52 protein-coding genes and 1 tRNA gene (2 of these 53 cut by a window edge) are annotated in these 57117 nt (G+C 67.5%); 34 read left to right on the top strand and 19 right to left on the bottom strand.

Annotation, left to right across the window (positions count from 1 at the left end; translation table 11 throughout):
- The 8 genes from QP512_RS19750 to QP512_RS19715 all read right to left on the bottom strand — a co-directional run.
- Window positions 1-407 carry the start of a hypothetical protein gene (locus QP512_RS19750; RefSeq protein ID WP_286070368.1) on the bottom strand. Its footprint begins 757 nt before the window's first position, so 407 of the gene's 1164 nt are visible here — the first part of the coding sequence; its start codon is at window positions 405-407; its stop codon lies off the left edge, out of view.
- Between the two features lie 94 nt (window positions 408-501).
- On the bottom strand, window positions 502-1398 hold the full coding sequence (gene hemF, locus QP512_RS19745) for an oxygen-dependent coproporphyrinogen oxidase (protein WP_286070367.1): 897 nt from the start codon (window positions 1396-1398) through the stop codon (window positions 502-504).
- 74 nt (window positions 1399-1472) lie between these two features.
- Window positions 1473-2522, bottom strand: coding sequence for a hypothetical protein (locus QP512_RS19740; protein WP_286070366.1), 1050 nt, complete (start codon window positions 2520-2522; stop codon window positions 1473-1475).
- 348 nt (window positions 2523-2870) lie between these two features.
- Window positions 2871-4487, bottom strand: a complete 1617-nt coding sequence (locus QP512_RS19735; RefSeq protein ID WP_286070365.1) for a hypothetical protein — start codon at window positions 4485-4487, stop codon at window positions 2871-2873.
- A 37-nt stretch (window positions 4488-4524) separates the two neighbouring features.
- Entirely contained in the window at window positions 4525-5646 is a 1122-nt protein-coding gene (locus tag QP512_RS19730) for a hypothetical protein (protein ID WP_286070364.1), read from the bottom strand.
- A 35-nt stretch (window positions 5647-5681) separates the two neighbouring features.
- Entirely contained in the window at window positions 5682-6242 is a 561-nt protein-coding gene (locus tag QP512_RS19725) for a hypothetical protein (RefSeq protein WP_286070363.1), read from the bottom strand.
- A gap of 27 nt (window positions 6243-6269) precedes the next feature.
- Complete coding sequence (locus tag QP512_RS19720; RefSeq protein ID WP_286070362.1) at window positions 6270-6689, bottom strand: NUDIX domain-containing protein; 420 nt, start codon at window positions 6687-6689, stop codon at window positions 6270-6272.
- Window positions 6686-9055 (bottom strand): S9 family peptidase, encoded by a 2370-nt coding sequence (locus QP512_RS19715; protein WP_286070361.1) that lies wholly within the window; start codon window positions 9053-9055, stop codon window positions 6686-6688. Before QP512_RS19715 ends, QP512_RS19720 begins: the two co-directional genes overlap by 4 nt.
- Window positions 9056-9222: 167 nt before the next feature.
- Here QP512_RS19715 and QP512_RS19710 point away from each other — a divergent pair, with 167 nt between their 5' ends.
- From QP512_RS19710 to QP512_RS19585, 26 genes are all read left to right on the top strand, one after another.
- Window positions 9223-9552, top strand: a complete 330-nt coding sequence (locus tag QP512_RS19710; RefSeq protein ID WP_010482336.1) for a hypothetical protein — start codon at window positions 9223-9225, stop codon at window positions 9550-9552.
- A gap of 36 nt (window positions 9553-9588) precedes the next feature.
- The gene (locus tag QP512_RS19705) at window positions 9589-10233 is read left to right on the top strand and encodes a sigma-70 family RNA polymerase sigma factor (protein ID WP_286070360.1); all 645 of its coding nucleotides are present in this window, start codon (window positions 9589-9591) and stop codon (window positions 10231-10233) included.
- A complete protein-coding gene (locus QP512_RS19700) occupies window positions 10230-10445 on the top strand; it encodes a hypothetical protein (RefSeq protein WP_286070359.1) in 216 nt (71 codons plus the stop codon). The genes QP512_RS19705 and QP512_RS19700 overlap by 4 nt, the downstream gene beginning before the upstream one ends.
- 471 nt (window positions 10446-10916) lie before the next feature.
- Complete coding sequence (locus QP512_RS19695) at window positions 10917-12215, top strand: ABC transporter permease (RefSeq protein WP_286070358.1); 1299 nt, start codon at window positions 10917-10919, stop codon at window positions 12213-12215.
- A gap of 1 nt (window position 12216) precedes the next feature.
- Window positions 12217-13416 (top strand): ABC transporter permease, encoded by a 1200-nt coding sequence (locus QP512_RS19690; protein ID WP_286070357.1) that lies wholly within the window; start codon window positions 12217-12219, stop codon window positions 13414-13416.
- Window positions 13417-13546: 130 nt separating this feature from the next.
- Window positions 13547-14944, top strand: coding sequence for a cytochrome ubiquinol oxidase subunit I (locus QP512_RS19685; RefSeq protein WP_286070356.1), 1398 nt, complete (start codon window positions 13547-13549; stop codon window positions 14942-14944).
- Window position 14945: 1 nt separating this feature from the next.
- On the top strand, window positions 14946-15959 hold the full coding sequence (cydB, locus tag QP512_RS19680) for a cytochrome d ubiquinol oxidase subunit II (RefSeq protein WP_286070355.1): 1014 nt from the start codon (window positions 14946-14948) through the stop codon (window positions 15957-15959).
- A 214-nt stretch (window positions 15960-16173) separates the two neighbouring features.
- Entirely contained in the window at window positions 16174-16914 is a 741-nt protein-coding gene (locus QP512_RS19675) for a beta-ketoacyl synthase chain length factor (RefSeq protein WP_286070354.1), read from the top strand.
- Window positions 16907-17704, top strand: coding sequence for a lysophospholipid acyltransferase family protein (locus QP512_RS19670; RefSeq protein ID WP_286070353.1), 798 nt, complete (start codon window positions 16907-16909; stop codon window positions 17702-17704). The genes QP512_RS19675 and QP512_RS19670 overlap by 8 nt, the downstream gene beginning before the upstream one ends.
- Window positions 17691-17948 carry a phosphopantetheine-binding protein gene (locus QP512_RS19665; protein WP_046983475.1) on the top strand — a complete coding sequence of 86 codons (258 nt, stop codon included), beginning with the start codon at window positions 17691-17693 and terminating at the stop codon, window positions 17946-17948. Before QP512_RS19670 ends, QP512_RS19665 begins: the two co-directional genes overlap by 14 nt.
- 18 nt (window positions 17949-17966) lie before the next feature.
- Window positions 17967-18224 carry an acyl carrier protein gene (locus tag QP512_RS19660; RefSeq protein WP_135275541.1) on the top strand — a complete coding sequence of 86 codons (258 nt, stop codon included), beginning with the start codon at window positions 17967-17969 and terminating at the stop codon, window positions 18222-18224.
- Between the two features lie 22 nt (window positions 18225-18246).
- Window positions 18247-18798 carry a membrane protein gene (locus QP512_RS19655; protein ID WP_046983477.1) on the top strand — a complete coding sequence of 184 codons (552 nt, stop codon included), beginning with the start codon at window positions 18247-18249 and terminating at the stop codon, window positions 18796-18798.
- Entirely contained in the window at window positions 18791-20476 is a 1686-nt protein-coding gene (locus tag QP512_RS19650; protein ID WP_286070352.1) for an AMP-binding protein, read from the top strand. The genes QP512_RS19655 and QP512_RS19650 overlap by 8 nt, the downstream gene beginning before the upstream one ends.
- Window positions 20466-21236, top strand: coding sequence for a glycosyltransferase family 2 protein (locus QP512_RS19645; protein ID WP_286070351.1), 771 nt, complete (start codon window positions 20466-20468; stop codon window positions 21234-21236). The genes QP512_RS19650 and QP512_RS19645 overlap by 11 nt, the downstream gene beginning before the upstream one ends.
- 1 nt (window position 21237) lies before the next feature.
- Window positions 21238-22179 carry an acyltransferase gene (locus tag QP512_RS19640; RefSeq protein ID WP_286070350.1) on the top strand — a complete coding sequence of 314 codons (942 nt, stop codon included), beginning with the start codon at window positions 21238-21240 and terminating at the stop codon, window positions 22177-22179.
- On the top strand, window positions 22169-23719 hold the full coding sequence (locus QP512_RS19635; RefSeq protein WP_286070349.1) for an aromatic amino acid ammonia-lyase: 1551 nt from the start codon (window positions 22169-22171) through the stop codon (window positions 23717-23719). Before QP512_RS19640 ends, QP512_RS19635 begins: the two co-directional genes overlap by 11 nt.
- Window positions 23706-24137, top strand: coding sequence for an acyl-CoA thioesterase (locus QP512_RS19630; protein WP_286070348.1), 432 nt, complete (start codon window positions 23706-23708; stop codon window positions 24135-24137). The genes QP512_RS19635 and QP512_RS19630 overlap by 14 nt, the downstream gene beginning before the upstream one ends.
- On the top strand, window positions 24134-24763 hold the full coding sequence (locus tag QP512_RS19625; protein ID WP_286070347.1) for an outer membrane lipoprotein carrier protein LolA: 630 nt from the start codon (window positions 24134-24136) through the stop codon (window positions 24761-24763). The genes QP512_RS19630 and QP512_RS19625 overlap by 4 nt, the downstream gene beginning before the upstream one ends.
- 4 nt (window positions 24764-24767) lie before the next feature.
- Window positions 24768-27110, top strand: coding sequence for a hypothetical protein (locus QP512_RS19620; RefSeq protein ID WP_286070346.1), 2343 nt, complete (start codon window positions 24768-24770; stop codon window positions 27108-27110).
- Between the two features lie 214 nt (window positions 27111-27324).
- Entirely contained in the window at window positions 27325-27810 is a 486-nt protein-coding gene (locus QP512_RS19615; RefSeq protein ID WP_343229524.1) for a DUF3261 domain-containing protein, read from the top strand.
- On the top strand, window positions 27810-28994 hold the full coding sequence (locus QP512_RS19610; RefSeq protein WP_286070344.1) for a beta-ketoacyl-ACP synthase: 1185 nt from the start codon (window positions 27810-27812) through the stop codon (window positions 28992-28994). The genes QP512_RS19615 and QP512_RS19610 overlap by 1 nt, the downstream gene beginning before the upstream one ends.
- A complete protein-coding gene (locus QP512_RS19605) occupies window positions 28991-29446 on the top strand; it encodes a hotdog family protein (protein ID WP_286070343.1) in 456 nt (151 codons plus the stop codon). The genes QP512_RS19610 and QP512_RS19605 overlap by 4 nt, the downstream gene beginning before the upstream one ends.
- Complete coding sequence (gene fabG, locus QP512_RS19600) at window positions 29443-30174, top strand: 3-oxoacyl-ACP reductase FabG (protein ID WP_286070342.1); 732 nt, start codon at window positions 29443-29445, stop codon at window positions 30172-30174. Before QP512_RS19605 ends, fabG begins: the two co-directional genes overlap by 4 nt.
- Window positions 30174-31412, top strand: a complete 1239-nt coding sequence (locus QP512_RS19595) for a beta-ketoacyl-ACP synthase (protein ID WP_286070341.1) — start codon at window positions 30174-30176, stop codon at window positions 31410-31412. Before fabG ends, QP512_RS19595 begins: the two co-directional genes overlap by 1 nt.
- A gap of 164 nt (window positions 31413-31576) precedes the next feature.
- Complete coding sequence (locus QP512_RS19590) at window positions 31577-31837, top strand: YcgL domain-containing protein (protein WP_197581819.1); 261 nt, start codon at window positions 31577-31579, stop codon at window positions 31835-31837.
- Entirely contained in the window at window positions 31830-35168 is a 3339-nt protein-coding gene (locus tag QP512_RS19585) for an ankyrin repeat domain-containing protein (protein WP_286070340.1), read from the top strand. The genes QP512_RS19590 and QP512_RS19585 overlap by 8 nt, the downstream gene beginning before the upstream one ends.
- 85 nt (window positions 35169-35253) lie before the next feature.
- Here QP512_RS19585 and QP512_RS19580 read toward each other — a convergent pair whose 3' ends face one another.
- On the bottom strand, window positions 35254-37032 hold the full coding sequence (locus QP512_RS19580) for a monovalent cation:proton antiporter-2 (CPA2) family protein (protein ID WP_286070339.1): 1779 nt from the start codon (window positions 37030-37032) through the stop codon (window positions 35254-35256).
- Between the two features lie 345 nt (window positions 37033-37377).
- On the opposite strand from QP512_RS19580, the gene mgtE reads away from it, so the two are divergent.
- Window positions 37378-38748 (top strand): magnesium transporter, encoded by a 1371-nt coding sequence (gene mgtE, locus QP512_RS19575; protein ID WP_286070338.1) that lies wholly within the window; start codon window positions 37378-37380, stop codon window positions 38746-38748.
- Window positions 38749-38865: 117 nt separating this feature from the next.
- Entirely contained in the window at window positions 38866-41586 is a 2721-nt protein-coding gene (locus QP512_RS19570) for a bifunctional acetate--CoA ligase family protein/GNAT family N-acetyltransferase (protein ID WP_286070337.1), read from the top strand.
- A gap of 61 nt (window positions 41587-41647) precedes the next feature.
- Here the strand turns inward: QP512_RS19570 and QP512_RS19565 are convergent, their stop codons facing one another.
- The gene (locus QP512_RS19565; protein ID WP_010482286.1) at window positions 41648-42028 is read right to left on the bottom strand and encodes a YbjQ family protein; all 381 of its coding nucleotides are present in this window, start codon (window positions 42026-42028) and stop codon (window positions 41648-41650) included.
- 98 nt (window positions 42029-42126) lie between these two features.
- On the opposite strand from QP512_RS19565, the gene QP512_RS19560 reads away from it, so the two are divergent.
- Window positions 42127-42834, top strand: a complete 708-nt coding sequence (locus QP512_RS19560; protein WP_286070336.1) for an alpha/beta hydrolase — start codon at window positions 42127-42129, stop codon at window positions 42832-42834.
- A 106-nt stretch (window positions 42835-42940) separates the two neighbouring features.
- Here QP512_RS19560 and dkgB read toward each other — a convergent pair whose 3' ends face one another.
- Together dkgB and QP512_RS19550 are read right to left on the bottom strand one after the other, a co-directional pair.
- Window positions 42941-43750, bottom strand: a complete 810-nt coding sequence (dkgB, locus tag QP512_RS19555; RefSeq protein WP_281055774.1) for a 2,5-didehydrogluconate reductase DkgB — start codon at window positions 43748-43750, stop codon at window positions 42941-42943.
- Window positions 43751-43836: 86 nt separating this feature from the next.
- Entirely contained in the window at window positions 43837-45051 is a 1215-nt protein-coding gene (locus tag QP512_RS19550) for an MFS transporter (protein WP_286070335.1), read from the bottom strand.
- Between the two features lie 105 nt (window positions 45052-45156).
- Between QP512_RS19550 and QP512_RS19545 the strand changes: the two genes are divergently transcribed.
- Window positions 45157-46059 carry a LysR family transcriptional regulator gene (locus tag QP512_RS19545; RefSeq protein ID WP_286070334.1) on the top strand — a complete coding sequence of 301 codons (903 nt, stop codon included), beginning with the start codon at window positions 45157-45159 and terminating at the stop codon, window positions 46057-46059.
- A gap of 91 nt (window positions 46060-46150) precedes the next feature.
- Here QP512_RS19545 and QP512_RS19540 read toward each other — a convergent pair whose 3' ends face one another.
- Window positions 46151-48271 carry a methyl-accepting chemotaxis protein gene (locus QP512_RS19540; RefSeq protein WP_286070333.1) on the bottom strand — a complete coding sequence of 707 codons (2121 nt, stop codon included), beginning with the start codon at window positions 48269-48271 and terminating at the stop codon, window positions 46151-46153.
- A gap of 184 nt (window positions 48272-48455) precedes the next feature.
- Here QP512_RS19540 and QP512_RS19535 point away from each other — a divergent pair, with 184 nt between their 5' ends.
- Window positions 48456-48911 (top strand): Rrf2 family transcriptional regulator, encoded by a 456-nt coding sequence (locus tag QP512_RS19535; protein WP_286070332.1) that lies wholly within the window; start codon window positions 48456-48458, stop codon window positions 48909-48911.
- Window positions 48901-49806, top strand: coding sequence for an NAD(P)/FAD-dependent oxidoreductase (locus QP512_RS19530; RefSeq protein WP_286070331.1), 906 nt, complete (start codon window positions 48901-48903; stop codon window positions 49804-49806). Before QP512_RS19535 ends, QP512_RS19530 begins: the two co-directional genes overlap by 11 nt.
- A gap of 41 nt (window positions 49807-49847) precedes the next feature.
- On the opposite strand, the gene QP512_RS19525 is transcribed toward QP512_RS19530, so the two are convergent.
- From QP512_RS19525 to QP512_RS19510, 4 genes are all read right to left on the bottom strand, one after another.
- Entirely contained in the window at window positions 49848-51068 is a 1221-nt protein-coding gene (locus QP512_RS19525) for an RtcB family protein (RefSeq protein WP_286070330.1), read from the bottom strand.
- Window positions 51069-51124: 56 nt separating this feature from the next.
- Window positions 51125-52249 carry a slipin family protein gene (locus QP512_RS19520; RefSeq protein WP_286070329.1) on the bottom strand — a complete coding sequence of 375 codons (1125 nt, stop codon included), beginning with the start codon at window positions 52247-52249 and terminating at the stop codon, window positions 51125-51127.
- A 353-nt stretch (window positions 52250-52602) separates the two neighbouring features.
- Window positions 52603-52676: transfer RNA gene (locus QP512_RS19515), tRNA-Thr, on the bottom strand.
- A 644-nt stretch (window positions 52677-53320) separates the two neighbouring features.
- Window positions 53321-54277 (bottom strand): aldo/keto reductase, encoded by a 957-nt coding sequence (locus QP512_RS19510; protein ID WP_286070328.1) that lies wholly within the window; start codon window positions 54275-54277, stop codon window positions 53321-53323.
- 169 nt (window positions 54278-54446) lie between these two features.
- Between QP512_RS19510 and QP512_RS19505 the strand changes: the two genes are divergently transcribed.
- Together QP512_RS19505 and QP512_RS19500 are read left to right on the top strand one after the other, a co-directional pair.
- Window positions 54447-55304, top strand: coding sequence for a methyltransferase (locus QP512_RS19505; protein WP_286070327.1), 858 nt, complete (start codon window positions 54447-54449; stop codon window positions 55302-55304).
- Between the two features lie 241 nt (window positions 55305-55545).
- On the top strand, window positions 55546-56085 hold the full coding sequence (locus tag QP512_RS19500) for a pseudouridine synthase (RefSeq protein ID WP_286072073.1): 540 nt from the start codon (window positions 55546-55548) through the stop codon (window positions 56083-56085).
- Window positions 56086-56179: 94 nt separating this feature from the next.
- On the opposite strand, the gene QP512_RS19495 is transcribed toward QP512_RS19500, so the two are convergent.
- Together QP512_RS19495 and hrpB are read right to left on the bottom strand one after the other, a co-directional pair.
- Window positions 56180-56554, bottom strand: a complete 375-nt coding sequence (locus tag QP512_RS19495) for a hypothetical protein (protein WP_286070326.1) — start codon at window positions 56552-56554, stop codon at window positions 56180-56182.
- A gap of 144 nt (window positions 56555-56698) precedes the next feature.
- Window positions 56699-57117: the 3' portion of an ATP-dependent helicase HrpB gene (hrpB, locus tag QP512_RS19490; RefSeq protein ID WP_286070325.1), read on the bottom strand. The gene runs 2086 nt beyond the window's last position; only the last 419 of its 2505 coding nucleotides appear in the window; its start codon lies beyond the right edge, outside the window; its stop codon occupies window positions 56699-56701.

Below are 57117 nucleotides of genomic sequence, written 5' to 3'. Positions count from 1 at the left end.
AGCGCCTCCAGGCACTCGGAGGTGTTCATCACGCAACCGTCTTCCACGGGCTCTGGCATCGCCTTGCAGGCGGCGGCGTGCTCACGGGTGAACTCGCGATAGGGCGTGCTGATCGTGCGGTCGTTGTCCGAGAAGTACCAGTTCTCCAGCTGGCCGGTGGACAGGTTGCCGGTACCGAGCACGTCTTCCTGGCGGGCGATGAGCAGATTCTCGGTAGCCTGGTAGGGGCCGGACAGGGAGCCGTGGCCTTCACTCTCGAGGGTCAGCGTGGTGTTGCCGCTGCTGTCCTTGTAGGTGCCACAGGCCATCGACTGCGCGGCAGCCGGCAGGCTGGCCGAGGCCAGGGCCAGCAACAGCAGGGAACGCCAGCCCGCAGCGCGGGGGCGAAGGAAAACAGCAGCAGACATCGGTTCGTCCTTGAAGGAGGTGGCACAGGACCTGTCCGGTGCAGGGCGCACCACAGGCAACGCAGGCGCCACCGTCAGCCGTGGCACCGGAACTTCAGAGCCAGTCGCGCGGCACCAGGTAGTCGGCCAGGCGCGCCTCGGCGCTGCCCGCTTCCGGGCTGAAACCGTATTCCCAGCGCACCCGCGGCGGCAGGCTCATCAGGATGCTCTCGCTGCGGCCACCACTCTGCAGGCCGAACAGCGTGCCGCGGTCATAGACCAGGTTGAACTCCACATAGCGGCCGCGGCGGTACAGCTGGAACTCGCGTTCGCGCTCGCCATAGAGGGCGTCCTTGCGCTGCTGCACGATCGGCAGGTACGCATCGAGGAAGCCATCGCCGACCGCACGCAGATAAGCGAAATCGCGCTCGAAGTCGCCGTGCAGGTCGTCGAAGAACAGACCGCCGACACCGCGCGTTTCATTGCGGTGGCGCAGGAAGAAGTACTCGTCGCACCAGCGCTTGTGTGCGGCATAGCGTTCGTCGCCGAACGGCGCACACAGATCGCGTGCGACGCGGTGCCAGTGCTGCACATCTTCATCGAACGGATAGAACGGGGTCAGGTCGAAACCGCCGCCGAACCAGCTGGCCACCACTTCACCGTCGCGCTGCGCCTGGAAGAAGCGCACGTTGGCATGGGTGGTCGGCACGTAGGGGTTGAGCGGGTGGAACACCAGCGACACGCCGGTGGCGCGCCAGGAGGCGCCGGCCAGTTCCGGGCGGTTGGCCGAGGCCGACGGCGGCAGGCGGCTGCCGGCCACGTCGGAGAAGCCGATGCCGGCCTGCTCGAACACCGCACCGTCACGCAGCACGCGGGTACGCCCGCCACCGCCCTCGGCACGCTGCCACAGGTCTTCCTGGAAGCGGGCCTGGCCATCGACGGCCTCGATCGCCGCACAGATGCGGTCCTGCAGGTCGGTGAGGTAGGCGCGCACGCGCTCGAATTCGTTCATGGCGCGTACTTTACCGCAACGGCCACGCACCGCTGGAAGGCCCCGTCCCTTGGAGACGTGGCGATCAGCCCCTCTTACTCGGTCGCCCTGAAGTAGTCGAATCCAACGTGCTGCCCGATGCCGAGCAGATCTCCGTTGAGCAGCGGCTGGAGGATCAGCTCTCCAACTCTTGCATGCTTGAGATGGATTCGGTCATTTTCCAGCCGGGCCTGCAGTTGGCCGAACGGCGCGGAGACACTGCCGTCTTCAGTGAAAGTAAGGGAGCTTATGATGCCGCCCAACGAGACGAACGTTCCTTGCGGAAGCTCCACGCTCTTGGCTGGCTGCAGGTCCGAGACCAGTCCGCGAAGTGGTTCCAGCAATGCGCAGTCGAGGCTCCGGCCACCGGTGCATGCCAGTTCCAGGGCCTCTATTGCCCGTCCAAGGTCGCCTGCCGAAGCGTGCAGATCGGCGACTTTGCGACAGAACGCACCATCAGGCGTCTTCGTGCAGAAGTCATGCAACGTTTCCCTGTGATCCTTTGGAAGGGTGGCGGTGGCCACAGTGGCTGCATGCAGCCCCAAAGAAGCGGCGACAATCGCGTTCCTGAATGAACTCAACAGTTCGGGTTTTTCCTCGAGCTGAGCCAGACACGCTGGCCCCGAGGTGGTGCTGTCGGGATCCTGGCACTCGGCGGGCAGCGGCATCGCGGCCAGCTGCTTCTCCAGCGTCGCCCGCATTCTGGTGACCAGCTCCTCCGCCGGGGCGATGGTGCCGGTATCGATCAGATGCTCAATGTACTTCTCCGGCAATGCCATGCACATGTAAGGCACGCCTTCCGCACATGCATCCTCAAGGGCGGTGGTTTCCATGGAATGCCGCATGTCCACGCATTGCTTGGGATCTGCGAGACAGCTGTCTGCGGGATGCCTGAGTGCGGCCGAGCACTGCGACGGTTCGATCAGCGAGTAGTGCGTTCCATCGTCGTGAAGAGCCTGTCCTGCCTGATCTGCACCCACGGAGCGGGCATAGCCGGTGCTGAGGTTGACGATGATCATGTCGTCCCCGGATTGTTGCAGGGCGAATCGGGAATGACTTCCGTTGTAGGAGATGGCATGTCCTCTATCCGGTGCCTCGACAACCATCTTCGAACTTCCGTGTTGGTCGCTGAAGACGCCACACGCGAGTCCAGATGCCGAGGTCGGAAGAGAAAGAGACAGCAGAAGTACGCCGATCACTGGCGACTGGGCGTGCAAGCGTGGAGCAACTAGCGGCATTTCGCCTTCTCGGTACGAATGGAGATGCTGGAGTACGCATTGGGCGATGACCTGAGCATGCCCGCCAGTTCCAGTGAAATCCATGATAGGGAGCCGCCCGGACGCAGCAGTGAGTTCCGTCGGAAACCCTTGCAGGCTGGCGGGAGCAACCCGCCCAAAGTGTGTCGATCACGACGATCAGGGCCCGTCCGAAGCTGCGGACAGGCCCTGGCCGGCTCAGCGCTTGCGGTTGGCGTTGCGCGGTACCGGAGTGTCGTCCACCGCCGCCTCGTCAACCGCCTTCTGCAGGGCACTGCCCAGCGTGATCAGCTCCCAGTTCTGCGTTTCGAGCACGTCGCAGGCCACATGCAGGCCGCTGCGGTCGGCCTTGCACAGCTGTTCCAGGATTCGACGCGCGTCCACCTCCGCACCGTTGCCTTGTGCGGTGACCAGATTCTCGCAACCCTCGCGGACACCGGCACGGCAGACCGTGGTGTAGTGCTCGATGGCCTGCAGCCAATGCCCGGACAGCGCTAGACGGTTGCCGAGAATGTTGCAGCCCTGCAGCTTGCCCTGCGCGCAGCAGGCTTCGGCACCGTCCTCGTTGGCCAGCGCCAGCGGGCAATCCTGCGGCAGTGGCAGCACCTTGAACTGCTTCGGTGCACTGCAGCGGGTCGGGCCCTTCCCGGTGGGGACGAACACCTGGAAGCGGGTCCAGTTATCCAGGCCCAGCAACTGGCCGCCCGGCAGCGGGCGCAGCACGAGGTCGCCATCCCGGTCGTGGCGGATGCGGATGTCGCCCGCTTCGACGCGTGCGCGAAGATGGCTGCTCCAGCCCACACCGACCAGGCCGTTGTCACCGAAGTCCAGCGTGTCCATCAGGCCGCCGTCGGACCGGTAATTGCCGCAGGGCAGGACCGTTGCTGGCTGCGGCTGCAACGATGCACCCACCGCCTGCAACGCCGACAGGCGCTCGCAGGTGGCGGTGTCATTGCCGGGGGGGCAGGCCGCAGCCAGGGCCTGCACCGCCTGCTGGGGATCTCCCGCCTCCCAGGACAGCTCAGCCACGCGGGTGCAGAAGCCGCCGTGCGGTACCTCGCGGCACAGCCGCAACAACTGTTGCCGCCGCTCGGCCGGAACGATCACCGGCACGGTCGGCGCCGTCATCGTCACCATGGCTTCGGTCATGGCTGCCGTCATCGCCGCCTTGACCAGCTGCTCCTGCACCGCGGGGTCGGCCTCGAGTGCGGCGGCACACGCCGGGGTTCCCTGCTCGAAGCCACCGTCGTCACAGGCGGCGGGAAGTTTGATGCCGGACAGGGCGGCGTCCAGCGCTGCCTTTGCCAGAGTGGGATCGGCCTCGACCTTAGGTTTGGCCTCCTCGTGCCAACGATCAGCCAGTTGCAGGCACATGCCGGGTACGCCTTCCCGGCACCCTGCTTCCAGCGCGGTCGGGCTTGCTTCGCGACGGTTGTCCAGGCACCCCGCCGCATCGGCCAGGCAGCTGCCTTCAGCCGGCGAGGCGGCTGCGGCGCACTGTGCAGGGGCCTGCAGGATGTAGACCGTGCCATCCACCTCGACCGTCCGGCCACGATCGCGCACCTGCAGCGCGCTGGGCAGGCCGTACTCCAGGTTCACCAGTTGCAGCTTTCCGTCGATCTGCTGGAAGGCGACCGGAGACGGGGCACTGCCGAAGTGCTTCTGCTCGCCGCGGTTCGGCGAGCTGATGCGCAGCGTACCACTGCCTTCGTCCGCCCTGAACAGGCCGCATTGCGGTGACTGTGCGGCGGCCATCGGCGCGGCCAGCAGCAGCGCCCAGGCCAGCCAGAGGCGGCGCGGTGCGGGTGAATGCATGTCGTCTCCTTGACGATCAAACGGAAAACTCCAGGCGCTACGGCGAACCACGGCCCTCGCGCGGGGGCGTGCATTGTGCCGTGCCGGGCACCGGCTGGTAACGCTGATATCCCGTCTGCGCATCCATGCCAAGCAGGTCGCCATTGCCGAGCTGGCGCAGGACAAGGGGTTCACCGTTCTGCTGCAGGTGGATGGCGCCGTCATGCAGGCGGCCACGCGTGCCATCGCCAAAGACGAGCCTGTCGATCACGCCACCATCGGCCTGGTAGCGGCCGCACGGCACCCGGTGGGCCGGGACGAGGCGCAGATCCGCACCGAGATCGCGCAGCGGTGCGATGCGTTCGCAGGCACTGATGCGTCCTGCATCGCAGACCACCTGCAGGGCCTGCACCGCCAACGTGGGTTTCAGCGCGATCAACTGCTGTTCGGCCACTTCGGCGCAGAAGCGACCACTGCGGTGTTGCAGGCACAGTTGCTGCAGGAGGTCGCGTGCAGCGGCCGGAAGCGGTGAATCCAGTGTGTCTTCGTCTTCCTGTTGCAGGCGTTCACCCACCGACTGCATCGCGGCAGCCAGCGCATCGTCAGTCAGCGCTTCGCAGGCCTGCGGGTCATGCCCGGGTGTGTGTTCGCGGCAGGCGCGCGGACGTTCGAAGCGCACGGGGCCGGTGTCTCCGCTTCCGGCCGCAGTTACGCCATCGCGCAGTTGCCGCAACAGCGCCGAGCAGCCCGCGCCAACGCCCTCGCGGCACGCGCGCTGGGCCTGGCCGGGAGAGGCGGCGGGCAGCTGCGCGATGCAGTGGCTGCCGGCGGCGCGGCAGCTGCCGTCCGTCGCGCTGGGCTCGGTGGCGCAGGTGCGGGACTGGCGCAGGGTATAGACCACGACGCCCCCGTCCTCGATGCGCTGGCCATCGGCACTGATCCGGATCGGTGCCGCCACGCCATCGTCGAGCATGACCAGGCGTGTCTGCGCCGCACTGCGATCAACCCACAGCGGCTCCGGCTCGCTGATGTCGTTGTGGCGGTAACCGGTGTTGGGGGTGGTGAACACCAGCGCCATGCCACCATCGGTGCTGCGGTACTCGCCACATCGCAACGCGTCAGCGGCAGCCGGCAGCGCGGCGAACAGCAGCAGTGCGGGGAGAACAGCCAGCAAGCGCATGCGACGGTCCTTGTCGTGCGGGAAAGGGATGGGGCTCAGTGGAAACGCGAGCGGATATCCGGCCGCAGCAGGCGCCAGGCCAGCCAGCCTTGTGCAACGAGGATGGCCACGGCGCCTCCGGACAAGGTCAGTGACACCAGGATTCGTTGGACCCGGGCTTCGCGCAGCGTATGTGGATCGACGATATGCGTCATGAGGTCAGCGAAGATGCTGTCCAGCCACCAGACGACCGCGAAATTCGCCACCGCGGACAACCACAGCAACGCCACGTAGCTCCAGAGTCCCCAGCGATGCTGCCGGTAGAAGCCCCAGCTTGAAAGCACGGCAGGTATGCCGGGTACCGACAGCCATAATGTGGCGGCGACCGGGTCCTTCAGCATCCACTGCACGCTGTGGGGGAAACCCTGCTCAGTGGCCATTATGATCATTCTCTGCCAGAACGGACTGTCAGCCAGCTGCCAAAGCAACACTGTTTGAAGTGCAATGAGTACGATGAACCCTGCGCAGACCAGCAGGGAAGCCAGGCCCAGCGGTCGGATGAAATCCTGGGCGGTGACTGCGCTGGAAGGACGGCCTTGGTGCGATTGAAGCGACATCCGATGTCCTGGGCAGCAGTGGGGTAATCAGCGGGCCGTCACCCGGGTGGCGACCGCCGGCAGGATATGGTGTTCGCTCAAGGGTGCCAAGGGCAGGCCATGCGGCGGTTGCAGCGGCACCCAGGCCAGTTCGGCGATCTCGGCGCGCGCCTGTGGCGTGCCGTGCACCTGCACCCACCACGCCTGTGCCTGCACGCGGTGGCCCGGTTCATTCACCGCCCAGTCCTCGAACGTGCCCAGCGCGATGGCGGTCCCGGCGCGCAGCTGCACACCAATTTCTTCATCCAGTTCGCGGGCCAGTGCCTGCAGTGGCGTCTCGCCGGCTTCGGGCTTGCCGCCCGGCTGGATGAAGCGGCTGGCGCCGTGCTTGCGCACCACCAGCGCCTGGCCGCGGTCATCCAGGATGACCGCGGCCACGATCTGGATCGTGGCCGCGGCGTCGCTCACTTCAGGTTCTGCTCGAACAGCTTGAGGATGCGCTTGTACTGGTCCAGCCAGGAGTCGGCGCGCACGTAGCCGTGGCGCTCCAGCGGGTATGGTGCGATCGACCAGTTGTCCTTGTGCAGTTCGATCAGGCGCTGGGTCAGGTTCACCGAGTCCTGGAAGAACACGTTGTCATCCATCATGCCGTGGGCGATCAGCAGGTTGTCCTGCAGGTTCTGCGCGTACTCGATCGGCGAGGACACGCGGTACGCCTCCGGATCGATGTCCGGGGTGTTGAGGATGTTGCTGGTGTAGCCGTGGTTGTACTGGTGCCAGTCCACCACCGGGCGCAGCGCGGCGCCGGCCTTGAAGGTGCCCGGCGAGCGGAACAGCGCCATGAAGGTCATGAAGCCGCCGTAGGAACCGCCGTAGATGCCGGCGTGGTCGCGGTCACCCTGCTGGGTGTCGACCAGCCAGTCCAGGCCGTCCTTGTAGTCTTCCAGTTCGGGGTGGCCCATGTTGCGGTAGATCGCCGTGCGCCAGTCGCGGCCGTAGCCCTCGCTGCCGCGGTAATCCATGTCCAGCACGATGTAGCCCTTCTGCACCAGCAGGTTGTGGAACATCTGCTCGCGGAAGTAGGCCGGGTAGCGCTGGTGCACGTTCTGCAGGTAGCCGGCGCCGTGCACGAACATCACGATCGGGTACTTCTTCCCCGGTTCCTTGGTTTCCGGCTCGTAGTACTTGGCCCAGACCACGCCGGCGCCGTGCTTGGACGGCACCGCCACCAGCTTCGGCTGGATCCACTGGCGGGCCTTGTAGTCGGCGGTACGGGTATCGGTCAGCACGCGCGCCTGCCCACCGGCGCTGGGCAGCACCGCCAGCTGCGGCGGCAGGTAGGCACCGGAGTAACGCACCAGCAGCTGCTGGCCGTCCGGCGACAGCGAGAAGTCTTCCACGCCGTTGAGGCTGGTCAGCTCGCGCACCTGGCGGCTGCCGGTATCGACCGCGCAGACTTCGTAGTCATGCGGCGCCTGCTGGTTGCACAGGAAGTAGAAGCCCTTGCCATCGGCCGAAGGCACCGGCGCCGAGGTTTCCCACTTGCCGCTGGTCAGCGCCTGCGGCTTGGCGGTGCCGGCCTGGGTGTACAGGTGCGAGAAGCCCGATTCCTCGGACAGCAGCCACAGCGTGCGGCCATCGGCCATCCAGCCGAAATCGTTGAAACCCCAGTTGATCCAGGCGTTGTCGGTCAGGCGGTGGCGGTTCTGCACGCGGCCGTCGGCAGCGTTGACGCTGATGATCCAGCGGTCCTTGTTGTCGTTGGCACGCAGCATCACTGCGGCCTGCTGGCCGTCGGCGCTCCAGCGGATGCCGCCGCCCATGAAGTCGCTCATCACCTGCACGCTGCGTTCGCCCTTCAGCGCATCCTTGCCGGCCTTGCGGCGCAGCTCGGCCAGCGGATCGGTGCTGATGCCTGGCAGCCCGGCCAGCGAGACCTTTTCGGCCTTGCCGGTGCGCACGTCCACGTACCACAGGGTGTGCGGCTCGAAGCCGTTGCGGCCGACGCGGGTGCGGGTGTCTTCGGTTTCCTCGTAGCCCGACTCGGTCACGTACAGCGGCATCTTGCCGCCGCGGCCGTCATCGAAGTCCTTCGGCTTGGTCACCACGATCAGGTGGGTCAGGTCCGGCGACAGCACGCTGTCGGCGATCTCCACGTCGGCACCCAGATAGACCGGGCCCGGTGCGCGGGTCGGATCAGCCTGGCGCCAGCGCTGGTCCTGGTCCTTCAATGCCTCGCGCTGGTCGCGGTCGCGGCGCAGGGTTTCCAGCGTGCGAAGCTGCTGGTCGCGCAGCACGTCGGCCTTCGGCGGCGTGCGCGGGTCCTTCTCGGCCTTCAGGCTGGCCACCTGCTGCACGCCGTTGGCGGCGGTCCAGTGGAACCAGTTCTGGCCGACGCGCCAGATCACGCCGTTGTCGGCAGCGAAGTTCACGTTGCCCGCGCGCTCGTTGCTGCGGGTCAGCTGGGTCAGCGCGCCGCTGCGCAGGTCGCGCACGAACACGTCGCCATTGCGCACGAAGGCGCTGCGGCTGCGGCTGCGGTCGTAGACCGGCTCGGCCACGTCCAGGGTACCGCGCTGGTCATCGGCCACCTGCGCGGCCACGCCACCGGCCAGCGGCTGGCGGAAGGTATCGCGCACCGGGCTGCCGTTGCGCTTGAGCTGGTATTCCACCTGCTGGCTGTTCCACGACCACCAGGCCTTTTCGACCGGCGGACCGATCCAGTCCGGGTCGGCCATGGCCTGTTCGATGGTGATCGGCGTGGGCGCAGCATGCGCGGCCGGTGCGGCCAGCACGGCCGACAGCAGGAGGGACAGGGGCAGCACTCGGGACATGGGCGGACGGCACCGGATGAGGAAACCGGCCAAGGGTAGCAGCCGCCCCGGCCCGGGGCAGGGGCCACAGGTCATGGCAACGGAATCGGCAAAATGCTGCAACCGGTTGCCGGGGTCGCGCATCCAATCTCCTGAACCCGCATCATCCATCGAACAGGAGCCCGACCATGCAGGAACTCATCCCGATCACCCTCTTCATCTGCATCGCCTACGCGATCCATGCCATTGCCGATGCCCGCGCCCGCAGCAAGCTGGTGGCCCCGCACGTGCCGGAGGAAGTGATCCGCTCGCTGGCCGTACTGGAAGAGGAGCGCCGCCGCCAGGGGGCGCTGCGCTGGGGCATCAGCCTGGTCAGCCTGGCCGTGGCGATGGGCCTGCTGGAGGCGATCGGCGCACGCGAGCTGACCTTTGGCGCCGCCGCCGCGATGGTCGGCAGCGCCGGCCTTGGCCAGCTGCTGGCCTGGCACTTCACCCGTCCTGCCGCGCGCAAGGGCTGAGGCAGGCATGCCACGGGCACAGGGGGCGCCCCGCGCATGAGCCTGCTGGGCGGAGCACTGGCTGCATTGCGGGGACGACGCCGCGACGTCCCCGTCGAGCCCACGCCGGACGCGGACGACGACCGCGCCCTGGTCATCGCCATCATCGATGGCTCGCAACCGGCGTTCGCGCAGCTGGTGCAGGCCCATCAACGTACCTGCGCGCATGTGATCGGGCGGATGGTCGGCGACCGCGACCAGGTCGCCGACCTGCTGCAGGAAACCTTCCTGGCGGTGTACCGCCAGCTGCACCGGTTCCGTTTTGAATCCTCGCTGCGCACCTGGGTCTCACGGGTGGCCTATACGACCGCGCTGCAGCACCTGCGCCGGCGACGCCTGGAAGCGCAGTGGATGGTGGCGGTGGAGGTGCCGGAAGAACTGGGCATCGGCGATGAAGGCCCAGGCCCGGCGGAGCTGAGCGAGGCATTGCAGACCGGGCGCCAGCTGGGCGCGGCACTGGAGCGGCTGAGCGCGCCACAGCGGCTGATCGTCGGTCTGCACTATCTGGAAGATTTCGATCTGGCCGAGATCGAACAGGTGACCGGGCTGGCACGCGGTACCATCAAGAGCCACCTGTTCCGCGCACGTCAGGTCCTGAAACAGGAACTGACGCGGCACGCCACCGCCGGAGAACTGCTGTGAACCCACCGACCGATCCCCGCGATGCGGAAGCGCGCGCGCTGGCACAGGCGTTGCGAGAGCAGGCGCGGCAGGAGGAAACGCCGGATGTAAGCGAGGCGCTGAATAAGCGCATTGCCGCTGAGTCGCGCGACAGTGGCGTGGGCTATGTGGTGGTGCAGGTGGTGTTGCTGGGGGCGTTGGTGGCAGGGGCTGTCTGGTACTTCTGGCGCTGACAGGACGTGGTGATGCGTTGGACGCATTCTGCGTGGTCTGCAGGACCAACGACCTGGAATGAGGACTCGTGAAATTCGCGAGCTTCATCAAGATGTGGTGATTGGCGCCATGACGAGTCGTGATCGCATCGCCAATCGTAAGCTGATGCTGCCGACAGTGATTCCGGGCGCTCGACCATCTTGAGGATAGTTGCAGAGTTCCAGTCCGCTATTGAGGTTCATGTGCGTCCTGGAGAACGCTCGGTCGTCGGCAATCGCTGACGCAGGTCATGGCCGGGGAGGCTTGAACCTGTTCGCGTTCCATCAACTTCAACGGAGATGCGTCATGTCGAAGATCGGCAAGTCTGTGCTGCCCGTGCCTTCAGCCCGTATCTGGCCACTCCTGGCGATCCAGTGAGAAGCAGGGATCTGCCCCTGCGTGGGATGCCGATCGCGTCGGTCTAGGCGAAGGGTCAACGCTATGGAGGGTGTGTGAGTATCTATTACGTTTCTCTGTCGCTCAAGCGCTTTCGGCAGCGCCTCGGGACGCACATTGCCGTGGCCCTCATGCTTGGCGCGGGCGTGGGAACCGCGATGGTGATGCTGTCCATTGTGCTGCAGGCATCCTCCGATCCGGCCCCGGGACGCAGCGGGTCGCTCTTCCGTCCACACCTGGATGTGCGCCCACGGGCACAGCATGCGGCAGCGCCTGATCCTGGGCAGGGGTTGACCTGGCCTGATGCCAAAGCCCTGCTGGAGCAAGGGCATGCCTGGAACCAGGCAGCCATGGCCGGTGGCGCCGTGACCCTGCTGAAAGCCGGGCAGTCAAGTGTGCGGCTGCGTGCGAGATACGCGACGTCAGAGGTGTTCAGCGTGCTCGGGATCACGCTGGTGCAAGGGCGATCGTGGACGGCGGAGGAAGGGCAGGCCGGAAGTCGGATCGCTGTGCTGTCGCAGGGAGCCGCAGCGGTCGAGTGCCCGGCAGGATGCATCGGCCATCCGCTGGAGCTGAGCGGGCGCACATACACGGTTGTCGGCGTGGCGGAGGACTGGCATCCGGTGCCGATGTTCCAGGGAGACGTGACCCGCCGTCCTTTCGTGGAACCCGATCAGATCTATCTGCCGGTTGAAACCGCCATTGAGGACGGGTTGACCGTGGTCGACGGCGTGGCGGTCTGGGGCGGCGGCGAGGGGGTGGAACTTGGCGGCGCCCAGGCGTCCTGGCTGCAACTGTGGGCATGGCTACCGACAGTGGATGACGTGTCTGGATACCGCGCGATGCTGACTGCGTATGCACAGGCCCGGGATGTGCAGGTCGACCCGGATGGCGATCAGGTCGGGCTCTGGCCGCTGATGGCGTGGCTGGATCGACAGGGGCTGGTCCCTGAGCGCACGCGGACCCAGCTTCATCTGGCACTGCTTCTGCTGGTGGTCTGCATCGTCAATGCGGCCGCGCTGCTGGGATTCAGCCTGGGCGCACGCCGTCGCGAGCTTGCGATACGTCGCGCGCTGTGTGCCCGGCGGGGGGATGTCTTTGCCCAGCTCATGTGGGAGTCGGCATCGTCGGGATTGGCCAGTGCCGCACTGGCGGCCATTACGTATGCGGTGGGCATGCGGCTGGTGGCGACAGGGAAGGTGCTTCAGTCGGCAATCACTACGCTGGATCCGGCATCCGTACTGATGGCGGCCGGGGTTGGGTTCGCGACAGCACTGTTGTGTGCGCTCATCCCGGCGCTGGAAGTCTGCCGGAGCGGGTCGCTGTCGCGGTTGTTTGCAAAGGGAGCGGCGTGAAATGCTGGATTCAATGCAGGAAGTCCGCAACCACCTGGGGCGCGCGTCGCTGCTGTTTGTACAGGCCGCACTGGCCAGCCTGGCCTGCGCCTTTGCCCTGCAGTCTGCCGCAGATGGTTTCTCACGATTGAACACGCGGGGCATCGAGGGAGCACAGGCGATCGGTGTCATCCGGGTCTCCGATATCGAAGAGAGCGTGGCGCCTTCGGTGGTGCGATCGGACCTCTCCGCCATCCAGCTACCTGGCGTCCGGCAGGTGGTCGCCAGCGATTCGGTTCCATTCGGAGGCAGGGCACATCACTACGGCGCATGCACCAGCGATGCGGCCATGGCCCGCGCCATGGCGGCTGGTAGCAGCGACGTGGCTGGCTGTGACCGCATTTCCGTGGTAACCGCCAGCCCAGGCTTGTTGACGATGCTGGGGGCACAGGTGGTGACGGGGCGTTTGCCGGCAGACCATGAGGCGGCCGACGGCGCGCCTGTCGTGCTGATCAGCGAGGCATTGGCCGTGCGTCTGTTTGGCTCGGAGAGCGCCGTGGGTCGTCAGCTGTACTTCGGGCCGGGAAGCAGCAGGGTGATCGTGGGTGTGTTCTCGTCCATCGTCGGGCCTGCGCCAGGGGGAAACGATCGGGACTCGCAGTGGGCGCTGTTTCCCGGATTTCCAACCGGCGCGAGCCGCTATTACCTGACCCGATCCCACGCGGAGGTGGACCGCGTGCTGCTTGACCGCACCGTTGAAGCGCTGCGGCAGCCCTATCGCGTCGTGAATCCGTCAGGCGTTGACACGTTGGCGGGATATCGTGATGCCTACCTTCGGGCAGACCGCTTCACGACGGCCATGCTTGCTTTCATGGCGGCGGTGGTCCTGGGTGTGCTGATGGCCGGCGTGTCCGGCGTGGTAGGCGCATGGCTGGAGCGCAGGCGGCGCTCCATCGGTATTCGTCGAACATTGGGTGCCCGCGGATCGGTGATTTTCGCGGAGATCATCTTCGAAGTCAGCATCTTCACTGTTCCCGGCGCCCTGCTGGGTGCGTGGTTGCTGCACCTGCTCTGGTCGCCGCAGCACGAGGTCGCGATATCGCCTTGGCTGACAGGGTCGCTGGCGTTCATGCTGGTGATGCTGGCGAGCCTTGCCGCCCTGCTGCCCCGTGCATGGCGGACGGTCCGGCAGGAACCGCTGGCATTGTTGAAACCGTTCTGACACGTTCACCGACGAAAACGCTCGCCCCCTGCGACAAAGTGAAGCAGCGCGTCACCCGGTCGCATCCCACCTTAACGAAATCCTCCTAAAGTGGTCCGGTATCCCACCGGTCGCAGGCAGGAGGCGTCCCTTGGACGCGTTGTTGTTGTCCCGGATCCAGTTCGGATTCGTCATCAGTTTCCACGTGCTGTTCCCCGCCTTCACCATCGGTACGGCCAGCTGGCTGGCCTTCATCGAATGGCGCTGGCTCCGCACGAAGCTGCCCGTGTGGCGCGAGCTGTATTTCTTCTGGCAGAAGATCTTCGCGGTGTCGTTCGGCATGGGTGTGGTCAGCGGCATCGTCATGGCCTTCCAGTTCGGCACCAACTGGCCGCGGTTGAGCGAGGTGGCCGGCACGGTCATCGGCCCGCTGCTGACCTATGAAGTGCTGACCGCGTTCTTCCTGGAAGCCAGCTTCCTCGGCGTGATGATGTTCGGCTGGGGCCGGGTCTCGCCGCGCCTGCATTTCCTGTCCACCTGCATGGTGGCGCTGGGCACGCTGTTCTCCACGTTCTGGATCCTGTCGTCCAACAGCTGGCTGCACACGCCGGCCGGCTACGAGATGGTCAACGGCATCGTGCATCCGGTGGACTGGTGGCAGGTGGTGTTCAATCCCTCGTTCCCCTACCGCCTGGCGCACATGGCGCTGGGGTCGTTCATCACGACCTGTTTCGTGATCGGTGGCGTGGGCGCGTGGTACCTGCGCAGGGGCACGCACGTGGAAGCGGGCCGGCGCATGCTGATCGCCGCCGTGGCGTTCGCCGCGCTGACCGTGCCGGTGCAGATCTTCGTCGGCGACATGCATGGCCTGAACACGCTCAAGCACCAGCCGATGAAGATCGCGGCGGTGGAAGCGCACTGGCATGAAACCCGGGAAGGCGAGGGCGTACCGCTGGTGGTGTTCGCGCTGCCCAACGAGAAGGAAGAGCGCAACGATTTCGAAGTGGCCATCCCGAAGCTGGGCAGCGTGATCCTGACCCACAGCCTGGACGGCACCTTCGACCCGCTGACCTCAGTACCGGCCAGCGAGCGGCCGCCGGTGATGCCGGTGTTCTTCGCCTTCCGCATCATGGTCGGGCTGGGCACGCTGATGCTGCTGCTGGCCTGGGTATCGGCCTTCCAGCTGTGGCGGAACAAGCTGCTGGATTCGCCGTGGCTGCTGCGCGGCTGGAACTGGATGCTGCCCAGCGGCTTCATCGCACTGTTGTCGGGCTGGTTCGTCACCGAGATGGGCCGACAGCCCTGGGTGGTGTATGGCGTGCTGCGCACTGCTGATGCAGTCGGCCCGCAGAGCGCGTGGATGACGGCGTTGTCGCTGGGTGTGTACGTGGTTGGCTACGCCTTCGTGTTCGGCTGGGGCATCTGGTACCTGGTGAAGATCCTGCGCCACGGGCCGCAGCCCTACGCCGAAGGCCCTTCGCTGGACCACGGCAGCCATACTCCGGCGCGCCCGTTGTCGGCCGCCGACGAACCGCTGGAGGAGCGCTGACATGGACCTGATGACCTGGCTGCCGGTGGCATGGTTCGCGGTGATCGGTTTCGGCGTACTGATGTACGTGGTGCTGGACGGCTTTGTGCTCGGCATCGGCATCCTCGCCCCATTCGCCGAGGACGAGGACCAGTTGGACCTGATGATGAACACCGCCGCGCCGATCTGGGACGGCAACGAGACCTGGCTGGTGCTGGGCGGCGCCGGCCTGCTGGCGGCGTTCCCGAAGGCGTATGCGGCGCTGCTCTCGGCGCTGTACCTGCCGGTGCTGCTGCTGGTGGTGGCACTGGTGTTCCGTGGCGTGGCGTTCGAGTTCCGGTTCAAGGCGCACCGCTCGCGCCGGCTGTGGAGCGTGGCGTTCGGCCTCGGTTCGCTGCTGGCGACCTTTGCCCAGGGCGTGATCCTCGGCACCCTGGTGCAGGGCATCCCGCTGGTGGACGGTGTCTATCAGGGCGGACCGTTCGCCTGGTTCAGCCCGTTCGCGATGCTCACCGGTGCCGCGCTGGTGGCAGGCTACGCGCTGCTGGGCAGCACCTGGCTGATCCTGAAGACCGAAGGGCGGGTGCAGGCGCTGGCGCGGCAGCTGACCCGGCCGCTGGTGGTGGCGGTGATCGCGGCGATGGGCCTGGTCAGCAGCTGGCTGCCATTCCTCGATTCGCGGTTGATGGCGCGCTGGTTCAGCGACGGCAACTTCTGGTGGCTGTCGCCGGTGCCGCTGCTGACCCTGGCGGTGGCGGCCGCGCTGTGGCGCAGCGCCACCCACCCGCGCCGCGACCTGCCGCCGTTCCTGCTCAGCCTGGCTCTGTTCGTGCTCGGCTTCCTCGGCCTGGTGCTGGGCATGTGGCCCTACCTGCTGCCGCCGTCGATGACGCTGTGGCAGGCTGCCGCGCCGGCCTCGTCACTGGGTTTCACCCTTGTTGGCCTGGTCGTTCTGCTGCCGGTCATCCTCGGCTATACCGCGTGGTCGTACCGCGTATTCCGCGGGAAAGTGCTCGCTGACGCGGGATACCACTGAGCCTCCCACGCGGGAACTGCGGCTGGCCGTTCCCGCGTTGTTGTTTGTGAAAACTGCATTCACTGCATTGGACGTGATAGCGTGCGCTCCTTTCCGGCAGCCAAGGGGGTAGCCGGCAACGTCCTGGACGGACGCACGGCTGCAGGAAGGGGGAGCCGCGCGTCGCCTTGAATGGCCCGTGCCTATCGTTCCCGTAGTGAAACACCTCCGCTAGATGATTGAATTTTCCGTCGTCGACTGGGCCGCCTGGGCGCCCGGCCTGACCGAGCGCAGCCAATGGCTTCGCTGGGCCGATGCGCCGTTCCTGCCCGTGGGCGAGGGCGCGCCAGCGCTCAGCGAAGTCCCGGCGATGCAGCGTCGCCGCATCGAACGGCTGGGCCGGATGGCGATCCAGGCCGCATGCTGGTGCGAGGACGCGCAGGGTGCCGACAGCCAGGTGCCGCTGGTTTTCGCCAGCCGCCATGGCGATGTGCCCCGCTCGATGGAGCTGCTGGCATCGCTGGCAGCCGGAGAACCCCTGTCGCCCACGACCTTCGGGTTGTCGGTGCACAACGCCATTGCCGCCCTGTACTCGATTGCCCGCGGTCATCGCGGCAATTACCTGGCGCTGGCCGCGGGCCAGGCCACGGCGGAAGCCGCCTGCCTGGAAGCGGCCGGCCTGCTGGCCGATGGCGCCCGTGAGGTGCGCGTGGTGGTGTACGAATCGCCCCTGCCGGGCATATACGCGCCGTTCGCCGACGAACCCGACGTGTTCTTCGCATGGTGCTGGCGTCTCACCCAGCCCCGTGAGGACTGCCCGACCCTGTCATTGCGCTGGGGACCGGCGGGTGCCGCCCAAGGCGTGCCGGGCCATCTGCCGCACGCACTGGACCTGCATCGTTTCCTGTTGTCGGGGATGCCGGCGCTTGAGCATGTAACGCAGGGACAACGCTGGTCCTGGGGCCGCCGTGGCTGAGGGGCTGCAACGCCTCGATCACGCCTGGCGGGTACTCGCTACGGCCCTGTGTTTCCTCGCCTTTGGCGCGGGCGGACTGATGCTGGGAACGGTGGTGATGCCGTTGCTGCTGCTGATGCACGATCCGCTGGCGCGCCGCCACCGTGCCCGGCGTCTGGTCCAGCTCGCCTTTGCCGGGCAGCTGCGGTTAATGCGCAGCCTGGGCGTGATGACCTGCGAGATCGAAGGGCGCGAACGCCTGCAGCGCGACGGCCTGCTGGTGCTGGCCAACCATCCGACGCTCATCGATGTGGTCTGCCTCGTGTCACTGCTGCCCAACGCGGAGTGCGTGGTCAAGCGCGCGGTGGCCAGCAACCCGTTCATGCGTGGTGTGGTGCGGGCCGCCGGCTACATTGCCAACGACGATGGGCCCGGCCTGGTCGATGACTGCGTGAAGGCGGTCCGTGCGGGGGGCAGTCTGGTCATTTTTCCGGAGGGCACCCGCAGCGTGCCCGGGCAGCCACTGCGGCTGCAGCGCGGCGCCGCCAACATTGCCGTCCGCGGTCGTCTGGACATCACACCGGTGCGGATCACCTGTACGCCGCCGACCCTGGCAAAAGGGCAGAAGTGGTATCGTATTCCCTCGCGTTGCTTTCACGTTCGGCTGCAGATCGGCGAAGATATCCCGATCTCGTCATTTCTGGTCGAAGACGACTCGCCAGGAGGGAATGCCCTGGCGGCACGTCGCGTCACCGAGCACCTTTCCCGTTACTTCGACCTGTCTGGAGACCCCACCCGTGCAAGCACTTGAGCACGAGATCAAGGTATTGATCATTTCCTCGCTTTCATTGGAGGACATCACGCCGGAGGATATCGACCCGGTTGCGCCGCTGTTCGTCGAGGGCCTTGGCCTGGATTCGATCGATGCGCTGGAACTGGGCCTGGCCCTGCAGAAGAAGTACGGTGTGAGCCTGTCATCCGACTCGGAAGAGACCCGCCGCCATTTCTCCAGCGTGCGCGCGCTTGGCGAGTTCGTCGCCGCCCATCGGTCGTAACCGGTGCCAGGAACTGCCATGACCAAGAATGAACTGTTCGATCGCATCGTTTCCATCCTCACCGACAGCTTCGAGATCGAACCGGCCCGGATCACGCCGCAGGCTCGCCTGTACGACGATCTGGACATCGACAGCATCGATGCGGTCGATCTGATCGTCCAGCTCAAGCCGCTGCTGGGGCGCAACCTGCAGCCGGAAGCATTCAAGGCCGTGCGTACGGTGCAGGACATCGTCGATGTGACGCATGGCCTGCTGCCGGACCAGGCGGCCGCCTGACCGCAGCGCGGGCGTCGCTCCCATGGCACGCGCACGCACGGTGGCGGTGGCTGCGATCTCGTTGGCCTATCCGCTGCTGGTCTATCTGGCGATGGGCCGTTTCGAGCCGCGCTGGTCGTCGCTGCTGCTGTTCGCGCTGGCCCTGCTGCGGGCGCTCGGCACGCGCCAACCGGTGTGGTGGGGCGCGGCAGCGGGTGCCGGCCTGCTCGCGGTTCTGGCCACGGTGCTCAACCAGGCGCTGCCATTGAAGCTGTATCCGGCGCTTGTCAATGCCGTAATGCTGGTCGTGTTCGCCGGCAGCCTTCGATTCGGCCCACCGGTGGTCGAGCGCCTGGCCCGCTTGCAGGAGCCGGACCTGCCGGCGTCGGCGGTGCCTTATACCCGTCGCGTCACCCAAGTGTGGTGCGGCTTCTTCGTGTTCAACGGCAGCCTGGCCCTGCTGACCGCGCTGTATGCGTCGGACCGGGTCTGGATGCTCTACAACGGTTTGCTGGCGTACGTGTTGATGGGAATCCTGTTTGCGGGTGAATGGCTGGTGCGGCAACGGGTCAGGGCGGTGCACACGCATGGCTGAGTGGATTGCCCTGGATCGGCTGCTGCTGGATGCGCGGCCGCAACGCCCGGTCGGCGTCTGCGACGGTGTGCTGCTCGACCACGCCGGGTTCCACCGGCGCGTGTTGGCGTGGCGCGCGGCCTTTGCTGCTGCCGAGGGGCGCGACTGGGCCCTGTACTTCGACGATGCCGTTGCCTTCGCCGCGGCGCTGTACGGTGCCTGGCATGCCGGCAAGCGGGTGTTCCTGGCGGCCGACAACCTGCCGGCCACGCTGCAGGCCCTGCAGCCACGGGTGAGTGGCTTTGCGGGCGATGTCTCCGCCGACCACCGCCCGCTGGTGGCGGCGGATGAAGTGGCGGACGGTGCGTTGCGGATGCTGGACGAGCGCACCTGCGAACTGTGTGTGTTCACCTCCGGCAGCACCGGCCAACCCAGCGCCATCAGCAAGCGCCTGGACCAGCTGGCGCGCGAGGTTGAAGCGCTGCAGGCTGCGTTCGGCGAATGGCTGGAAGGTGCGGAGGTCCATGGCACGGTTTCGCACCAGCACATCTACGGCCTGTTGTTCCGGGTGCTGTGGCCGCTGGCCGCCGGTCGCCTGATTCATCCGCGCCGCTTCTTCCATGAGGATCTGGTGGCGGCGCTGTCCGGTACCGATACGGTGCTGGTGGCAACCCCGGCCCACCTCAAGCGCCTGCCGGAACAGTTGGATTGGGCCAGCCTGCATGGCCGCTTGCGCGCGGTGTTTTCCTCCGGCGGTCCGCTGCCTGAAGACGCGGCGCGGCAGGTGCGGCAGTGGTTGGGCGTGGCTCCCACCGAGGTGTACGGCAGCAGCGAGACCGGTGGCATCGCTTGGCGTCGCTGGGAAACCGACCTGCCGCCGTGGCAGCCGCTGCCCGGCGTGCAGTGGCGGGTCGATGAGGGATGCCTGGCGGTGGCGTCGCCGCACCTGGAGAGCGCCGGCTGGTGGCGCACCCAGGACCGCGTCGAAGCGCTGGCCGACGGTTGTTTCCGCCTGCTGGGCCGAACCGATCGCATCGTCAAGGTCGAAGAGCGGCGCGTTTCGCTGGATGCGCTGGAACGCGCGCTGCGCGACGATGCCGAAGTGGAGGATGCACGCGTGCTGGTGCTGCCGGGCCAGCGCGAGCAGCTTGCAGCGGTGGTGGTGCCGGCAGATTCCGCGCTGCTGGACGGCGGTGAGGCGGCGCGGCGTGCACTCGGCCAGCGCCTGGGCGCGCGGCTGGCCCACAGCCATGACGCAGTGACCCGTCCACGTCGCTGGCGACTGGTCCAGTCGCTGCCGCTCAATGCGCAGGGCAAGGTCACCCAGGCGGCGCTGGTGGCATTGTTCCAGCCGCTGATGCCGGTACCGCTGTGGGATCACCGCGATACGTCCAGCGCGACATTGCGCATGACCCTCGACCCGTCGCTGCGGCCGTTCCAGGGCCACTTCCCGCAGGCCGCGATCCTGCCCGGTGTGGCCCAGCTGGACTGGGCGGTGCGTTTCGGCCGCCAGGCCTTCGCGATGCCCGCAGGTTTCCTGCGGATGGACGCGCTGAAGTTCCAGCATGTGGCGCGGCCGGGTGACGTGCTGACGCTGCAGCTGGACTGGGATGCCGCGCGCGGCGTGCTGGGTTTCCGCTATACCTCCAGCCATGGGATGCACTCCAGTGGAAAAGTGGTGTTCGCCGATGCGGATTGATCCCTCCATTGCCGGTGCCGCGTTCGCGCCATTGGTGGTGATTCCTGTCTACGACCACGAACATGCGATCGCAGCGGTGGTCGACGGCGTGCTGGGCTGTGGCCTTCCGTGCCTGCTGGTGGACGACGGTTCACATCACGCGTGTGCGGCCGTGCTGCGTTCGCTGGCACAGCGCCCGGGTGTCGACCTGCTGCGCCTGGACGTCAACCAGGGCAAGGGCGCGGCGATGCTGGCCGGGTTTGCCGATGCCCACGCGCGTGGCTACAGCCACGTGCTGCAGATCGATGCCGACGGCCAGCACGATACCGGCGACCTGCCGCGCTTCATCGAGGCATCGCGTGCCCATCCGGATGCGGTGATCTGTGGTATCCCGGCCTACGATGCCAGCGTACCGAAGGCACGCCTGTATGGGCGCTACGCCACCCACATCTGGGTCTGGATCAATACGCTGTCGCTGCACCTGCGCGACACCATGTGCGGCTTCCGCGTGTACCCGCTGCCACCGGTTCTGCGCCTGATCGGCGAAGAGACCATCGGCCGGCGCATGGATTTCGATACCGAGGTGATCGTGCGCCTGTACTGGCGACAGGTTCCGGTCGAGCACCTGGCCACACGCGTGACCTATCCATCCGATGGCGTGTCGCACTTTGACATGTGGCGCGACAACGTGCGCATCACCCGCATGCACGCACGCCTGTTCTTCGGCATGCTCCGGCGCGCACCGCGCCTGCTGTGCCGCCGCCTGCAGGGGCAGCGCTGAAATGGCGACCGCGCAGGGTGCCCCGCACTGGGCCGATATCGGTGAATCCACCTCGGTGGCCGGCGTGCTGGTCCTGTACTGGGTGCACCGCTGGTTCGGGCGCTGGCCATTCCGCATGTGCGTGTGGCCGGTGGTGGCCTGCCATTGGCTGGGCAACCGCGTTGGCCGCGAGGCCTCGATGCAGTATCTGCAGCGGCTGCAGGCCCACAGCGGCGTGCTGGGCCGCGCGCCAACCCGCCGCGACAGCCTGCGCCACTTCTTTTCGTTTGCCGACACGATGCTGGACAAGATCCTCGGCATCGGCGGGCGCTATCCGCCCGAACGCATCCACCTGCATCGCACCCCGGTGCTGGAGAAGATCGCGCAGCGCGAAGGCGGGCTGATCCTCACCGCGCACATCGGTTGCCTGGAACTGTGCCAGGTGCTGGCCGAGCGGGTCCCCGGCCTGCGCATCACCGTGCTGGTGCATACCGCGCATGCGCAGCGCTTCAACCGCCTGCTGCGCCGGCTGGATCCGCTGGCGGCGGTGGAGCTTGTGCAGGTCACCGAGATGGGGCCTGCCACGGCGATGATGCTGGCCGACAAGGTGGCCGCAGGCGGTTTCGTGGCCATTGTCGGCGACCGTACGCCGGTCGGCGGCGGGCGCAGCATCAGTGCCGAATTCCTCGGGCAGCGTGCACCATTCCCGATTGGGGGCTATGTGCTGGCCGCTGCACTGGGCTGCTCGGTCTACACCATGTCCTGCCTGCATGAGGGCGAAGGTTACCGGATCGTGTTCGAGCCGTTCGCCGATCGCATCGTGCTGCCACGCGGTTCGCGTGATGCCGCGCTGTCCGGGCAGGTGCAGCGCTATGCGGGTTGGCTGGAACGCCAGGTCATCCAGTCGCCGCTGGACTGGTTCAATTTCTTTCCCTTCTGGGATCAGGCTTCGCATGACGACTGACGCCGTATCCGTGTGCCGCTTTGGCGATGCACCGTTGACCATCGAAGATGTGGTTGCCCTGGGCCAGCGGCGGCGCCAAGCCGCACTGAGCGAGGCTCCCGCGTTCCGCGCGCACATCCAGCGCGGTGCCGATTTCCTCGACCGCCTGCTGCGCGACGAGGGTGTGATCTATGGCGTGACCACCGGCTATGGCGACTCGTGCACGGTGAACATTCCGCCGGCGCTGGTGGCCGAGCTTCCGCACCATCTTTACACCTACCATGGCTGCGGCCTGGGCCGTTACCTGGACCCGGTCGAGACCCGCGCGGTGCTGGCCGCTCGCCTGGCGTCGCTGGTGCGTGGCATGTCCGGTGTCAGCGTGCCGTTGCTGGAGGGGCTGGCCATGCTGCTGCAGCACGACGTGCTGCCGATGATTCCGGCCGAAGGCTCGGTCGGTGCCAGTGGCGACCTGACCCCGCTGTCCTACGTGGCCGCGGTGCTGTGCGGCGAACGCGAGGTGCTGCACGAGGACCGCGTGCAACCAGCGGCCGAAGTGCTGGCGAAGATCGGCATGGCGCCGTTGAAGCTGCGGCCAAAGGAGGGCCTGGCGATCATGAACGGCACCGCGGTGATGACCGGCCTGGCCTGTCTGGCCTGGCAGCGCGCCGACTACCTGGCACGCATGGCCACGCGCCTGACCGCGTTCAACGTGCTGGCCAGTGACGGCAATGCGCACCACTTCGATGAAGACCTGTTCGCGGCCAAGCCGCACCCGGGCCAGATGCGCATTGCCGCACGCCTGCGCGGCGACCTGCACAGCGAGCGTCCGCCGCGCAATGAACAGCGCCTGCAGGACCGCTATTCGCTGCGTTGCGCGCCGCATGTGATCGGCGTGCTGGAAGACAGCCTGCCGTTCCTGCGCCAACTGATCGAAACCGAATTGAACAGCGCCAACGACAATCCGCTGATCGATGGCGATGGCGAGCGCATCCTGCACGGTGGCCACTTCTACGGAGGCCACATCGCGCTGGCGATGGACACCCTGAAGAACACGGTGGCCAACGTTGCCGATCTGCTCGATCGGCAGCTGGCGCTGGTGGTGGATGCCCGCTACAGCCATGGCCTGCCGGCCAATCTGTCGGCCGCTACCGGCCCGCGTGCGGCCATCAACCATGGCCTGAAGGCGCTGCAGATCAGCGTGTCGGCATGGACCGCCGAAGCGCTGAAGCAGACCCTGCCGGCGTCGGTCTTCTCGCGCTCCACCGAATGCCACAACCAGGACAAGGTCAGCATGGGCACCATCGCCGCACGCGACTGCCTGCGCGTGATCGAGCTGACGGAACAGGTGGTGGCGGCCATGCTGATCGCCGCCCGCCAGGGCTTGGCGCTGCGCGAGCGGGTTGGCCTGAACGCGCAGCTGCATGGCTGTCTGGCCGACATGTACGCCGACCTGGGGCAGCGCATCGCCCTGGTCGAAGAGGACCGCGCGCTGGATCGCGAACTGCGGGAACTGCTGGTGGAGATCCGCACGCAACGCTGGGAGCTGTATGCCGGTGAATGAATCAATCGAACGGGTGGCCGAAGTTGCACTGGCCCCGGCCTTCCATGACTGCGACCCGATGAACGTGGTCTGGCATGGCCATTACTTCAAGTACTTCGAGATCGCGCGTTGTGCGCTGCTGGGTCGCTACAACTACGACTACCCGCAGATGCTGGAATCGGGTTATCTGTGGCCGGTGGTCGATGCACGGGTGAAGTACGTGCGCCCGCTGCTGTTCAACCAGGCCCTGCGCGTGCGCGCGAAGATCGTCGAGTGGGAGAACCGGTTGAAGATCGAGTACGAAATCCTCGACGCGCACAGTGGCCAGGTGCTGACCCGTGCGATGACCATCCAGGTCGCGGTGGACGCGATCAGCAGGGAAATGCAGTACCAGTGCCCGCCGGTGCTGTGGGAACGCCTGGGAGTGCCTGCGCCATGAACGCCCTGATCACGGTTTCGCGCGCGCTGCTGTGCGCGCTGCTGCTGGCCGCCGCACCGCTGGTGCAGGCGGCCGACCCCGCCACCGATGCGATCACCCAGGCGGTGGCGCGGCCGGACGTGCTGCGTGGCCAGTTCACCCAGGAAAAGCAGGTCAGCGGCTTCAAGAACCCGCTGCGCTCGCAGGGTCGCTTCGTGGTCGCGCGCCAGCACGGCGTGATCTGGACCACGCTCAAGCCGTTCCCCTCCGAAGTGGTGGTCACCGCCGACCGCATCCTCAGCCGTCAGCGCGATGGCAGCACCCGCGTCGAACTCGACGCACGGCAACAGCCGGCGATGCGTTCGGTGAACGCGATCATGTTCGCGCTGATGAGGGGTGACGTGCAGGCGCTGTCCAGCCAGTTCAGCGTTGCCGCCAGTCGCGAAGGGCAGGGCTGGCGGCTGCGGCTGACGCCGAAGTCGGCGATGCTGGCCAAGGCGTTCGAGTCGCTGACGCTTCAGGGGGACCGTTACGTGCGCCAGGTCGAGATCGTCGAAGCCAACAAGGACCGCACGCAGATCCGGTTCAGTGAACTGAGCGAGGCGCCGGCGACGCTCAACGCTGACGAGGCACGCCGCTTTGACTGAGGCCATGGCGTCGAACCTGCCGGAGCGCTTGCGGCGCTGGTGGCATTGGCTGGGCATCACCTGGCTGGTGCTGCTGCTGGCGCTGGGCGTTCAGCAGTGGCACCTGTGGAGCCAGCAATCGCGGATCGATACCGACATCCTGGCGCTGCTGCCGCAGGACGCGCACGACCGCCTGTTGAGCGATGTCACCCGTCGTATCGCCGATGGCAGCTCGCGGCAGGTGGTGGTGCTGCTCGGCAGCAGCGACGGCGCTGCCGCCAAGCGCGCCCAGGCGGCTTTCGCCGGTGCCATGGCCCAGGACGCAGACCACGCGTTGCTGGTGCCCAGTGGTTCCATCGAGGGCTGGTTCGACGAGGCGCGCGCGTTCTACGCACCGTACCGCGACCGCCTGCTGACGCCGGCCCAGCGCGACCAGCTGCAGAACGCTGAACCCGGTGTGCTGGCCGAGCAGGCGTTGGCTGCGCTGTACGGCCCGATGGGGGCCCCACGCCTGACCGAGTGGCGGCAGGACCCGCTGTCGCTGTGGCCGCAGTGGTGGCAGCAGCAGGCACAGGGTTCCGGGCTGCGCCTGGGCGACGATGGCCTGCTTGACGCCGAAGGCAAGCATTGGGCGGTCCTGCAGTTCGATACTCCGGGTTCTGCGTTCAGGCTCGATGGCGAGCGCCACCTGGATGGCCTGCTGGAGCGTGCCGGGCAGGCGGCGAGGGGGGCCGCCCCCGATCTGGAGATCCTGCATGCGGGCGTACCGCTGCATGCCGAAGCGGCCGCGGTGCAGGCCAACCGGGAGATCAACACCATCGGCTGGGGCTCGCTGGCGGCCGTGCTGCTGCTGGTGTGGCTCGCGTTCCGTTCGCTGCGGCCGATCCTGCTGGTGGCCACGTCGCTGCTGATCGGCTGTGGCGTGGCGCTGGCGGTGACCGTGCTGGTGTTCGGCAACGTGCACGTGTTGACCCTGGTGTTCGGTGCATCGCTGGTGGGCGTGGCCGAGGACTATGGCATCCACTGGTTCGCATCGCGCCAGGCCGAACCGGCTGACCGCCGCTGGAAACTGCTGAGGCACCTGCTGCCCGGCCTGTGGCTGGCCCTGCTGACCAGCGCACTGGCGTACCTGGCGCTTGGCCTGACGCCGTTCCCGGGACTGCGGCAGATGGCGCTGTTCTCGGTGGTCGGCCTGGCCGCCGCCTTCCTCACGGTGATCTTCTGGTTCCCGTGGCTCGATGGCGGCGAGATCCGCCGGACCCGCTTCTCGCAGTGGCTGGGCAACACCCTGGAGCGCTTCCCGCGCCTGCATGGACGTCGCCCTGTAACGATCTTCGTGGTGGCCGCGCTGGCGCTGTCCGCGGTCGGCATCGCACGCCTTCAGAGCGACGACGACCTGCGCAGCCTGCAGTCCTCGCCGCCGGCGCTGATGGCCGAGCAGATCCGCCTGAGCCAGTTGCTGGGCATGCCCAGCCCGGCACAGTTCTACCTGGTGCAGGGCCGTGATGCAGCCCAGGTGTTGCAGCGCGAAGAGGCATTGACGTCGCGCCTGCGCGTACTGGCCAATGACAAGCGCATCGGCGGATACCGTGCGATCAGTGACTGGTTGCCGTCGCCGGCGCGCCAGCAGGCGGATGCCGCACTGACCGCGAAGGTGGAACCGGGCGTGCTGTCGGCGGTGTCGGAGGCGGTCGGTGAACCGCTGCCGCGCCCGGCATTTGCCGCATCGCCGCTGACCGCCGAGGCGTTCCTGGCGTCGCCGGCATCGCAGCCGTTCCGCCACCTGTGGGTGGGCGAGGTGGGTGGGCAGATGATCAGCGTGGTGATGGTCGATGATCTGTCGCGCTCCGACGCGCTGGCGACCCTGCGTGGGGCCGCCGAAGGCCTGCCCGGCGTGCGCTGGGTCGACCGCACCGCCGACTTCTCACACCTGCTCGGCCATTACCGCAAGCTGATGGGTGGGCTGCTGCTGATCGGCATCGCGCTGGTGTTCGGCACGCTGTGGCTGCGCTACCGCCGCCAGGCCTGGCGCGTGTTCGCGCCGACCCTGATCGCCGGTGCGCTGACCCTGGGCCTGCTGGGCCTGTTCGGCCAGCCGCTGCAGCTGTTCAACGTGCTGGCGCTGATGCTGCTGCTGGGCATGGGCATCGACTATGGCATCTTCCTGATCGAGCACCGCGGCGACGCCAGTGCCTGGTTGGCGGTGTGCGTGGGTGCGGCCAGTACCTGGCTGTCGTTCGGCCTGCTGGGGCTGTCGCAGACCCCGGCGCTGCGGGCCTTCGGCCTGACCCTGCTGTTCGGCATCGGTCTGGTCTGGCTGATCTCGCCGTTGTTCAGGCCACCACCCCATGCATTACCACCGTCCTGAATCGCAGCGCGCGCAGGCATCCACGCCGCTGGCGTGGCAACCGGTTCCAGAACATCATCTACCCCCTCACCCCGTAGCCGGCAGGGCGTCACATGAACCATTCCATCCACAGCGGTTGCCCCGTACGTGTGCCGGAGGCCACGTGCCAGCGCTGATCGTGCGCCGCACTGCGGCTCTGCTGCTGTGCGTGCTGCTGTCCGCCTGCGCTGGGCGCATGTCGAGACCGCAGGTGGAGCTGCCGCCGCTGCGCCTGGCCCCTTCCAGCCTGCCGGCGCCCGTGGCGCTGCAGCAGCAGCTGCATTTTCGCTTCGGGCGCCACGAACGTGATCTCGACGCCCTGCTGGAAGCCGATGCGCAGCAGGTGCAACTGGCGGTGCAGGCCATGGGCCAGACCGGCGTACGCCTGCGCTGGGATGGTCAACAGCTGACCCAGCAGCGTGCGTCGTGGCTGCCGCCCCAGGTCCGGGCGGAGCGGGTGCTGGATGACCTGCAGTTCGCGTTGTGGCCGACGGCCGCGATCGCTGCCGTGCTGCCGGCCGATTGGCAGGTGGCTGACGACGGGCACCTGCGCACCTTGTCGCGTGCGGGCGTGGCGTGGCTGCAGCTGCAGCGCCTGGAGGATGGCAGCCTGCAGCTGGACAATCGTGCGGAAGGCTACGCGCTGCGCATCGAATCGATCGATATGGCGGGACAGGAATGATGGACACGGCCGTCTTCCTCAATGATCTGGGCATCGTCTGCGCGCTGGGTGATGGCCGCGCGGCGGTTGCGGAGACGATGTTCGCCGAGGTGCCAGGCGGGCTCCGCAACAACGACAGCCTGTTGCCGGGGCGCACCCTGGCGCTGGGCGAAGTGTGCACGCCGTTGCCGTCGCTGGAGGAACTGCCGCTGGGCCTGCGCGGTCGCAACAACGCGCTGCTGGCGGTCGCACTGGCGCAGATCGCGCCTGCAGTGGGCGCGGCGATCGCCCGTTATGGCGCCGAGCGCGTGGCCGTGGTGCTGGGAACCAGTACATCGGGTATTGGCGAAGGCGAACGGGCCATGTGCACCCATGCCACGGAGGGGCGTTGGCCGGCGGATTACGATTACGCGCAGCAGGAAATGGGCACCGCCGCGCAGTTCGTGCGTCTGCGCAGCGGTGCGCAGGGCCCGGCATGGACCTTGTCCACGGCGTGTTCATCCAGTGCCAAGGCACTGATGTCGGCGGCGCGCCTGCTGCGCGCCGGGGTGGTCGACGCAGTGATCGCCGGCGGCGCGGATTCGCTTTGCCGCTTCACCGTGGCCGGTTTCAGTGCGCTCGAGTCGGTGTCCGACCTGCGCTGCAATCCGTTCTCGCAGCATCGGTCCGGCATCAATATCGGGGAAGGCGCGGCGTTGTTCCTGCTCACCCGCGACACCGGCCCGGTGGCGCTGGCGGGATGGGGGGAATCCTCCGACGCCCACCACATGTCCGCACCCGACCCGCACGCCCAGGGCGCCATCGACGCCCTGCAGCAGGCGCTGCAGCGGGCGGGCTGGTCGGCCGCGGATGTCGACTACGTGAATCTGCATGGCACCGCGACCAGCCACAACGATGCCATGGAAAGCCTGGCGGTTTCGGCGGTGCTCGGCACCGGTGTTCCGGCCAGTTCGACCAAGCCGATCACCGGGCACGCGCTTGGCGCCTCGGGCGCGATCGAGGCGGCATTGTGCTGGATCCTGCTGGCCGAGAATCCACTGCAGCAGCTCCCACCGCACTGGTGGGACGGCGCGGTGGACGAGGCACTGCCGGAACTGGCACTGGTGGCGCCGGGTACACGGCTGGAGCAGCCGCTGCAGCGGATCCTGAGCAGCTCGTTTGCCTTTGGCGGCAGCAATGCCGTGCTGGCACTGGAGCGTCGATGAACCCTCTCTACGCAATTGAAGACGTGGTGCCGCATCGCCAGGAGATGTGCCTGTTGCAACGGGTGCTGCACTGGGACCAGGACAGCATCGAGGCCGAACTGGTGGTGCCCGGGGCGGGTCTGTTCATCGAGAACGGTGAAATGCCGGCCTGGATCGGCATCGAGTACATGGCGCAGGCCATTGCGGCCTGGTCGGGGTGTCGCGCGCGCGCGGCTGGCGCGGGGCCGCAGCTGGGCTTCCTGCTTGGCAGTCGGCGCTACAGCAGCCTGCGCAGTGGTTTCCCGAGCGGAACCCGCCTGCGCGTGCAGGCGCGTCGCGAGCTGCTGGGCGACAATGGGCTGGGGATGTTCGCCTGCCGCATCCTGGCGGGCGAAGAAGAGTGGGCGATTGCCAACGTGTCGGTGTACGAACCGACCGACGCGAAGGCTTATCTGGAGAGTGGAAAGGCATGACTGGGAATCGATGCGTGCTGGTGACGGGTGCCAGCCGGGGGATCGGCCGCGCCATCGCGCTGCGCGTTGCGCGGGATGGATTCGACGTGGTGGTGCATTGCCGCAGCCGCGTGGAGGAAGCCCAGGCGGTGGTTGCCGAGATCCAGGCGCTGGGCAGGCAGGCACGCGTGCTCACCTTCGACGTATCTGACCGTGAGGCCGCGCGGGCCGCGCTGGAAGCCGACGTGGATGCGCACGGGGCCTGCTACGGCGTGGTCTGCAACGCGGGTATCGCCCGCGACGGTGCGTTCCCGGCGTTGTCGCCGGAGGATTGGGACCAGGTCATCCACACCAATCTGGATGGCTTCTACAACGTGCTGCATCCGTTGATCATGCCGATGGTGCGGCGGCGCAAGCCTGGCCGCATCGTCACCCTGTCATCGGTGTCCGGTATCGCCGGCAACCGTGGCCAGGTGAACTACAGCGCAGCCAAGGCCGGCATCATCGGGGCGACCAAGGCCCTGGCACTGGAACTGGCCAGCCGCCAGATCACGGTCAACTGCGTGGCGCCGGGCCTGATCGAGACGGAGATGCTCAACGATGAAGTGGTGGAGCACGCGCTGAAACTGATTCCTGCCGGCCGCGTCGGTCGTCCGGAAGAAGTAGCGGCGACGGTGTCCTTCCTGCTGTCCGAGCCTGCCGGCTACATCACCCGCCAGGTGATTTCGGTGAACGGAGGCATGCTCTGATGACCGCCGATCACCGCGTGGTGGTGACCGGTGCAGCGGCCATCAGTCCCCTTGGCCACGATTGGCCGACCATCCATTCGCACCTGCGCAGCGGCCGCAACGCCGTGCGCGTGATGCCCGAGTGGGATGTCTACGCCGGGCTGAACACCAAGCTGGCCGCACCGGCGCAGCCGTTCGAGCTGCCGCCGACCTACAACCGCAAAAGCACCCGTTCGATGGGCAAGGTGGCGATCATGTCGGTGCGTGCCACCGAGATCGCCCTGCACGAAGCGGGGCTGCATGACCATCCGGTGCTGCGCAGCGGCCGCACCGGGGTGGCCTATGGCTCGTCCTCCGGCAGCCATGAGGCCATCGGCGAACTTGGCCGCATGCTCAACGAGTTCACCACCGAAGGCATCAGCGCCACCACCTACCTGAAGATGATGAGCCACACTGCGCCGGTCAACATCGGCGTGTTCTTCGGTCTGTCCGGGCGCATCTACACCACATCCAGTGCCTGTACGTCCGGCAGCCAGGGTATTGGCGCGGCGTACGAGGCGATCCGCAGTGGCAAGCAGACGGTGATGGTGGCCGGTGGCGCCGAGCAGCTGGACGCCGCCGCCGCCGCCGTGTTCGACACCCTGTTCGCGACCAGCGTGCGGAATGACGCACCGCAGTCGACGCCACGTCCCTTCGATGCTGGCCGTGATGGACTGGTGCTGGGTGAGGGGGCCTGCACCCTGATCCTGGAGGAAATGGGCCACGCACAGGCCCGTGGCGCAACGATCCTTGCCGAGGTGGTGGGTTACGGCACCAACAGTGACGGCCAGCATGTCACCCAGCCCAGTGCCGGCACCATGGCCCAAGCCATGCGTTTGGCGCTGGAAGACGCCGGACTGGACGCGGCGCAGATCGACTACGTCAACGCGCATGGGACCGCGACCGATCACGGCGACATCGCCGAAACCCAGGCCACGGCGCAGGTGTTCGGCCCGCGGATGCCGATCAGCTCGCTGAAGAGCTACGTCGGCCATATGCTGGGCGCCTGCGGAGCATTCGAAGCCTGGGTGAGCATCGAGATGATGCGTGCCGGCTGGTTTGCCCCGACCCTGAACCTGGTGGAGGTGGATCCGCGCTGCGGGCAGCTGGACTTCATCACCGGCCAGGGCCGCGAACTCCAGGCCGAGTACGTGATGAGCAACAACTTCGCGTTCGGTGGCATCAACACGTCCCTGCTGTTCCGCCGCTGGCGCAGTTGACCTTGCCGCCGGCAGAGCGTGCGCGAGGCTGAACGCCGCCGCCACATTGCTGAACCTCGCCGCTGAAACGCCGCCGATCACGCCGTCATCGTCGGCCGACGGCTTTCCCCGGTGTCGGCTTTCCGACACAATCATGGCTCTTCCCGGGTTATCGTCCCGCGGACATGCACGCCTACGTCTATAAAAGCCAACTCAAGCCGGACACTTACGTCTACGTTCCCCGACGCGAAGATTTCAGCGCGCTGCCTGCGCCGCTGCTCAAATCGCTGGGGACGCTCACTTTCGTCCTGGACGTGGCCCTGGATGCCCAGCGCCGCCTGGCCCAGGCCGACCCGGACAAAGTTCGCAGTGAAATGAACGAGCGCGGGTTCTACCTGCAGGTGCCGCCGTCGGTGGCCAGCCTGATGCCGCGCCACTATGACTGACGCCTCCCGTCCGCGGGCCCTGTCGATCGCCTTTGCCGTGGGCGCTGTACTGGCGCTGGGCGCCGCCGTGGGCGGTGTTCCGGGCGCCATCCTTGCTGCCCTGGCGCAGCCAGCGTTCGCGCTGGGGGTGTCGTGGTGGCGCCGCAGCCGCGCGCTGCTGCCGCTGAAGGTGGTCGCCCGCCAGGACCTGCCGGCACTGCTGGCACTGTGGGCCGCCGCGCCGCTGCTGTTGGCGCTGCTGCTGGCCTGGCCGCTGGCCGCGCTGCGTGACAGTGGCAGCCTGGCGGCGGTGCTGGGCCTGAGCGTGCTGGTCAGTGCCGGCCTGCTCGCCGCTTGGCGCACCTGGCCGTTGTGGAACGACGTTGAACGCCTCGATGGCAGCCTGGCCCAGCATTGGCACGCGCTGGCCGGGCGTGACCTGACCGCCTGGCGTGGCCTCGCTGTGGCCGCGCTGGTGGTCGCGCTGGCGGCGCTGGTGGTGCTGCCGGCCTGGCCGGGCCTGCTGCCGGAAAGTGCGCGCTGGCCGGCCGTGCTTGCGGTGCTGGTGCTGTCGCCGGTACTGCACCTGCTGTTGCAGCGGGTCGCGCCTGCGCCGCTGGTCTCGCTGCGTAGCAGCCCGCTGGCCACGACCAGCAACGACCACGAACCGCTGTTTGCCGCGGCGGCCGAAACCGCGCCGTTGGAGGCGATGGCGCCACAGGAACTGACTCCGGCACTGTATGAAGCCGCCCGCCAGGGTCGCATCGACCGCGGTCTGCAGCTGCTGCAGGCTGGTGCCGATCCGTATGCGTTGCCCGACCCGAACTGGCGTGACCAGCGCAGCCTGGCGGTGCTGGCCGCGGTGCTGCCGGACCTGCGCCTGCTGCGCGAACTGATCGCCCGCGGCGTTGACGTGAACGCGCCGCACCGCGGCATGACGCCGTTGCTGGCCGCCACGCGTGACAGCTGGCATGGCCGCCCGGAAGCGGTGATGACCCTGCTCGCCAACGGTGCCGATTCGCGTGCTACCGACAGCGATGGCAATACGCCGCTGCACCATGCCGCGCGCAGTTCCGACCCGGGTGTGGCCGCGCTGCTGCGTGATGCCGCCGCCGAAGTCGACGCGCTGAACCGCGATGGCTGGTCGCCGCTGGCGGTAGCCTGCCAGGTGGGCAACTGGCGCCTGGCCCGCTTCCTGCTGGAACGCGGTGCGCGCAGCGAACCGGCCGAGGGTACCCCGGTGCTGCTGGCCGCCGCCGCCACCGAAGATGACGATCCGGCGGGCGTGCAGCTGCTGCTCAAGCACAAGGCGCGCGCCGACGCGCGTGATCGCCAGCGCCGCAGCGCGCTGCATGAGGCGGCGCTGGCCGGACATGTGGAAATCATCGGCGTGCTGCTCGCCGCCGGCGCCAATCTGGAAGCGCGCGATGCGCTCGGTCGCACGCCGTGGCTGGAAGCCGCGCGTGCCGGTCGCGCAGCGGTGGTCGAACACCTGCTGCCGCACAAGCCGGACCTGGTTGCCGTGGACGGCGAGGGTCGCAACGCGGTGCAGTTGGCGGCGATGGCCGACGATGTCTCACCGTTGCTGATCAAGCGCCTGGTGGAACTGGGCATCGCTGCCGATGCCACCGATCCGGCCGGCCGTCGCGCGGTGGACTATGCCGCCGAAGCAGGTCGCTGGGCGATCGTTGCGCTGCTGGACCCGTCCTACCCGTTGCCGGCGGCGGTCAGTGACGGCCTGGCCGAGCGTGGCGAAACCGCCAGTGCCAGCGGCCTGCTGCCGGACCGCCCGCCGCTGACCCTGCTGCGCGAAGCGCTGGGCTTCGGCAATACCGAAGGCATGGCCGCGCTGGCCAAGCTGTGCCAGCCGGAAGAACTGGGCGGCCTGCTGCTCGACCCGGAGCTGGCGCTGGAGCCGCGCGCGGTTGATTGGCTGCTGGCCCACGGTGCCGATCCCTACGTGCGTGACGCCTGCTCGGACACGCCGATGTTCGCCCTGCTGTCGCGCGGCGTTGATGCGGTGCCGGCGCTGCAGGTGATGTTGCAGCGTGGCTTGTCGCCAGCGGGTCGGGGTGGCCTTGCGCGCTTCCTCGCTGCCTGCGCGCAACATGATCAGGCCGCCCGTGGCCTGGAACAGCTGGCGCTGGAACTGCTGGAACGTGGCGCTGATCCGTTCGCAGCTTCGCCGGCCGGCGATCCGCCGCTGTCGCTGGCGGTGCGCCTGGGCTGGCTGCGCCTGCAGCAGGCCCTGCTGAAGGCCGGTGTTGATCGCGAAGCGCGTGACAGCCACGGCATGACCGCATTGCACCTGGCCACCGCATTGGCCCGCGAAGCCGCGCTGAAGCTGCTGGTGCAGCACGGTGCCTCGCCGGAAGCCCGTGCCGCCGATGGCCAGACGCCGCTGGGCGTGGCGCTGTCGATTGGCCGCCGCGACCTGGCCGACTGGCTGGACTGGCGGGTGTGGCCGTTGCCGCGCCGCACCCTGCGCGAGGCCGATCTGCCGGCCGCTGCAATGGCCGGTGACGTCGATGCAGTGCGCCGCCTGATCGATCTGGGCTTCGCCGTTGATGCGGTCGATGCGCAGGGCTGCACCGCGCTGCTGCGCGCCGCCGGTGGTGGCCATCTGGCGGTGACCGACCTGCTGCTGGCGCGCGGCGCTGATCCGCAGCACGCGGCGGCCAGTGGGGCTACGCCGCTGTCGGCGGCGGTCAGCATGCGCCAGGTGGATATCGTCTCGGCCCTGCTCGACGCCGGCGCCAAGCTGGAACACCGCCTGCCAGGCGGCGTGACCGTGCTGATGCTGGCCTCGGCGCTGGGCCTGCCGGATATCGTCGCGCGCCTGCTTACCGCCGGTGCCGACGTGCACGCCGGTGACGCGCAGCAGTTGGGCCCACTGCACTGTGCCACGCTGTATGGCTTCAGTGCCCGCGACCGTTCGCGCCTGCTGGCCCTGCTCGACACCCTGTTGCTGGCCGGTGCCGAACCGGACCAGGCCGCCGCTGGTTCGGTCACGCCGCTGCTGCTGCTGCTGGGCGCACGCGCCGAGCCGGGCACCGCCTGCGACGAGCAGGTGGTGATGGCCGCGGTGGAACGCCTGCTGGACGAAGACGTCAGCCTGGACGTGCGTGATCCGCGCGGCTTCGGCCCGCTGCACCTGGCCGCGTTGCATGGCTTGCCCCTGCTGGTGCAGCGCCTGCTGCGGGCCGGTGCCGATCCGGAAGTGCGCGACAGCCTCAACCGCAGCCCACGCGAGATCGCGGTGATGCGCGGCTTCATCGACGTGGCCGGCGAGTTCGAACCGCGCGTGCCGGGTGTCTCGTCGATGGCGCGGTTCCTGCGCGACAACGGCTGATTTCTGGAAGAGGGTAGTGCCGGCCGCCATCGATCGGGTGGGGCCGATGCTGCCCACGGTGGGTGCCGACCGTGGGTCGGCACGCCTACGTGTCGTCGCTTTCCGCGTCGGCCTCGAACAGGTGCATCAGGTCGTTGCGTGCATCACGCGAGGTCTGGATCACCGCCGCCTCGTCGTCGTACACCAGGTACTGGTCGCGCAGCAGCTGCTCATCATGCTCGCGGAAACGCTGCACGTGGCGTTCGGCCACGCTCGGCGCCACGCCCAGTGCAGTCAGCACGCGCCCGCTCATCTCCAGGCTGGTGCCGAACACTTCCCGGAACGGCTCGGCCGACATGTCCATCAACCGCCACGCATGCTGGCGGTTGCGCGCACGCGCCAGCACCGTCGCGTCCGGGTACAGCCGGCGCACCATGCGCACCGCGCGCAGGTTGGTTTCCGGGTCGTCCACGGTGATCACGAACACATCGATGTGCTCGCCGCCGGCCGCGCGCAGCATCTCCGGCCGGGTCGGGTCGCCGTAGTAGAGCTGGTTGCCGAAGCGGCGCAGGTCGGCCACGGTATCCGGGTTCGCCTCCAGCGCCACGAACGGCACCTTCTGCGCGGTCAGCAGGCGCGCAATCACCTGGCCGAAGCGGCCCATGCCGGCGATCAGTACCTTCGGCCGGTTGTCCGGTGCCACCTTGTCGGCGTTGGCCGGCTCGCGTGGAGCGGCTTTCTCCTGACCGAGCAGTTTCAGCAGCGCGATCATCAGCAGCGGCGTGATCGCCATCGACAGGCCGACGATCGCCACCAGCCGGTCGTGGTTGGCGTTACCCAGCAGGTGCGCGCGCTGTGCTTCGTTGAACACCACGAAGGCGAATTCGCCGCCCAGCCACAGCACGCTGCCCAGCAGAAGCGACTGCCGCGAACTGAGCCGGGCAATGCGACCGATCACGTACAGCAGGCCGAACTTGACCACCAGCAGGATCGCCACGCCGGCCGCGATCAGCCACGGTTCGGCGGCAATGCGATCCAGGTCGATGCCCATGCCCACCGCGATGAAGAACAGGCCCAGCAGCAGGCCCTTGAACGGCTCGATCTGCGCTTCCAGTTCGTGCCGGAACTCCGAATCCGACAGCAGCACACCGGCCAGGAACGCACCCAGGCTGGGGCTGAGGCCGGCCTCCTGCATGAACCAGGCGGTGCCGAGTACCACCAGCAGTGCTGTGGCGGTGAACACTTCCGGGCTGCGGGTGCGCGCGATGATGCTGAACACCTTGCGCAGCACCGGTCGCCCGCACAGGATGACCAGCGCCAGAGCGCCCAGCGCCACCATTGCATCCTCGAGGCGCAGGGTCTCGTTCTTCACCCCGCCCAGCAGCGGAATGGCCGCCAGCAGTGGAATCGCGATCAGGTCCTGGAACAGCAGGATGGCAAAGCCCAACCGGCCGTGGTCACTGTTGATCGCCTTGTGCTCGGACAGCAGCTGCAGGCCGACCGCCGTGGACGACAGTGCCAGCGCCACGCCCACCACCAGCGCGCTCTTCCACTGGAAGTGGTCGAGCAGCAGCAGGCCGCCCAGCACCAGCCCGGACAGCGCCACCTGCGCCGCACCGGCGCCGAACACCGAGCGCCGCATCACCTTCAGGCGTGCCGGCGACAGCTCCAGGCCAATCACGAACAGCAGCATCACCACGCCGATCTCGGCGGCGCCGAGGATGCGGTCGGCGTCCTGCACGAATCCCAGCCCGTCCGGGCCCAGCACCACGCCGGCCGCCAGATAGCCCAGTACCGCGCCGAAGCCGAATTTCTTGAACACCGGCACGGCGATGACCGCCGCCAGCAGCAGCACCAGGGCCAGTTCCAGACCACCGCTATGCATGGGAATACCTGGTCATCGGGGGAGCCCGCTGTGCGTCCGTTCGGGTGGAGAAAGCGTGGCGAACACCACCGCGCCATTATGCGCGCCGGTCTGTGTACGCACGAGAACAACCTGCGGGGCAGGGCGCTGCCGCGGCGGGACCGGGTTGACCTGCATGGTCCACGGGTCCAGACTGCCCGCCGCTGGCGGCGCGTCCGCCAGCACACGCATCCCGGAGTCCCCAACCCATGTCCAGCGACAGTAGAAGTCGACCTCGTTCGACGCCAGCGATGGCCACCGCCTGACATCGGGACGGTTTGCCTGCGTTGGCGTTGCGCGAGGTCGCACCCCCACAAGGCAAACCCGATGAACCAGAAGCAATTGCTGCGCCCGGTGGCCGATGCCGCCGCCCTGGCCGCGCCGCTGGCGAACTACAACACCGCCGATGCGGTGGAATTCCTCAACACGCTGGAACTGGGCCGCGCCGCGGAAACGCTGGCTGCGCTGCCGTTGCCGCGTGCGGTGAAGATGCTGGAAGCGCCGGAGCTGCACCGCAGCGGCGAGCTGGTGGCCGCATTGCCGCCGGCCCGCGCCGCCGCACTGCTCGGGCTGATGGCCGATGACCGGGCCACCGACATCGTCCACGAACTGGACGAAGAAGAACGCGCACGGCTGATCCCGCTGCTCGGTACCGATGCCCGCCAGGCCATCCAGAAGCTGCTCAGCTACCCGCCGAACACCGCCGGTGCGCTGATGACCACCGAGTACGTGGCCGTGCCCGCCAGCTGGACCGTTGCGCAGACCCTGCAGCACATCCGCCAGGTCGAGCGAACCCGCGAGACGGTGTACGCGATCTACGTGCTGGACCCGACCAGCCAGCAGCTGCAGCAGGTGGTGACCATGCGCCGGCTGATCACCGGCCTGCCGGAGGAGTCGATCCTGGACGTGGCCCAGGTCAACCCGCCGGTGACGGTGGACGCGCTGATGGACCAGGAAGAAGTGGCCCGGCTGATCCGTCGCCACGACCTGCTGGCGATCCCGGTGGTCGATGCGCAGCAGCAGATGCTTGGCATCGTCACCGTCGATGACGTACTGGATGCGCTGATCGAGGAATCCACCGAGGACGCGCACAAGTTCGGCGGCATGGAAGCGCTGGACAAGCCGTACATGCAGATCGGCTTCTTCGAGATGCTGCGCAAGCGCGCCGGCTGGCTGAGCGTGCTGTTCCTGGGTGAGATGCTGACCGCCAGCGCGATGCAGCACTACGAGGACGAACTGGCACGCGCGGTGGTGCTGACCCTGTTCATTCCGCTGATCATGAGTTCAGGCGGCAACTCCGGTTCACAGGCCACCTCGCTGCTGATCCGCAGCCTGGCGCTGCGCGAACTGCGCCTGCGCGACTGGTGGAAGGTGGCCATCCGCGAGATTCCGACCGGCATGGTGCTGGGTGCCATCCTCGGCTGCCTGGCGATCGTGCGCATCGTGATCTGGCAGCTGGGCGGCCTGCATGACTACGGCGAGCACTGGATCCTGCTGGCGATCACCATTGGCGCGGCACTGGTCGGCATCGTCACCTTCGGCTCGCTGTCCGGCTCGATGCTGCCGTTCATCCTCAAGCGCCTCGGCTTCGACCCCGCCAGCGCCTCGGCCCCGTTCGTCGCTACGCTGGTGGACGTGACCGGGCTGGTGATCTACTTCAGCATCGCCGCGATGATCCTGCACGGCACTCTGCTGTAACTGCTCTGGTAGGTGCCCACCTTGGCGGGCACGCGCCACGGTCACTCGGGGGTCAGATCCCTTTCCCGAGGAAAGGGATCTGACCCCATCGCCCTGGAATTTGGTTACCGTAGGCGCATGAGCACCTACCACCTGCAGTCTGTGTTCCGTCCGCAGTCGGTCGCGGTGATCGGCGGCAGCCCGCGTGAGCGTTCGGCCGGCCGCGCGGTGATGCGCAACCTGCGCGGCACCGGCTTCCCGGGCAAGGTGGCGTGGATCAACCCGCGGCATGCCGAGATCGATGGCATCCGCACGATCAAGCGGTTGAAGGATCTGGACTGGGTACCGGACCTGGTGGTCATCACCGCACCGGCGGCGATCGTGCCGCAGGTGGTGCGCACCGCCGCCGAACGCGGCGTGCAGGCCGCGATCATCCTTACCGCGCACCTGGGCGAGGGCCCGGGCTCGTTGTCTGCACAGGTCGAGGCGGTGGCGCGCAAGCATGGCCTGCGCATCCTCGGCCCGCACTGCCTGGGCGTGATCGCACCGCATGCACGGCTCAACGCGAGCATCGCCGCGCACTTCCCGCAGGCTGGCGACCTCGCCCTGATCTCCGAATCCTCGGCCATTGCCGCCGCGCTGGTGGAGTGGGGTGTAGCGCGCTCGGTCGGCTTCTCCGCCGTGGTGTCGCTGGGCGACACGATGGACGTCGACTTTGGCGACCTGCTCGACTACTTCGCCACCGACTACCGCACCCGCGCCATCCTGCTGTATGTCGAGCAGATCAAGGACGCGCGCAAGTTCATGTCGGCCGCCCGTGCCGCCGCGCGCGCCAAACCGGTGGTGGTGGTGAAGTCCGGCCGCGCCGAGCGCGTGCAGCCGGGCAGCCGCGATACCCATGTGCAGGCACTGGCCCGCGCCGACGACGTGTACGGCGCCGCGTTCAACCGTGCCGGACTGCTGCGCGTGGGTGCGCTGGATGAACTGTTCACCGCTGCCGAATCGCTGGGGCGGTTGGGCACCTTCCCGGGCCGCCGCCTGGCGATTCTCAGCAACGGCGGCGGCGTCGGTCGCCTTGCCGTGGACCAGCTGATCGCATTGCGTGGCACGCTGGCCAACCTGTCCGACAGCACGGTCGAAAAGCTCGACGCCGTACTGCCGCAGGGCTGGTCGCGCAGCAATCCGGTCGACATCGTGGTCGACGCCGATGGTGAGCGCTATGCCGCCGCCATCGAAGCGCTGCTGGCCGACAACGAGAACGACGCGGTGATGGTGGTCAACGTGCCCACCGCCTTCACCTCGTCCGCAGACGCTGCGCAGGCGCTGACCCGCACGCTCGGCCTGCGCCCGCGCCATCACCGCGACAAGCCGGTGTTCGCAGTCTGGCTGGGCAACGATGACCAGGCCACCGCCACGCTCAACGCAGCACGGGTGCCGACCTATCCGACCGAGGCTGAAGCGGTGCGCGGCTTCCAGCATCTGGTGCGCTACCGCGAGGCGCAGAACGCGCTGATGGAGACGCCTCCCAGCCTGCCGCAGGACTTCAGTGTCGACGCGGCGGCCGCACGCACGCTGGTCGATGCCGCGCTGGCCAACGGCCAGCATTGGCTGGACCCGCTGGCCACGCATGAGCTGCTGAAGGCCTACGGCATTCCGTCGGCGCCGGTGATGCACGCGCGCGATGCGCACGAGGCGATGGACCTGGCGCAGCCGCTGCTGGAGCGTGGCGCCAGTGTGGCGCTGAAGATCCTGTCACCGGACATTCCGCACAAGTCGGAAGTCGATGGCGTGCGCCTGAACCTGACGACGCTGCCGGCAGTGCAGAGCGCCGCCAACGCAATCCTCTCGCGTGCGCGCCAGCTACGGCCGGACGCGCGCATCGATGGCCTGCTGGTGCAGCCGACCATCATCCGACCGAAGGCACGTGAGCTGATCGTCGGCATTGCCGATGACGCGACCTTCGGCCCGGTCATTGTGGTCGGTCGCGGCGGTACGGCCGTGGAAGTGATCAACGACAAGGCACTGGCATTGCCACCGCTGGATCTGCGCCTGGCCCATGAGCTGATCGGGCAGACCCGTGCCTCGCGCATCCTCAAGGCCTACGGCGATGTGCCTGCAGCCGACGAACGCGCACTGGCCCTGGCGCTGGTGAAGCTGGCACAACTGGCCGCAGACATTCCCGAAGTGCGCACGCTGGACATCAACCCGCTGCTGGTCGACAGCAAGGGCATTCTTGCCCTCGACGCACGCGTGGCGGTGGCGCCGTCGCGTATCCTGCACAAGGGCCGTGGCCATCCGCGCTTCTCGGTGTTCCCGTATCCCAAGGAGTGGGAGCGCACCATCGAACTGTCCGATGGCGGACGCGCGTTCGTGCGCCCGGTGCGTCCGGAAGACGATGCACTGTTCCGTGCGTTCTTCGCCCGTGTCAGCGACGAGGACCTGCGGCTGCGCTTCTTCCAGTCGGTGAAGCACTTCAGCCACGAATTCATCGCGCGCCTGACCCAGCTGGACTATGCGCGCTCGATCGCACTGGTGGCGATCGAACCGCGCAGTGGCGAGATGCTCGGTGCGGTACGCCTGCACGCCGATGCCGATTACCACCGCGGCGAGTACGGCATCCTGATCCGCTCGGACCTGAAGGGCCACGGCATCGGCTGGCGGTTGATGGCGATCATGATCGAGTACGCCAAGTGGCTGGGCCTGGACGTGGTCGAAGGCCAGGTGCTGCGCGAGAACAGCACCATGCTGGCGATGTGCCAGAGCCTGGGGTTCAGGACGAAACTCGACCCGGACGACCCGACGGTGATGATGGTGACCCTGCCGGTGCAGCAGGTTGAGGTGCCCCAAACGCCTATGTAGAGCCGAGCCCACGCTCGGCTGCCCCTGCGCCTGAGCCGAGCATGGGCTCGGCTCTACAGCATCAGCGCACCGGCTCCACCACCACTGCCGTGCCATAGCACAGCACCTCGGTCAGCCCGGTCATTACATCGGTGGCGTCGTAGCGCATGCCGATGATCGCGTTGGCGCCCAACTGTCGCGCGTGCTTGACCATGTCGCGGTAGGTTTCCTCGCGCGCCTGTTCGCACAGTTCGGTGTAGATGGTGATGTTGCCGCCGAACAGGGTCTGGATGCCGCCGAGGAAATTGCCGACGATCGAGCGCGAGCGCACGGTGATGCCGCGTACCACGCCGAGGTTGCGCACCACGCGATGGCCGGGCAGCTCGAAGGCGGTGGTGACCAGCGCATCGTCGAAACGCAGCGCGGGCGGGGACGTGGGGCTGCTGTTGTAGGGGTCTGCCATGGTCGCGTCCGTGTCGTAGAGTCGAGCTTGCTCGACTCTACAGTGCAATCACCCGTTGCGGCATGGTGCCGTCACCCCGCCGGCGCGACAATATCCCCATGACCGACCGTATCCCCCTGTTGCTGCTGCCTGGCCTGCTCAACGATGCCGAGCTGTGGCGCGCGCAGTTGGCAGACCTGGCCGACATTGCCGATTGCACCGTGGGTGACCAGACCCGTGGCGAGACCCTGCAGGCAGTGGCCGAGGATGTGCTGGCACAGGCACCGGAGCGCTTTGCGCTGGCCGGCTTCTCGCTGGGTGGCTTCGTCGCCCAGCAGATCCTGCGCATCGCTCCGGAGCGCGTAGTGCAGTTGGCGCTGGTTGACACCTCGATCCACGCCGACTCACCGGAGCGCGCCGAGCAGCGCCGCAGCCAACGCGCCAGCGTGCGCCTGCCGGGCAGGTTCCACGGCTTCGGCGATGCGCTGATGCGCAGCTACATCGACGCCTCGCGGCTGGACGACTACGTGCTGGTGCAGCGCGTGCGCGACATGACCGCCCGCCTGGGGGCGGAGGTATTCCTGCGCCAGAGTGCGCTGGAGCGGCGCGACGGCCATGACGTGCTGGCGGGCTACCGCGATCCGCTGCTGATCGTGTGCGGTGCCAACGACCGCATCACGCCGCTGGCGGTGAGCGAGGAAATGCATGCGTTGGTGCCGCATTCGCAGCTGGTGGTGGTGCTCGATTGCGGGCACCTGGCGCCGATGGAGAAGCCTGAAGAAGTCAGTGCAGCGATGCGTGGGTGGTTGCTGCAGGGCACGGAGTGAACGGTAGGTGCCGACCTGGGTCGGCACGCTGTTTCAACGATCAATCACAGGTCAGTGCCGACGCAGGTCGGCACCTACCGATTCGGTTCCGCAACCGCGGTCGCCATCAATCCCAGGCCGGCGCAATGCCTTCCGGATTGGCCAGGCGGTGCCCCCGATCCAGCTTGGCGATCTGCGCCATGTCCTCGTCGGTCAGCCGGATCGCGGCCGCGTCCAGGTTGCTGGCCAGGTTCTCGCGCTTGGTCGAAGACGGAATGACCGAGTAACCCTGCTGCAGGGCCCAGGCCAGTGCGATCTGCGCGGGCGTCGCCTGGTGGCGGCCGGCAATGGCCTGGATCACCGGGTCCTTGATCACCTCGCCATACGCCAGGCTCATGTAGGCGGTGATGTGGATGCCGTTGTCCTGCAGGAACTTCACCAGCAGGCGGTTCTGCAGGTACGGATGGATCTCGATCTGGTTGGTGGCGATCGCATCGGCGCCGAGGATCTCGATCGCCTTGCGGGTCTGGGCGATGGTGAAGTTGGAGATACCGATCGCCCTGGTCAGCCCCTGCGCCTTGGCTTCGGCCAGCGCCGGCAGGTACTCCTCCATCGGCACGTCGACCTTGTCGTTCGGCGAGGGCCAATGGATCAGTGCCAGGTCGACGCGGTCGGTGCGCAGCTTTTCGAGGCTGGTACGCAGGCTGGCCAGCAGCGCATCGTGCTTGAACTCGGAGATCCACACCTTGGTGGTGAGGTACAGATCATCACGCGGCACGCCGGACTCGGCGATGGCCTGGCCGACTTCGGCTTCGTTGCCATAGATCTGCGCGGTATCGACGGCGCGGTAGCCGACATCCAGTGCATTGCGCACCGAGTCGATCACGGTCTGGTCTTTCAGGCGGAAGGTACCAAGGCCAAAGGCGGGAACAGTCATGGAAAGCTCCAAGGGGGGAGGGAGTTGCAAGGGAAAGAGGGTAGGACAGGTGCCGTATGCATGCCGGCAACGCTGCATTGCATGGATCAGTGCGCGGCCACGGCGATGCCGTCGGCACGATCCTCGATGCCATCACGACGGTCCAGGCGGCCGCTGAGCACGGTCAGCGCATAGGCGCCCAGTACCACCAGCGCGCCGAGCCACGGCGTGTGCATCAGGCCGACGTGCTCCACCACCAGGCCGCCCAGCGAGGCGCCCAGCGCGATGCCGATGTTGAAGGCGGCAATGTTCAGGCCCGAGGCCACGTCGGTGGCCTGCGGTGCATAGCGCTGCGCCTGCTTGACCACATAGACCTGCAGGCCGGGCACGTTGCCGAATGCCACGGCGCCCAGCGCCAGCACGGTCAGCAGCATCAGCCAGGCGTTCCAGGCGGTGAAGGTGAGCGCGAACAGCACGATGGCCAGCAGCGCGAAGATACGCTTGAGCGCGGGCACCGGGCCCATGCGGTCGGCCAGGCGCCCGCCCCACAGGTTGCCGATCGCCACCGATACGCCGTACACCAGCAGCACCAGGCTGACCGCGTTGGCCGAGAAACCGGTGACGTCCTGCAGGATGGGCGCCAGGTAGGTGAACGCCAGGAAGGTGCCGCCATAACCCAGCGTGGTCATCGCATAGACCAGCAACAGGCGCGGCTGGGCGAGCACCGCCATCTGCTGGCGGAAGCTGGACGGGGCGCTCTGCGGCACGCTGCGCGGCACGAACAGCAGCGCGCCCAGCAGTGCGATCACACCGAGCCCGGCCACGGCCAGGAAGGTGGCGCGCCAGCCCAGGTGCTGGCCGATGAAGGTGCCCAGCGGCACGCCAGTCACCAGCGCTACGGTCAGGCCGGTGAACATGATGGCGATGGCACTGGCTGCCTTCTCCTTCGGCACCACCGCGGTGGCGATGATCGAGCCGATCGAGAAGAACACGCCATGTGCCAGGCCGGTGAGGATGCGCGCGGCGATCAGCGACGTGTAGCCCGGCGCCAGGAAGGCGATGACGTTGCCGACGGTGAACAGCACCATCAGCGCCACCAGCAGGGTCTTGCGCGGCACGCGGCCGGTCAGCGCGGTCAGCACCGGCGCGCCGATCGCTACACCCAGCGCGTACAGCGACACCAGCAGCCCGGCCGAGGGCAGGCTGACCTGCAGGTCGGCGGCGATGGTCGGAATCAGGCCGACGATGACGAACTCGGTGGTGCCGATGGCGAAGGCACCGAGGGTCAGGGCCAGCAGGGCAAGGGGAATGCCACGGATCATGGCAGGCTCCAGAGGGAAGGAAGGCGCGCAGTGTGCGCGGTCCACCTTTGCCTAAAAACCCATCTTCACGCCAATCACTCTTGCCGCGTGGTCAATAATGGCGGCATGAAAACCACCCTCGATGAAATGCAGGCGTTCCTGACGGTGATCGACAGCGGTTCGATCAGCGCCGCGGCCGAGCAGCTGGGGCAGACGCCCTCCGGCGTCAGCCGTGCGCTGGGGCGGCTGGAGGACAAGCTGGGCACCACCCTGCTGACCCGCACCACGCGCCGCCTGCACCTGACCGCCGAGGGCGAAGCTTACCTGCGCCATGCCCGGGCGATCATCGACGCGGTGGAATCGGCCGAGGAACAGATGGCCGCCCGCCGCGAGCGCCCGGCCGGACGCCTGCGCGTGGATGCGGCGATGCCGTTCGTGCTGCATGTGATCGCGCCGCTGGTCGCCGGCTATCGTGCGCGCTATCCGGAAGTGCAGCTGGAGTTGAACAGCTCCGAGCGCTACATCGACCTGCTGGAACGGCGCACCGACCTGGCGATCCGGATCGGGCCGCTGGCCGATTCCACCCTGCATGCGCGGCCGTTGGGCCGCTGCCGGCTGCGTCTGGTGGCCAGCCCGGCCTATCTGGCCGCACATGGCGAACCGGCCAGCGTGGCGGCGCTGGGCCAGCACACGCTGCTCAGCTTCAACGAACCGGAATCATTGAATCACTGGCCACTGCCGGGCGATGCCGATGGCCTGCTGCGGGTGCACCCGGACATCGCGGTGTCCAGCGGCGAGACGCTGCGCCGGCTGGCAGTGGAAGGCGTGGGCATCACCTGCCTGTCCGACTTTGTGACCGACCGCGACCGCGCCGCCGGCACGCTGGTGCCGGTGCTGTCTGCGCAGACGCTGGACGTGTACCAGCCGATCCATGCGGTGTACTACCGCAACACCGCCGTTTCGGCGCGGATCAGTTCGTTCCTGGACTACCTGGGTGAAGCAATGGCGCAGAGCGATTACCTGCGTTGATGTGCGCCCAGCGCAGGCTCGGCTCTACAGAGCCCGGAACGATTGACGGCCCGGTGTAGAGCCGAGCCCGCGCTCGGCTGCCTGCAAAGGATCAGGCTGCGCGCGCCAGCGCATCCTTCGCTGCGGCGGCGGTCGACAGATCGAACACATCCACCGCATCGATCAGCCGGTTCGCCTGCTGTTCCAGGCTGCGCGCGGCGGCACTGGCCTCCTCCACCAACGCGGCATTCTGCTGGGTGGTGCCATCCATCTGGATCACCGTCTGGCTGACCTGCTCGATGCCAGCGCTCTGTTCCTGCGAGGCCGCGGAAATCTCGACCATGATGTCGGTCACGCGCTGCACCGACGCCACGATCTCGGCCATGGTGTCGCCCGCCTCGCGCACGCGCTGCGCGCCGTGGCCGACCTGTTCCACCGAGGCCTCGATCAGTGCCTTGATCTCCTTGGCGGCGGCGGCCGAGCGCTGCGCCAGCGTGCGCACTTCGCTGGCCACCACCGCAAAGCCGCGACCCTGCTCGCCCGCGCGTGCGGCTTCCACTGCGGCGTTCAACGCCAGGATGTTGGTCTGGAAGGCGATGCCGTCGATCACGCTGATGATCTCGGCGATCTGCCGCGACGAGGTCTCGATCGCACCCATCGTCGCCACCACCTGGCCGACCACGCTGCCGCCGTGCGAGGCGACCGTATGCGCGCCGATCGCGAGCTGGTTGGCCTGGCGTGCGTGTTCGGCGTTCTGGCGCACGGTGGAGGTCAGTTCCTCCATCGAGGCAGCGGTTTCTTCCAGGTTGGCGGCCTGCTGTTCGGTGCGGCGCGACAGGTCATTGTTGCCGGCGGCGATCTCTGCGGCGGCGGTGTGGATGTTGCCGGAGGCGTGCTTGATGTCGGTGACGATGGTCGCCAGCTGCGCGGCGGTGGTGTTGGCGTCACCGGCGATGCGCGCGAACACGCCCTGGAAATCACCGTGCATGCGCGCGCCCAGACGGCCGTCGGCAATCGCGCGCAGCATGCTGGAAACCTCGCCCAGGTTCAGCTCGGTGGCCTGCATCAGGCGGTTCAGGCCGTCGACCATCGCGCGGAAGTCATGCTCGAAGCGCGCGCTGTCGCCACGCTGGCTGAAGTCGCCGGCGGCGGCGGCTTCGGCCAGGCGGCGGATCTCGCCGTTGATCATGCCGAGATTGGCCTTGGCGGTATCCAACGCATTGGTGATCACGGCCTTTTCGCCGGGCAGGCGTTCCATGTCCTGGCTGAGGTCACCGACGGCGTAACGCCCCATGATCGCGATCGCGCGCATCTTCACCTGGATGTGCGCATCCACCAGCGTGTTGCTGTCGGCCACCATGGTGCCGAAGGCGCCGGGGAAGGCGCTGGCGTCCATGCGGTGGCTGATGGTGCCGGCCTCATGCGCCTGCGCCATCGCGGCCTGTGCATCCAGCACGCCGCGCAGTGTCGACTGCACCGCCTGCATGGCCTGCGCGAGGCGACCGATCTCGTCGCGGCTGCGCACCTGCACCACATGCTGCAGATCACCGGCGGCCACCGCACGGGCGGCGGCTTCCACTGCCAGCACCGGCTGCACCACGGCACGCCGCAGCCACCAGGCCAGGCCCATCAGCAGCAGCGCCGCGGCCAGCACGGTCAGCGCCGCGCACAGCAACAACGTCTGCCGTGCCTGCTGAGAACGCGCGGCCACCGCCGCTTCGGCCACCTGCGTGGCGTGCGTGCTCAGCGCATCCAGTGCCGTCGCCACCGGGCGATCCTTGCCGCGCACGAGGTTGTCGCCGGCGGCGGGGTCGTAGCCGGCCTCTGCAAATGCCTGCAGGGCAGCGTGATAGTCCTTCTGCAACTGCGCGTGCAGGCCGATGAAGGCCTTTGCGAGTTCACGCGTGCGCGCGTCCGGGCTGGTCACCAGGCCCTTGGCCAGCTGCTCGACCAGACGGCCCTCGCTGTCGAAGGCATCCAGATGGCGCTGGCGCAGGGCATCGTCGTGGCCGCGCAGCAGCACGTTCTTCCATTCCTGCACCTGGCCGCGGAACTCGCGCTGCAGGCGTTCTGCATCGCGGCTGTGCGCAACTTCGGGCGGAACCTCGGTGGACAGTTTCAACCAGGCGGTGGCCAGGCCGGCGAGGGCGCACAACAGGACCACGGCCAAGCCAACGGAGACCGCACCAAGCAGCTTGGACTGCAGGCGCGGTGCACGGACAGACGCATTCATGTGGAAGGACTCTCGGGAAGGGGCGATTCGGTATCGGCCCGCGCCACTCCGCTCTGAAGTGCGACGTGAATCACATTCCCGTTTCATTTAGCGATGTGAAGGAAACATTTAATAGGACATATGTGTCCATATGGAACGAAAGCAGACCCTCGACAGGTGATTTAAATGTAACTATGGTAGTTACATGAAATCAGCGAACCCCCTCTCCGATGCGCTGCACGTGATGGCCCACCTGGTTGGCCAGCCGGGCCCGCGCACCTCCGAACAGCTGGCCGCGTGCCTGCCGACCCATCCGGTGGTGATCCGCCGCCTGCTGGCGCAGATGCACAAGGCCGGGTTGGTGAACAGCACGCGTGGCCATGGCGGTGGCAGCCAGCTGGCACGCGATGCCGCCACGATCACCCTGCACGACATCTATCTGGCCGTCGGGGCGCCTGCGCTGGTGCAGGTCGGCACGCGGAATGCCGGCCAGGGCTGCCCCATCCAGCAGCTGGTCAACAACGCCCTGCTGGAGGGCGCGCGCGAGGCGCAGCGGGTGCTGGAAGCGCGCCTGCAGGCGACCACGCTGGATCAACTCGGCGCCGACTTCGCCCGTCATCTCGCCCATCACCGCTCGCTGGAAGGTCACCATGAATCCTGATGTGCTCATCGTCGGCGGCAGCTATGCCGGCATCGCCGCCGGACTGATCCTGGCCCGTGCCCGCCGCCCGGTCACGGTCATCGACGCCGGATTGCCGCGCAACCGCTTCGCCAGCCATTCGCATGGCGTGCTGGGGCTGGATGGCACCAGTGGCGCCGAGCTGCTGAAGACCGCGCGCCAGCAACTGCTGGACTACCCCAGCGTACGCTGGCTGCACGCCGAGGCCGTGCAGGCATCCGCCACCGCCGCAGGCGTCGAAGTGCACACCGCTGACGGCCAGGTGCTGGCTGCTCGCAAGCTGCTGCTGGCCAGTGGTATCACCGACCAGCTGCCGGAGCTGCCGGGGCTGGCCGAGCGCTGGGGCAACACCGTGCTGCATTGTCCCTACTGCCATGGCTACGAAGTGGGTGGTGGCGCAATCGGTCTGCTTGGTGGGCACCCGATGTCCGCCAGCAAGGCGCCGCTGTTCGCCGATTGGGGAAATGTCACCTTCTTCAGCCAGGGCCTGCCGATCACCGATGAGGAGCGGGCCGCCATGCAGCAGCGCGGCGTGCAGATCGAGACCGCGCCGGTGGTGGGCGTGCAGGGCGAACAGCCGACCTGGCTGGAAGTGGAGTTGGCTGATGGCCGCCGCATCGCGCAACGCGCGCTGTTCGTGCCGGCCACGCAGACGATGGCGACGCCGCTGGTGCAGCAGCTGGGCTGCACCCTGGTGGAAAGCCCGCTGGGCGTGCTGATCGAGGTCGATGCGATGAAGCAGACCTCGCTGCCGAACGTGTACGCCGCCGGCGATGCAACCACGGTTGGCAACATCACCCTGGCTGCTGCCGAGGGCGTGCGTGCGGGCATCGGCGTGCACCACGCGCTGGTGACTGAAGACAGCGTGGCGCGCTGAACGTGTTCCGGTGGGTGCCGGCCTTGGCCGGCACCGTTCCATTACCCTTTCACGCACAGCACCTGCCGCAGCGTGTGCACCACGTCCACCAGGTCCAGCTGGGCGGCCATGACATCATCGATCGACTTGTACGCCGCCGGTGACTCGTCCAGCACGCCGCTGTCCTTGCGGCACTCAACGTGTGCGGTGGCCTCGCGATGCTGGGCCAGCGTGATCTGCTGGCGTGCCGTGCCGCGGCTCATCACCCGGCCGGCACCGTGGCTGCAGCTGTGGAAGCTGTCCGCGTTGCCCTTGCCGCGCACGATGTAGCTGCGCGTGCCCATGCTGCCGGGAATGATGCCCAGTTCGCCCTCGCGCGCGCTGACGGCGCCCTTGCGTGTCACCAGCAGCTCCTGGCCGTGATGCGTTTCCCTCTGCACGTAGTTGTGGTGGCAGTTCACCGCCACCGCGGCCAGCTGGAACTTTGGCAAGCGGTGGCGCATCTCGGCCAGCACCCGCGACATCATCGCCTCGCGGTTCTGCCGGGCGTAGTCCTGCGCCCACGACACCGCCTGAACGTAGTCGTCGAACAGCGGCTCGCCCTCCATGAAGAACGCCAGGTCCTTGTCCGGCAGGTGGAAGCCGAGCACACGCCGTGCCAGTTCCTCGCGCGCCTTCTCGATGAAGTACGTGCCGATCAGGTTGCCGGTGCCGCGCGAGCCGCTGTGCAGCATCACCCACACCGTGTCCGTCTCGTCCAGGCACAGCTCGATGAAGTGATTGCCGCCGCCCAGCGTGCCCAGCTGACGGTCCAGCTTGTCGGTGCGGATCCTGCGGTGCCTGTCCTTGATCTTCTCCAGGCCGGCGGCCAGTCCGGACTGCACCAGCCGGGTGTGGATGCTGTCGGGCATGCGGTGATGCTCGCCACCGCGCCCATTGCCGACCGGGATGCTGCGCTCGATGCTGTTGCGCAGTTGCCGCAGGTCATCGGGCAGGTCGTTGGCGCGCAGCGTGGTACGTACCGCCGCCATGCCGCAGCCGATGTCGACGCCGACCGCGGCCGGGATGATCGCACCACGGGTCGGGATCACCGAACCCACGGTCGCGCCCTTGCCCAGGTGCACGTCCGGCATCACCGCCACCCACGGCCCGACGAACGGGATCGCGGCGATGTTGCGCAGCTGCTCGTGGGCCTGTGCTTCCAGCGGCACACCGTTGACCCAGCCCTTGATCGGCGTGGTGCCCTCGGCGTGCAGCCATTGATAGTTGTGTTGAGTGTCCATTGTCTTGTTGAAGTCCTTGATGGGCCGGCGGCGCGTCCCTGCGCCGCCGCTACCCCCTACCTGATCGTCACCAGCTGCTTCAGCACGCCATCCAGGCCGCCGAACACGGTGAGCTTGTCGATCTTCTCGGTGACCTTCTCCAGCGCCTCCAGCTCCTTCAAGCGCATCAGCACCGGGTTGTCCTCGATCAGCTTTGCGGTGTTGAGCTGCGAACGCGTTGCGTTGGCCTCCTCGCGGCGACGGATCACGCTGGCCTGGGCCTGCTTCTCGGCCAGCACCACGCCGTTGAGGATCTCCTTCATCTCGCCCGGCAGGATCACGTCCTTGATGCCGACGCCGAGCAGGCTTACACCGTGGCCCTCGATCGCGCCCTGCACGTGGGCGGCAATCTCGCCGTCCAGCGCGGCCTTGTCACCCAGCAGTTCGTCCAGGCTGCGAGCGGCGATCGCCTGGCGCAGGCCGAACTGCAGCTGCCGATAGATGAACTCATCGGCATTGCTGAGCGTGCGGTGTGCACGCACCGGGTCGACCACCTGCACGGTCGCGGCCAGGTTCACCCGCAGGGTCACCTTGTCGCGGCTCAGCAGTTCCTGGCCGGACACGTCCAGAGACCGTGCACGCAGCTCCACACGCTCCACCGACACGTTGCCGTTGAAGTTCCAGAACGCGTGCAGACCGGCATCCAGCGTCTGCCGCAGCGTACCGTCGATGAACAGCAGGCCGACCGAATCGCTCGGCACGGTGCTGATCACCGCCACACGCGGCAGCACGCCCAGCTGGCCCAGGCGCTGCTGCACGTCCACCGGCACGTACGGCTCGTCACCCAGTGCCAGCACGCGCACCTGGGTGTCGACCGAACCACGCCAGTACAGACGGCGGCTGCCCGGCGGCAGCACCTCGTCGATGCGGCCGTTGCGCAGCAGCAGGCCGACCTCGCCGGCGCCGACGTTGGCCAGCACGAAGTGCGTGTCCAGCGTCGCGCCCAGCGCTTCGATCAGGCTGTCCTGGTCGCTGCCGGTGTAGGCCGCGCCCTTCGATGCGTTGTGGATGTCCACGTGCGGGCGGCCGCCGAGCAGCGACAGGCGGTGCACACCCGGCAGCAGGATCTGCTGGAAACGACGGTTGCGATACACCAGGCCGCGCTCGCCGTCGCCGATCACGACCTTGATGGTCCAGAACATGGGAGTCTCTCCTTGTATGGCTCTGGTGGTTCGACCCGATGGAATGAATTCCATGACCCGGGTCGAACAGGTCGTGGCAAGGCCGGTTGCACACCACGCGCAGCCGGCGGAAGAGGGCGGCCATCGGTGGACGGTCCACGCGCGGAGCCTGCGGTGCGTCATCACCCTTGCGGCCATCGCTGCAGGCAGACAGCGCCGGCACAGCGTGGGGCAGGTAGTGGTGACAGGCCGAGGCCCGGCGTGCGGTCCGTTGCCCTTCCTGTAACGCCCGAAGGCGTTCGCAGGACCGGCGACGATGGCCGCTGGGGCTTGCGCCCCGGGTGTTGCTTCAAGTCATGACGTGACAGGTCATGTGGTTTGGAGTGGGAATCGAACCCACGACAGACGGATTACGGATCCGTTGCTCTGACCAAGCTGAGCTATCCAGTTGGGGACCGCGCGGAATCGAACCGCGTACCGGCGAACCGGTGCCTGCCTCCAGCAGGCGATCCAGGCGATGGCATGTCCGCGACCTCCGGCATACGCCACGGCAACGCCGCGCGCACCAGCCCGTGGTGGAAACGGGACCGTTGGAGAATCGAAGGTGCAGGCCACCGACATTATCGGCGAGCGATAATGTTTGGGTGCGATGCAGATAATGTCCAGGCGTTGCCATGCACGCGGAGAAAATCCTCCGGTGCGGCGAAGAAACCTGGGTCAGTGAGCGGCGGGTTGCCGCGCGGGGTGCAGTTCTGGCATCGTGGGTCCTTGTGCCGACGCAAACGAAAACGCCCCCGGGACGTGCGTTCCGAGGGCGTCGTCAGGCCTCGGAGATCGGGGTGGCCGATCTCCGCAGGACGGGTATCAGGCCGTTGTCAGCTGGTCTTCCTTGCCGAACGCGCGCGCCAGCACGTCCATGCGCAGGCATGGCAGTAGTTTGGCGGTGGCGACGGAATGCGCGTTCAAGGGAGTTTTCCAGTGGTCGTTGAAACGAGGTGCGCACGATAAACCACGATTTAGTCGCGCGCAACCATTTTGTTCAATTATTTTCTTCGCTGTTGTGCAATGCCGGCCAGCGGCCGGCACTACAACTCAGGCTTCCGCGCTGGCGGCATCCAGCTGCGCGACGTCCTGCACGCTCAACGACAGGTTGGCCGCTGCCAGCAGATCGTGCAGCTGTTCGACGCTGGTGGCGCTGACGATCGGCGCAGTGATCGACGGCCGCGCGATCTGCCACGCCAGCGCGATCTGTGCGGCGCTGGCGCCGTGCTTGCTGGCCACGTCATCCAGCGCCTGCAGGATGCGCAGGCCGCGCGGGTTCAGATAGCGCTTCACTACGTTCTCGCCACGCGCCGGGCTCTTGGCTGCATCGGCCGGCGTGCGGTACTTGCCGCTGAGGAAGCCACTGGCCAGCGCGTAGTAGCCGATCACGCCGATCTGCTCGCGCTGCACCAGCGGTTCCAGTTCCTTTTCGTAGCCGGCGCGGTCATACAGGTTGTACTCCGGCTGCAGGGTTTCGTAACGCGGCAGCTTGTAGTCGGTGGACACCTTCAGCGCATCGGCCAGGCGCGTGGCGCTGTAGTTGGAGGCACCGATCGCACGTACCTTGCCGGCTTCGATGAGGCGGCCGAACGCAGCCAGCGTGGCTTCCAGCGGCGTCGACTCGTCATCCTCGTGGGCCTGGTACAGATCGATCACGTCGGTCTGCAGGCGGCGCAGCGAATCCTCGACCGCCGCAGTGATGTTGTCCGGGGTCAGGCCGGGGCGTTCGGCCCACTTGGCCACCTTGGTCGCCAGCACCACCTTGTCACGCTTGCCGCTGCGCGCGAACCACTTGCCGATCAGTGTTTCCGATTCGCCGCCGACGTTGCCCGGCACCCAGGCCGAGTACACATCGGCGGTGTCGACCAGATTGAAACCGGCGTCGACGAAGGCATCGAGCAGGGCGAAGCTGGCCTTCTCATCGGCGCTCCAGCCGAACACGTTGCCACCGAAGGCGAGCGGACGTACATGCAGGCCGGAACGGCCCAGTTCGCGGGTTGCCGTCATGGGCACGGACTCCTTGGGGGAAGTGCTCCAGAATAGAACGCGATGTGTGACCGTGCTGCGGCGACGACCACAAAACAGTGTTCCGCGGCGCGCACGCCGCTAACGTTTTGTGAACACCTGGGACGCCGTGGCTGCTAGTCTCGCCGCATCTTCCGCTGGAGTCGTCCCGATGATGCCTGCTTCGTCCCTGCGTGGTTGCCGACTGCTGCTTGCTTCGGCCCTGCTTGCTGCTGTTCCCGCGTTCGCCGCACCGGCCACGGTCGCGCCGGCGAAGATCGAGGTCTCGCCGGCCATCGACGCGGCGGTGAAGGCGCCCACCCGCGATGCCAACAACGTCAAGCGCGATGGCTTCCGTCATCCGGCGCAGACGCTGTCGTTCTTCAGGGTGGCTCCGGAAAAGACCGTCATCGAGATCACCCCCGGCAACGGCTGGTACTCGGAGATCCTGGCGCCGCTGCTGCATGACAAGGGTCATTACGTCGCCGCCGTGGTCGACCCGATGGCCGTACCCGAAGGCCGCGGCCGTGACTACCAGCAGCGCAGCCGCGACAGCCTGGAAAAGAAGTACGCCGACGCACCGGCGCAGTTCGGCAAGACTGCCGTGGTCGCCTACGATCCGGCCAAGCCGGTGTTCGGCCCGGCCAATTCAGCCGACGTGGTGCTGACCTTCCGCAACGTGCACAACTGGCGCAAGGCCGGCCAGGCGCAGGGCATGTTCCAGGGCTTCTTCAACGTGCTCAAGCCGGGCGGCGTGCTGGGCGTGGTCGAGCATCGCGCCAAGGCCGATGTAGCCGACGACGATGACACCGGCTATGTCGGCCAGCAGCAGGTGATCGCGATGGCCGAGGCGGCTGGTTTCAAGCTGGATGCGCGCAGCGAGGTCAACGCCAACCCGCGGGACACCAAGGACCACCCGAACGGCGTGTGGACGCTGCCGCCGACCAACCAGCACGACAAGGCCGACGATGCGAAGTACCAGGCGATCGGCGAGAGCGATCGCATGACCTTGCGCTTCATCAAGCCGTAAACCGGGACGCCGTATTGCCAGCGCGGATTGCCCTGTAGAGCCGAGCCGATGCTCGGCTCATCGCGCGCAGCGCGACGGAGCACAACAGCAGCCGAGCGTGGGCAATGCCGGCCGTCCTGACCGGCACCCTTCGGACCGTCGCACGCGACGTTGGCGGCGGCTCCTGCCGCTGCCTCCGGTTCTACAGTTGCCTGGCGCGAGGCGTGGGACAATGCCTCATCCGCCGCCCGCCGTGCCCGCAATGCTGATCGCCTTCAACAAGCCCTTCAACGTGCTCTGCCAGTTCACCGACCGCAGCATGCCGCCGCGGCCGACCCTGGCCGGGTTCGGCCTGCCGCCGCGTGTTTACGCCGCTGGCCGGCTCGACCATGACAGCGAGGGCCTGCTGCTGCTGACCGACAACGGTACGCTGGCGCACAGGTTGACCGATCCCAGGCACAAGGCCGACAAGACCTACTGGGTGCAGGTCGAAGGCACGCCCAGCGATGAGCAGCTGCAACAGCTGCGCGACGGCGTGGTGCTCAACGACGGGCCGACGCTGCCGGCGAAGATCGAGCGCCTCGATCCGGCGCCGTCGCTGTGGACGCGCGATCCGCCGGTACGCTTCCGCAAGACCGTGCCCGATAGCTGGCTGGCGATCACCATCCGCGAGGGCCGCAACCGCCAGGTGCGACGGATGACAGCGGCGGTGAACCTGCCGACGCTGCGCCTGGTGCGCGTGTCGATGGGGCCGTACCGGCTGGACGATCTGCAGCCGGGACAGTGGCGGCAGATTGGCTGAAACAGAAAGGGCCGGAGGCCTTGTGGCGTCCGGCCCTCACAGGCTGTTGGGGTCAGAGCCCTTCCTGCGGAAGGGATCCGACCCACCCGGCAACTCAGGCGTCGCTGCCGATATCGCTGTGTTCGTCCACGACCGTGGCGTTGCGGCGGTCACGTGCATTGATGCGCTGCGCCTGCCCATTCACCACGTGGCCATTGGCAGCCTTCTTCTTCTGCTGCTTGCGGTACAGCGCATAGCCGAGCAGGCCGACGCCGACGGCAGCCGCGGCAATGGTCACGGCCGGATTGCGGCGGGCGAACTTGGTGGCGACCTTGCCGCCGGTCTTCACTGCGCCGAGGGCGGCGCCGGTCTTGATCCAGTCCGCGTTGCGCAGGCTGCCACCGGCGCTCTTCAGGCCATCGCCGGCGGTGTGGGCCAGCTCCAGGGCGCGCTCCAGAGCGCGGTCGGTGATTACGGTCAGCTTGCTCATGCGGGGGTCCTTTGCCTCGGGTCGAAGTCCAGTGTCGCGTGTTGCCCGTAAACGGTATGTCAGTCGACGCCGCACGTAGCGTGACTTTACCGCAGCCATTCAGGATCAGGCAGGGTCCGCAACCGGTGGTGCCGGCAGGGCCGGTCAGGTCCCGCGTGGCTTGGCCCGGTGCGTGGCCGTGGCCGTCCACGGGTCATCCGGCCACGGATGGCGCGGGTAGCGGCCCTTCATCTCCTTTTTCACTTCGGCGTAGGTGTTTTCCCAGAAGTTGCGCAGGTCCTGGGTGACCTGCAGCGGCCGGCCACCGGGCGACAGCAGGTGCAGGGTCAGCGGCACGCGCCCATCGGCGATGCGCGGCGTATCAGCCAGGCCGAACAGTTCCTGCAGCTTCACCGCCAGCACCGGCGGCAACGGCTCGCCACTTTCGCTGTCCAACGCGTAGGTGATCGGCCGTTCCAAGCCTGAAGGTACGGTGATGCGGGTCGGCGCATGGCGCTCGACCAGCTGCCGCTGCGACCACTCCAGCGGCGACTTCAGCGCTTCGCCGAAGCTGGACTCCTCCA

This window comes from Stenotrophomonas sp. 57 (genome assembly GCF_030291075.1).
Lineage (GTDB): Bacteria > Pseudomonadota > Gammaproteobacteria > Xanthomonadales > Xanthomonadaceae > Stenotrophomonas.
This window is presented reverse-complemented; position numbering and strand designations above follow the sequence as displayed.

Coding starts and splice junctions, on each gene's coding strand:
- QP512_RS19645 (WP_286070351.1), top strand. CDS start 20,466: ATGCGGATTGATCCCTCCATTGCCGGTGCCGCGTTCGCGCCATTGGTG.
- QP512_RS19550 (WP_286070335.1), bottom strand. CDS start 45,051: ATGATCCGTGGCATTCCCCTTGCCCTGCTGGCCCTGACCCTCGGTGCC.
- QP512_RS19660 (WP_135275541.1), top strand. CDS start 17,967: ATGACCAAGAATGAACTGTTCGATCGCATCGTTTCCATCCTCACCGAC.
- QP512_RS19535 (WP_286070332.1), top strand. CDS start 48,456: ATGAAATCAGCGAACCCCCTCTCCGATGCGCTGCACGTGATGGCCCAC.
- fabG (WP_286070342.1), top strand. CDS start 29,443: ATGACTGGGAATCGATGCGTGCTGGTGACGGGTGCCAGCCGGGGGATC.
- QP512_RS19585 (WP_286070340.1), top strand. CDS start 31,830: ATGACTGACGCCTCCCGTCCGCGGGCCCTGTCGATCGCCTTTGCCGTG.
- QP512_RS19595 (WP_286070341.1), top strand. CDS start 30,174: ATGACCGCCGATCACCGCGTGGTGGTGACCGGTGCAGCGGCCATCAGT.
- QP512_RS19655 (WP_046983477.1), top strand. CDS start 18,247: ATGGCACGCGCACGCACGGTGGCGGTGGCTGCGATCTCGTTGGCCTAT.
- QP512_RS19540 (WP_286070333.1), bottom strand. CDS start 48,271: ATGAATGCGTCTGTCCGTGCACCGCGCCTGCAGTCCAAGCTGCTTGGT.
- QP512_RS19530 (WP_286070331.1), top strand. CDS start 48,901: ATGAATCCTGATGTGCTCATCGTCGGCGGCAGCTATGCCGGCATCGCC.
- QP512_RS19735 (WP_286070365.1), bottom strand. CDS start 4,487: ATGCATTCACCCGCACCGCGCCGCCTCTGGCTGGCCTGGGCGCTGCTG.
- QP512_RS19605 (WP_286070343.1), top strand. CDS start 28,991: ATGAACCCTCTCTACGCAATTGAAGACGTGGTGCCGCATCGCCAGGAG.
- QP512_RS19740 (WP_286070366.1), bottom strand. CDS start 2,522: ATGGTTGTCGAGGCACCGGATAGAGGACATGCCATCTCCTACAACGGA.
- hemF (WP_286070367.1), bottom strand. CDS start 1,398: ATGAACGAATTCGAGCGCGTGCGCGCCTACCTCACCGACCTGCAGGAC.
- mgtE (WP_286070338.1), top strand. CDS start 37,378: ATGAACCAGAAGCAATTGCTGCGCCCGGTGGCCGATGCCGCCGCCCTG.
- QP512_RS19495 (WP_286070326.1), bottom strand. CDS start 56,554: ATGAGCAAGCTGACCGTAATCACCGACCGCGCTCTGGAGCGCGCCCTG.
- QP512_RS19630 (WP_286070348.1), top strand. CDS start 23,706: ATGCCGGTGAATGAATCAATCGAACGGGTGGCCGAAGTTGCACTGGCC.
- QP512_RS19580 (WP_286070339.1), bottom strand. CDS start 37,032: ATGCATAGCGGTGGTCTGGAACTGGCCCTGGTGCTGCTGCTGGCGGCG.
- QP512_RS19520 (WP_286070329.1), bottom strand. CDS start 52,249: ATGTTCTGGACCATCAAGGTCGTGATCGGCGACGGCGAGCGCGGCCTG.
- QP512_RS19650 (WP_286070352.1), top strand. CDS start 18,791: ATGGCTGAGTGGATTGCCCTGGATCGGCTGCTGCTGGATGCGCGGCCG.
- QP512_RS19705 (WP_286070360.1), top strand. CDS start 9,589: ATGAGCCTGCTGGGCGGAGCACTGGCTGCATTGCGGGGACGACGCCGC.
- QP512_RS19625 (WP_286070347.1), top strand. CDS start 24,134: ATGAACGCCCTGATCACGGTTTCGCGCGCGCTGCTGTGCGCGCTGCTG.
- QP512_RS19620 (WP_286070346.1), top strand. CDS start 24,768: ATGGCGTCGAACCTGCCGGAGCGCTTGCGGCGCTGGTGGCATTGGCTG.
- QP512_RS19570 (WP_286070337.1), top strand. CDS start 38,866: ATGAGCACCTACCACCTGCAGTCTGTGTTCCGTCCGCAGTCGGTCGCG.
- QP512_RS19715 (WP_286070361.1), bottom strand. CDS start 9,055: ATGTCCCGAGTGCTGCCCCTGTCCCTCCTGCTGTCGGCCGTGCTGGCC.
- QP512_RS19725 (WP_286070363.1), bottom strand. CDS start 6,242: ATGTCGCTTCAATCGCACCAAGGCCGTCCTTCCAGCGCAGTCACCGCC.
- QP512_RS19500 (WP_286072073.1), top strand. CDS start 55,546: ATGCTGATCGCCTTCAACAAGCCCTTCAACGTGCTCTGCCAGTTCACC.
- QP512_RS19510 (WP_286070328.1), bottom strand. CDS start 54,277: ATGACGGCAACCCGCGAACTGGGCCGTTCCGGCCTGCATGTACGTCCG.
- QP512_RS19675 (WP_286070354.1), top strand. CDS start 16,174: ATGATTGAATTTTCCGTCGTCGACTGGGCCGCCTGGGCGCCCGGCCTG.
- QP512_RS19640 (WP_286070350.1), top strand. CDS start 21,238: ATGGCGACCGCGCAGGGTGCCCCGCACTGGGCCGATATCGGTGAATCC.
- QP512_RS19690 (WP_286070357.1), top strand. CDS start 12,217: ATGCTGGATTCAATGCAGGAAGTCCGCAACCACCTGGGGCGCGCGTCG.
- cydB (WP_286070355.1), top strand. CDS start 14,946: ATGGACCTGATGACCTGGCTGCCGGTGGCATGGTTCGCGGTGATCGGT.
- QP512_RS19615 (WP_343229524.1), top strand. CDS start 27,325: ATGTCGAGACCGCAGGTGGAGCTGCCGCCGCTGCGCCTGGCCCCTTCC.
- QP512_RS19560 (WP_286070336.1), top strand. CDS start 42,127: ATGACCGACCGTATCCCCCTGTTGCTGCTGCCTGGCCTGCTCAACGAT.
- QP512_RS19610 (WP_286070344.1), top strand. CDS start 27,810: ATGGACACGGCCGTCTTCCTCAATGATCTGGGCATCGTCTGCGCGCTG.
- QP512_RS19710 (WP_010482336.1), top strand. CDS start 9,223: ATGCAGGAACTCATCCCGATCACCCTCTTCATCTGCATCGCCTACGCG.
- QP512_RS19590 (WP_197581819.1), top strand. CDS start 31,577: ATGCACGCCTACGTCTATAAAAGCCAACTCAAGCCGGACACTTACGTC.
- dkgB (WP_281055774.1), bottom strand. CDS start 43,750: ATGACTGTTCCCGCCTTTGGCCTTGGTACCTTCCGCCTGAAAGACCAG.
- QP512_RS19545 (WP_286070334.1), top strand. CDS start 45,157: ATGAAAACCACCCTCGATGAAATGCAGGCGTTCCTGACGGTGATCGAC.
- QP512_RS19730 (WP_286070364.1), bottom strand. CDS start 5,646: ATGCGCTTGCTGGCTGTTCTCCCCGCACTGCTGCTGTTCGCCGCGCTG.
- QP512_RS19565 (WP_010482286.1), bottom strand. CDS start 42,028: ATGGCAGACCCCTACAACAGCAGCCCCACGTCCCCGCCCGCGCTGCGT.
- QP512_RS19505 (WP_286070327.1), top strand. CDS start 54,447: ATGATGCCTGCTTCGTCCCTGCGTGGTTGCCGACTGCTGCTTGCTTCG.
- QP512_RS19525 (WP_286070330.1), bottom strand. CDS start 51,068: ATGGACACTCAACACAACTATCAATGGCTGCACGCCGAGGGCACCACG.
- QP512_RS19635 (WP_286070349.1), top strand. CDS start 22,169: ATGACGACTGACGCCGTATCCGTGTGCCGCTTTGGCGATGCACCGTTG.